The 56,268-nt window shown below is 68.7% G+C and carries 52 protein-coding genes and 3 pseudogenes (1 of these 55 only partly in view); 23 read left to right on the top strand and 32 right to left on the bottom strand.

Annotation, left to right across the window (positions count from 1 at the left end):
- From ACWD68_RS12810 to bldG, 5 genes are all read right to left on the bottom strand, one after another.
- Window positions 1-1,117 carry the 5' portion of a DUF7059 domain-containing protein gene (locus tag ACWD68_RS12810; protein ID WP_451806441.1) on the bottom strand. It extends 413 nt beyond the left edge of the window, so 1,117 of the gene's 1,530 nt are visible here — the first part of the coding sequence; its start codon is at window positions 1,115-1,117; its stop codon lies beyond the left edge, outside the window.
- A gap of 239 nt (window positions 1,118-1,356) precedes the next feature.
- Entirely contained in the window at window positions 1,357-1,953 is a 597-nt protein-coding gene (locus ACWD68_RS12805; protein ID WP_451806440.1) for a small secreted protein, read from the bottom strand.
- A 231-nt stretch (window positions 1,954-2,184) separates the two neighbouring features.
- Window positions 2,185-4,593, bottom strand: a complete 2,409-nt coding sequence (locus ACWD68_RS12800) for a sodium-translocating pyrophosphatase (protein ID WP_451806439.1) — start codon at window positions 4,591-4,593, stop codon at window positions 2,185-2,187.
- 326 nt (window positions 4,594-4,919) lie between these two features.
- A complete protein-coding gene (locus ACWD68_RS12795; RefSeq protein WP_451806438.1) occupies window positions 4,920-5,357 on the bottom strand; it encodes an ATP-binding protein in 438 nt (145 codons plus the stop codon).
- A gap of 101 nt (window positions 5,358-5,458) precedes the next feature.
- On the bottom strand, window positions 5,459-5,812 hold the full coding sequence (gene bldG, locus ACWD68_RS12790) for an anti-sigma factor antagonist BldG (protein WP_028799135.1): 354 nt from the start codon (window positions 5,810-5,812) through the stop codon (window positions 5,459-5,461).
- 80 nt (window positions 5,813-5,892) lie between these two features.
- Between bldG and ACWD68_RS12785 the strand changes: the two genes are divergently transcribed.
- The gene (locus tag ACWD68_RS12785; protein ID WP_451806437.1) at window positions 5,893-8,466 is read left to right on the top strand and encodes a DEAD/DEAH box helicase; all 2,574 of its coding nucleotides are present in this window, start codon (window positions 5,893-5,895) and stop codon (window positions 8,464-8,466) included.
- 178 nt (window positions 8,467-8,644) lie between these two features.
- Here the strand turns inward: ACWD68_RS12785 and ACWD68_RS12780 are convergent.
- From ACWD68_RS12780 to ssd, 8 genes and pseudogenes are all read right to left on the bottom strand, one after another.
- Window positions 8,645-9,064, bottom strand: a pseudogene (locus ACWD68_RS12780) (Rv3654c family TadE-like protein); the annotation flags it as partial.
- Entirely contained in the window at window positions 9,061-9,468 is a 408-nt protein-coding gene (locus ACWD68_RS12775; RefSeq protein WP_451806436.1) for a TadE family type IV pilus minor pilin, read from the bottom strand. The gene ACWD68_RS12775 and the pseudogene ACWD68_RS12780, both read right to left, overlap by 4 nt.
- Window positions 9,455-9,625 (bottom strand): DUF4244 domain-containing protein, encoded by a 171-nt coding sequence (locus ACWD68_RS12770; protein WP_451806435.1) that lies wholly within the window; start codon window positions 9,623-9,625, stop codon window positions 9,455-9,457. The genes ACWD68_RS12775 and ACWD68_RS12770 overlap by 14 nt, the downstream gene beginning before the upstream one ends.
- Before the next feature lie 184 nt (window positions 9,626-9,809).
- Window positions 9,810-10,595, bottom strand: coding sequence for a type II secretion system F family protein (locus tag ACWD68_RS12765; RefSeq protein WP_451806434.1), 786 nt, complete (start codon window positions 10,593-10,595; stop codon window positions 9,810-9,812).
- A complete protein-coding gene (locus ACWD68_RS12760; RefSeq protein WP_451806433.1) occupies window positions 10,592-11,464 on the bottom strand; it encodes a type II secretion system F family protein in 873 nt (290 codons plus the stop codon). The genes ACWD68_RS12765 and ACWD68_RS12760 overlap by 4 nt, the downstream gene beginning before the upstream one ends.
- The gene (locus ACWD68_RS12755; RefSeq protein ID WP_451806452.1) at window positions 11,451-12,794 is read right to left on the bottom strand and encodes a TadA family conjugal transfer-associated ATPase; all 1,344 of its coding nucleotides are present in this window, start codon (window positions 12,792-12,794) and stop codon (window positions 11,451-11,453) included. The genes ACWD68_RS12760 and ACWD68_RS12755 overlap by 14 nt, the downstream gene beginning before the upstream one ends.
- Before the next feature lie 175 nt (window positions 12,795-12,969).
- A pseudogene (locus ACWD68_RS12750) lies at window positions 12,970-13,194 on the bottom strand (hypothetical protein); the annotation flags it as partial.
- Window positions 13,097-14,233, bottom strand: a pseudogene (gene ssd / locus ACWD68_RS12745) (septum site-determining protein Ssd); the annotation flags it as partial. The pseudogenes ACWD68_RS12750 and ssd, both read right to left, overlap by 98 nt.
- Window positions 14,234-14,714: 481 nt before the next feature.
- Between ssd and ACWD68_RS12740 the strand changes: the two are divergent.
- Window positions 14,715-15,548 (top strand): HAD family hydrolase, encoded by an 834-nt coding sequence (locus ACWD68_RS12740; RefSeq protein WP_451806432.1) that lies wholly within the window; start codon window positions 14,715-14,717, stop codon window positions 15,546-15,548.
- Between the two features lie 366 nt (window positions 15,549-15,914).
- On the opposite strand, the gene ACWD68_RS12735 is transcribed toward ACWD68_RS12740, so the two are convergent.
- The gene (locus tag ACWD68_RS12735; protein WP_451806431.1) at window positions 15,915-16,739 is read right to left on the bottom strand and encodes an oxidoreductase; all 825 of its coding nucleotides are present in this window, start codon (window positions 16,737-16,739) and stop codon (window positions 15,915-15,917) included.
- A 101-nt stretch (window positions 16,740-16,840) separates the two neighbouring features.
- On the opposite strand from ACWD68_RS12735, the gene ACWD68_RS12730 reads away from it, so the two are divergent.
- Window positions 16,841-17,821, top strand: a complete 981-nt coding sequence (locus tag ACWD68_RS12730) for an ATP-binding protein (RefSeq protein ID WP_451806430.1) — start codon at window positions 16,841-16,843, stop codon at window positions 17,819-17,821.
- 59 nt (window positions 17,822-17,880) lie between these two features.
- Here the strand turns inward: ACWD68_RS12730 and ACWD68_RS12725 are convergent, their stop codons facing one another.
- Complete coding sequence (locus tag ACWD68_RS12725; protein WP_451806429.1) at window positions 17,881-19,155, bottom strand: hypothetical protein; 1,275 nt, start codon at window positions 19,153-19,155, stop codon at window positions 17,881-17,883.
- 338 nt (window positions 19,156-19,493) lie between these two features.
- Between ACWD68_RS12725 and ACWD68_RS12720 the strand changes: the two genes are divergently transcribed.
- The 6 genes from ACWD68_RS12720 (at window position 19,494) to ACWD68_RS12695 (ending at window position 27,909) form a co-directional block, all read left to right on the top strand.
- Window positions 19,494-21,863: a SulP family inorganic anion transporter gene (locus tag ACWD68_RS12720; protein WP_451806428.1), complete on the top strand. Its 2,370-nt coding sequence runs from the start codon at window positions 19,494-19,496 to the stop codon at window positions 21,861-21,863.
- A gap of 556 nt (window positions 21,864-22,419) precedes the next feature.
- Window positions 22,420-24,420, top strand: a complete 2,001-nt coding sequence (gene acs, locus ACWD68_RS12715; protein WP_451806427.1) for an acetate--CoA ligase — start codon at window positions 22,420-22,422, stop codon at window positions 24,418-24,420.
- Between the two features lie 286 nt (window positions 24,421-24,706).
- Complete coding sequence (gene nhaA / locus ACWD68_RS12710; RefSeq protein WP_451806426.1) at window positions 24,707-26,101, top strand: Na+/H+ antiporter NhaA; 1,395 nt, start codon at window positions 24,707-24,709, stop codon at window positions 26,099-26,101.
- Window positions 26,102-26,144: 43 nt separating this feature from the next.
- A complete protein-coding gene (locus ACWD68_RS12705) occupies window positions 26,145-26,621 on the top strand; it encodes a phage holin family protein (RefSeq protein WP_451806425.1) in 477 nt (158 codons plus the stop codon).
- Window positions 26,618-27,568: an alpha/beta fold hydrolase gene (locus tag ACWD68_RS12700; protein WP_451806424.1), complete on the top strand. Its 951-nt coding sequence runs from the start codon at window positions 26,618-26,620 to the stop codon at window positions 27,566-27,568. Before ACWD68_RS12705 ends, ACWD68_RS12700 begins: the two co-directional genes overlap by 4 nt.
- Window positions 27,569-27,729: 161 nt before the next feature.
- The gene (locus ACWD68_RS12695; protein WP_451806423.1) at window positions 27,730-27,909 is read left to right on the top strand and encodes a hypothetical protein; all 180 of its coding nucleotides are present in this window, start codon (window positions 27,730-27,732) and stop codon (window positions 27,907-27,909) included.
- Window positions 27,910-27,924: 15 nt separating this feature from the next.
- Here ACWD68_RS12695 and ACWD68_RS12690 read toward each other — a convergent pair whose 3' ends face one another.
- From ACWD68_RS12690 to nth, 3 genes are read right to left on the bottom strand one after another with little or no spacing between them, the layout of a single operon-like run.
- Window positions 27,925-29,124, bottom strand: coding sequence for a MarP family serine protease (locus ACWD68_RS12690; protein ID WP_451806422.1), 1,200 nt, complete (start codon window positions 29,122-29,124; stop codon window positions 27,925-27,927).
- A 13-nt stretch (window positions 29,125-29,137) separates the two neighbouring features.
- Entirely contained in the window at window positions 29,138-29,851 is a 714-nt protein-coding gene (locus ACWD68_RS12685; protein WP_406373585.1) for an NUDIX hydrolase, read from the bottom strand.
- A gap of 52 nt (window positions 29,852-29,903) precedes the next feature.
- Complete coding sequence (gene nth, locus ACWD68_RS12680; protein ID WP_451806451.1) at window positions 29,904-30,902, bottom strand: endonuclease III; 999 nt, start codon at window positions 30,900-30,902, stop codon at window positions 29,904-29,906.
- 366 nt (window positions 30,903-31,268) lie between these two features.
- On the opposite strand from nth, the gene ACWD68_RS12675 reads away from it, so the two are divergent.
- Both ACWD68_RS12675 and ACWD68_RS12670 read left to right on the top strand, forming a co-directional pair.
- Window positions 31,269-31,943, top strand: a complete 675-nt coding sequence (locus ACWD68_RS12675; RefSeq protein ID WP_006382668.1) for a Crp/Fnr family transcriptional regulator — start codon at window positions 31,269-31,271, stop codon at window positions 31,941-31,943.
- A 186-nt stretch (window positions 31,944-32,129) separates the two neighbouring features.
- Window positions 32,130-32,948, top strand: a complete 819-nt coding sequence (locus tag ACWD68_RS12670) for a nucleotidyltransferase (RefSeq protein WP_451806421.1) — start codon at window positions 32,130-32,132, stop codon at window positions 32,946-32,948.
- 58 nt (window positions 32,949-33,006) lie between these two features.
- Here the strand turns inward: ACWD68_RS12670 and ACWD68_RS12665 are convergent, their stop codons facing one another.
- From ACWD68_RS12665 to ACWD68_RS12650, 4 genes are all read right to left on the bottom strand, one after another.
- Window positions 33,007-33,837: an MBL fold metallo-hydrolase gene (locus ACWD68_RS12665; protein ID WP_451806420.1), complete on the bottom strand. Its 831-nt coding sequence runs from the start codon at window positions 33,835-33,837 to the stop codon at window positions 33,007-33,009.
- Window positions 33,834-34,703: an NUDIX hydrolase gene (locus ACWD68_RS12660; RefSeq protein ID WP_451806419.1), complete on the bottom strand. Its 870-nt coding sequence runs from the start codon at window positions 34,701-34,703 to the stop codon at window positions 33,834-33,836. Before ACWD68_RS12660 ends, ACWD68_RS12665 begins: the two co-directional genes overlap by 4 nt.
- A 338-nt stretch (window positions 34,704-35,041) precedes the next feature.
- Entirely contained in the window at window positions 35,042-35,512 is a 471-nt protein-coding gene (locus ACWD68_RS12655) for a RidA family protein (protein WP_451806418.1), read from the bottom strand.
- Window positions 35,509-35,670 carry a DUF4177 domain-containing protein gene (locus ACWD68_RS12650; RefSeq protein WP_143608830.1) on the bottom strand — a complete coding sequence of 54 codons (162 nt, stop codon included), beginning with the start codon at window positions 35,668-35,670 and terminating at the stop codon, window positions 35,509-35,511. The genes ACWD68_RS12655 and ACWD68_RS12650 overlap by 4 nt, the downstream gene beginning before the upstream one ends.
- Before the next feature lie 173 nt (window positions 35,671-35,843).
- Between ACWD68_RS12650 and ACWD68_RS12645 the strand changes: the two genes are divergently transcribed.
- Window positions 35,844-36,821 (top strand): ArsA family ATPase, encoded by a 978-nt coding sequence (locus ACWD68_RS12645; RefSeq protein WP_451806417.1) that lies wholly within the window; start codon window positions 35,844-35,846, stop codon window positions 36,819-36,821.
- Window positions 36,818-38,206, top strand: coding sequence for an ArsA family ATPase (locus ACWD68_RS12640; protein WP_451806416.1), 1,389 nt, complete (start codon window positions 36,818-36,820; stop codon window positions 38,204-38,206). Before ACWD68_RS12645 ends, ACWD68_RS12640 begins: the two co-directional genes overlap by 4 nt.
- A 130-nt stretch (window positions 38,207-38,336) precedes the next feature.
- On the opposite strand, the gene wblA is transcribed toward ACWD68_RS12640, so the two are convergent.
- Complete coding sequence (gene wblA / locus ACWD68_RS12635; protein ID WP_028799159.1) at window positions 38,337-38,675, bottom strand: transcriptional regulator WblA; 339 nt, start codon at window positions 38,673-38,675, stop codon at window positions 38,337-38,339.
- Between the two features lie 405 nt (window positions 38,676-39,080).
- On the opposite strand from wblA, the gene ACWD68_RS12630 reads away from it, so the two are divergent.
- Window positions 39,081-41,381: a transglycosylase domain-containing protein gene (locus ACWD68_RS12630; protein ID WP_451806415.1), complete on the top strand. Its 2,301-nt coding sequence runs from the start codon at window positions 39,081-39,083 to the stop codon at window positions 41,379-41,381.
- A 113-nt stretch (window positions 41,382-41,494) separates the two neighbouring features.
- Here the strand turns inward: ACWD68_RS12630 and ACWD68_RS12625 are convergent, their stop codons facing one another.
- On the bottom strand, window positions 41,495-41,959 hold the full coding sequence (locus tag ACWD68_RS12625; protein WP_451806414.1) for a GatB/YqeY domain-containing protein: 465 nt from the start codon (window positions 41,957-41,959) through the stop codon (window positions 41,495-41,497).
- 88 nt (window positions 41,960-42,047) lie between these two features.
- Here ACWD68_RS12625 and ACWD68_RS12620 point away from each other — a divergent pair, with 88 nt between their 5' ends.
- Complete coding sequence (locus tag ACWD68_RS12620; RefSeq protein WP_451806413.1) at window positions 42,048-43,496, top strand: recombinase family protein; 1,449 nt, start codon at window positions 42,048-42,050, stop codon at window positions 43,494-43,496.
- A 200-nt stretch (window positions 43,497-43,696) separates the two neighbouring features.
- Window positions 43,697-44,281: a hypothetical protein gene (locus tag ACWD68_RS12615; protein ID WP_451806412.1), complete on the top strand. Its 585-nt coding sequence runs from the start codon at window positions 43,697-43,699 to the stop codon at window positions 44,279-44,281.
- A 944-nt stretch (window positions 44,282-45,225) separates the two neighbouring features.
- Here the strand turns inward: ACWD68_RS12615 and ACWD68_RS12610 are convergent.
- Window positions 45,226-46,506, bottom strand: a complete 1,281-nt coding sequence (locus tag ACWD68_RS12610; RefSeq protein WP_451806450.1) for a replication initiator — start codon at window positions 46,504-46,506, stop codon at window positions 45,226-45,228.
- On the opposite strand from ACWD68_RS12610, the gene ACWD68_RS12605 reads away from it, so the two are divergent.
- Window positions 46,495-46,704, top strand: a complete 210-nt coding sequence (locus ACWD68_RS12605) for a hypothetical protein (RefSeq protein WP_451806454.1) — start codon at window positions 46,495-46,497, stop codon at window positions 46,702-46,704. The two genes, ACWD68_RS12610 and ACWD68_RS12605, sit on opposite strands and share 12 nt — an antisense overlap.
- Window positions 46,705-47,036: 332 nt before the next feature.
- On the opposite strand, the gene ACWD68_RS12600 is transcribed toward ACWD68_RS12605, so the two are convergent.
- From ACWD68_RS12600 to ACWD68_RS12580, 5 genes are read right to left on the bottom strand one after another with little or no spacing between them, the layout of a single operon-like run.
- The gene (locus ACWD68_RS12600; RefSeq protein ID WP_451806411.1) at window positions 47,037-47,228 is read right to left on the bottom strand and encodes a hypothetical protein; all 192 of its coding nucleotides are present in this window, start codon (window positions 47,226-47,228) and stop codon (window positions 47,037-47,039) included.
- Complete coding sequence (locus ACWD68_RS12595) at window positions 47,221-48,555, bottom strand: FtsK/SpoIIIE domain-containing protein (RefSeq protein ID WP_451806410.1); 1,335 nt, start codon at window positions 48,553-48,555, stop codon at window positions 47,221-47,223. Before ACWD68_RS12595 ends, ACWD68_RS12600 begins: the two co-directional genes overlap by 8 nt.
- Entirely contained in the window at window positions 48,555-48,737 is a 183-nt protein-coding gene (locus ACWD68_RS12590) for a hypothetical protein (protein WP_451806409.1), read from the bottom strand. Before ACWD68_RS12590 ends, ACWD68_RS12595 begins: the two co-directional genes overlap by 1 nt.
- A gap of 8 nt (window positions 48,738-48,745) precedes the next feature.
- Window positions 48,746-48,925, bottom strand: a complete 180-nt coding sequence (locus tag ACWD68_RS12585) for a hypothetical protein (protein WP_451806408.1) — start codon at window positions 48,923-48,925, stop codon at window positions 48,746-48,748.
- 47 nt (window positions 48,926-48,972) lie between these two features.
- On the bottom strand, window positions 48,973-49,344 hold the full coding sequence (locus ACWD68_RS12580; protein ID WP_451806407.1) for an SCO3933 family regulatory protein: 372 nt from the start codon (window positions 49,342-49,344) through the stop codon (window positions 48,973-48,975).
- Between the two features lie 191 nt (window positions 49,345-49,535).
- Here ACWD68_RS12580 and ACWD68_RS12575 point away from each other — a divergent pair, with 191 nt between their 5' ends.
- Window positions 49,536-50,279: a GntR family transcriptional regulator gene (locus ACWD68_RS12575; RefSeq protein WP_451806406.1), complete on the top strand. Its 744-nt coding sequence runs from the start codon at window positions 49,536-49,538 to the stop codon at window positions 50,277-50,279.
- Window positions 50,280-50,655: 376 nt separating this feature from the next.
- Complete coding sequence (locus ACWD68_RS12570) at window positions 50,656-51,231, top strand: hypothetical protein (RefSeq protein ID WP_451806405.1); 576 nt, start codon at window positions 50,656-50,658, stop codon at window positions 51,229-51,231.
- A 495-nt stretch (window positions 51,232-51,726) separates the two neighbouring features.
- On the opposite strand, the gene ACWD68_RS12565 is transcribed toward ACWD68_RS12570, so the two are convergent.
- A complete protein-coding gene (locus ACWD68_RS12565) occupies window positions 51,727-51,990 on the bottom strand; it encodes a hypothetical protein (RefSeq protein ID WP_451806404.1) in 264 nt (87 codons plus the stop codon).
- Between the two features lie 278 nt (window positions 51,991-52,268).
- The gene (locus tag ACWD68_RS12560; protein ID WP_451806403.1) at window positions 52,269-52,598 is read right to left on the bottom strand and encodes a hypothetical protein; all 330 of its coding nucleotides are present in this window, start codon (window positions 52,596-52,598) and stop codon (window positions 52,269-52,271) included.
- A 405-nt stretch (window positions 52,599-53,003) separates the two neighbouring features.
- Between ACWD68_RS12560 and ACWD68_RS12555 the strand changes: the two genes are divergently transcribed.
- The 4 genes from ACWD68_RS12555 to ACWD68_RS12540 all read left to right on the top strand — a co-directional run bounded on the left by ACWD68_RS12555 (window position 53,004) and on the right by ACWD68_RS12540 (window position 56,249).
- The gene (locus ACWD68_RS12555) at window positions 53,004-54,257 is read left to right on the top strand and encodes a helix-turn-helix domain-containing protein (RefSeq protein WP_451806402.1); all 1,254 of its coding nucleotides are present in this window, start codon (window positions 53,004-53,006) and stop codon (window positions 54,255-54,257) included.
- A 125-nt stretch (window positions 54,258-54,382) separates the two neighbouring features.
- Entirely contained in the window at window positions 54,383-54,763 is a 381-nt protein-coding gene (locus ACWD68_RS12550; protein WP_451806401.1) for a DUF6415 family natural product biosynthesis protein, read from the top strand.
- On the top strand, window positions 54,760-54,972 hold the full coding sequence (locus ACWD68_RS12545; protein WP_451806400.1) for a hypothetical protein: 213 nt from the start codon (window positions 54,760-54,762) through the stop codon (window positions 54,970-54,972). Before ACWD68_RS12550 ends, ACWD68_RS12545 begins: the two co-directional genes overlap by 4 nt.
- Window positions 54,973-55,322: 350 nt before the next feature.
- Window positions 55,323-56,249: a metallophosphoesterase gene (locus ACWD68_RS12540; RefSeq protein ID WP_451806399.1), complete on the top strand. Its 927-nt coding sequence runs from the start codon at window positions 55,323-55,325 to the stop codon at window positions 56,247-56,249.
- The last annotated feature ends 19 nt before the right edge of the window (window positions 56,250-56,268 follow it).

Genomic DNA, 56,268 nt, shown 5'->3' with positions numbered 1-56,268 from the left:
CGGCCGCTGTCCTGCGCAGCGTGATCCATCCGAAGCCGACGGCCTTCACCTTGCGCGCCTCGAACTCGTCGAGCCATGCGTCGTAACGCGCCTGGTATTCGGCCGGGTCGGCACGGTGGTCACCCGCGTCGCGCAGCCACAACTCCGCGTACTGCGTGACGTCCTGCACCTCGCGCTGCACGATCCAGGCGTCGCAGCCGCGCGGCACCCAGGAGCGCAGCCGGTCCTGCCAGTCCTCGCCCTCCACGTGCTGCCAGTTGGCCAGGAACTGGGCGTACCCCCCTTCGCTCAGCCGGTCCCCCGACTGCTGAACGAGCGTGCGGCACAGATCGTCCCCGCCCATTCCACCGTCGCGGTACGTCAGCCGGGCGCCCGGCGAGATCACGAAGGGCGGGTTCGAGACGATCAGGTCGAACGTCTCGTCGGCGTGAACGGGCTCGAAGAGGGAGCCCTCGCGCAGGTCGGCGGCCGGAGCGCCGGAGAGTGCCAGGGTGAGCGCCGTGATGTGCAGCGCGCGGGGGTTCAGGTCGGTCGCGGTCACGCGCGTGGCGTGCTGCGCGACGTGCAGGGCCTGGATTCCGGAGCCGGTGCCGAGGTCGAGCGCGGAGTCGACGGGCGTGCGCACGGTGATGCCGGCGAGGGTCGTGGAGGCGCCTCCCACGCCCAGGACGACACCTTCCTCCCGGCTGCCGATGCCGCCGGCGCCGCCGACGGCACATCCGAGGTCGGACACGATGAACCAGTCCTCGCCGCCGGGCCCGCCGTAGGGCCGGATGTCGACGGTCGCCGCGACCTCGCCCCCGCCCGTCCGGGTCAGCCAGCCGCTCTCCAGGGCGTCCTCGACGGGCAGCACGTCCACCACACGCGCGTGCGGCACGGGCTGCTGCAGCAGGAACAGCCGTACGAGCGTCTCCAGCGGTGTGTCCCCACGGGTCGCCCGGAGGGCGGGCACGGTCTCACTGCGCGCCAGCGCCGTGTAGGCGGGGGCGCCGAGCAGATCGAGGAGTCCGTCGGCGGTGAAGGAGCCGCCGAGCAGGGCGCTCCGCAGCCGAGCGGCGACATCGGCGCGATCGGACGAGGGCAACGGTGACAGGCTGGTGTGACTCACGCCTCCCATTGTGTCCGCTATCGCCCACCGGCACCCACACCTGTGGACAGAGAGCATCACCTGTGGCCTTCGTCCTGTGGACAGAGAGCATCACCTGTGGACAGCGCGCGTCGAGAGCCCGGCACGCGGGCGCGCCGGGCTCTCATTCGGTCGAACGGACGATCGCCGCCCAAGGGACTTCTCCTCAGGGCTCCCCTTCGGCAGCCGGAGACTCCCCCTCGGTCACCGTCGCGGGCCCCTCCGGAGACTCAGCCGTTGGTGGCCGCCGGGGACCCGGAAGCCGACTTGCAGCTCGCCTGCTGGGCCATCGCCTTGCCCACGTCGCCCTCCTCCAGCTTCTTCAGGGCGTCGTTCCCGCTCTGGCTCAGCTTGTCGAGCTGGGTCGCGATGTCCTTGAGGCCGTCGGCGAACTTGGCCTGGTCCTTGGTGTCGAGCTTGTCGACCTGCGCCTTCAGGGCGGCGTACGACGAGGAGATGTCGTTGAGTTCCTTGACCGCGTTGGTCTGCTTCGCCTTCCCGCCGTCGACGTCCGGCGCTCCCGCGTTGTCGACGGCGCTGCCGATCGCCTTGTAGGCGTCGGACATGTCCTGGAAGGCCTGTGCGTCTGTGTCCTGAACGGCTCCCGGCGTGCTGTTGTCCGAGGTCTGCTTCTGGATCGCGGCGTTCGCGGCCTCGATCTTCTGCGCCTGCGGCTTCACCGCGTCACAGACTTGCTTGGCCCAGGAGTCCAGCTTGTCGTTGCCGTTGTCGTCGCTGCTGCTGCATCCCGACAGCGCGAGTACCAGTACCGCACCGCCGGACAGTGCGGCCGCGAGCTTCTTGTTCACCGGTTTGGTCCCTTCCATGGCTCTCGGCCCCGGAACATACACGCCATGTGGGCGACATCCATATGTCGAATGTCCGCTAAGACACCTATTAAAGCCATTTGCACCAAGCGAGAGAAGGCTCACGACGAGGGTGTGAACACACACAGGGCGGGCGCACAGCGCGTCAACACGCGCCGTCCACCCGCCCGTTGGCCCCTTCGCTGACCAGGCACGGAAAGTCCGTACCGCATCAGGCGCAGAACCTGTGAGCTAGGAAACCACCGCCGGATCGGCCGACTTGGCGACCCCTTCGTCGTTGCCTTCCTCATCTCCCATGACGATCCCGCGCCGCTTGGAGATGTACACGGCACCCACGATCACGAGGATCGCGAAAACGGCGATGAACACCCGTACACCGACACTCTTGTCGTCGCCGTACGAGAACTTGACGATCGCCGGAGCGATCAGGAGCGACACCAGGTTCATGACCTTCAGCAGCGGGTTGATCGCGGGGCCCGCCGTGTCCTTGAAGGGGTCACCGACCGTGTCACCGATCACCGTCGCGGCGTGGGCCTCGCTGCCCTTGCCGCCATGATGGCCGTCCTCGACGAGTTTCTTGGCGTTGTCCCACGCGCCACCGGAGTTGGCGAGGAAGACGGCCATCAGCGTGCCGGTGCCGATGGCGCCCGCGAGGAACGAGCCGAGCGCGCCGACACCGAGCGTGAACCCGATCGCGATCGGCGTGAGCACCGCGAGCAGGCCTGGTGTGGCCAGTTCGCGAAGCGCGTCCTTGGTGCAGATGTCGACGACGCGCCCGTACTCGGGCTTCTCGGAGTAATCCATGATCCCGGGATGCTCGCGGAACTGCCGCCGCACCTCGTAGACCACCGCTCCGGCGGACCGCGACACCGCGTTGATCGCCAGCCCCGAGAAGAGGAAGACGACCGCGGCGCCCGCGATGAGACCCACCAGGTTGTTGGGTTGCGAGATGTCCATCATCAGGTTCATCGGCGCGCCGGGGCCGGAGACCTTCTCACCCACGTCGCTCGCCGCCGTGGTGATCGCGTCACGGTACGAGCCGAAGAGAGCCGAGGCCGCGAGGACGGCGGTGGCGATGGCGATGCCCTTGGTGATGGCCTTGGTGGTGTTGCCGACGGCGTCCAGGTCGGTGAGCACCTGTGCGCCCGCGCCCTCGACATCGCCGGACATCTCGGCGATGCCCTGCGCGTTGTCGGAGACGGGACCGAAGGTGTCCATCGCGACGATGACACCGACCGTGGTGAGCAGGCCGGTTCCGGCGAGCGCCACCGCGAACAGCGCCAGCATGATCGACGTACCACCCAGCAGGAACGCCCCGTACACGCCGAGGCCGATCAACAGGGCGGTGTAGACGGCCGATTCGAGACCGATGGAGATGCCGGCGAGGACGACGGTGGCCGCGCCGGTCAGCGAACTCTTGCCGATGTCCCGCACGGGACGGCGGGTTGTCTCGGTGAAGTAGCCGGTCAACTGCTGGATCAGAGCGGCCAGCAGGATGCCGATCGCGACGGCGACGACCGCGAGGATCCGCGGATCGCCGTCCTTGGCCTTGATCGCCGCGTCCGTGACACCTTCCAGTTCGGCGTAGGTCCCCGGGAGGTAGATGTAGACGGCCAGGGCGACCAGCACGAGCGAGATCGCCGCGGAGATGAAGAAACCACGGTTGATCGCGGACATGCCGCTGCGGTCGGAGCGCCGGGGCGCCACCGCGAAGATGCCGATCATCGCGGTGAGTACGCCGATCGCGGGCACGATCAGCGGGAACGCGAGCCCGGAGTCGCCGAACGCCACCTTGCCGAGGATCAGCGCGGCGACGAGCGTGACGGCGTACGACTCGAAGAGGTCCGCGGCCATACCGGCGCAGTCGCCGACGTTGTCGCCGACGTTGTCGGCGATGGTCGCGGCATTGCGCGGGTCGTCCTCCGGAATGCCCTGCTCGACCTTGCCGACCAGGTCGGCGCCGACGTCGGCGGCCTTGGTGAAGATGCCGCCGCCGACACGCATGAACATGGCGATCAGTGCCGCGCCGAGACCGAAGCCCTCCAGGACCTTCGGCGCGTCGGCCGCGTACACGAGCACCACACAGGAGGCGCCCAGCAGACCGAGCCCCACCGTGAACATGCCGACGACGCCGCCGGTGCGGAAAGCGATCTTCATGGCTTTGTGCGAGACAGCGGTGAGATCCCTTTCGGGCTCACCCTCCGCCGGAGTCGCTTCCCGTGCCGCGGCGGCCACGCGGACATTGCTCCGTACGGCGAGCCACATACCGATATAACCGGTGGTCGCCGAGAACACCGCGCCGATCAAGAAGAAGATCGACCGTCCGGCGCGCTGATTCCAGTCGTCCGCGGGCAGCAGCATGAGCAGGAAGAACACCACGGCGGCGAATACGCCGAGCGTGCGCATCTGACGTCCCAGGTAGGCATTCGCGCCCTCCTGGATCGCCGTCGCGATCTCCTTCATGCTGTCGGTGCCCTCGCCCGCTGCGAGCACCTGGCGGACCAGGATCCCGGCGACCACGAGCGCCGCCACGGCGACGACCGCGATGACCATGACGATGAGACGGTTGTCGTCCGTCAGAACCGCGGCCGCGAGGGTTGTGGGGTGGTCAAACTGATGAGGGGTAGAAAGCCCCGCCATTCGTCCTCCTTGACGCTTGGGCTGAGCTCAAGATGTGGACGGATTGTAGGTACCGGAACCTGATCAAAACAGTGTGCGTAAGCGGAATTAGTCTTCCCGTGCACTTCGGCAAATGATCGACAGGCGTCCACGGAGCCCAAATGCAGTAATGCCCCAGAAGCATGGAGGCTTGATCCAATAGTCTCGCGACTGATCGTGAATGAATTCACGAAACGCCGTGCACGATCAACTCAGGAACGCGCGAGAGAGCCGGGGCATGGGAGCCCGGACATGCCGAAGGGCCCCACCGAGTAGGGCCCTTCGGGGCAAAAAAACAGGGGCGGTTGTCAGGAAAGAGCCACGGCCGGCGGCGTAGTGGGCCAGCTCATCCTGATCAGTCCGCCGTGTTCTCCAGAGGTGACTTCCACATCGTCGACGAGGCCACTGATGACCGCGAGGCCCATCTCGTCCTCCTCGGTTTCCGCGTCCGAGCCACCGGAAGCGGCGCCGGGCGCCGCCCCTCCGGGCACCGAACCCGGCACCTCGTCACCGACCTCGATGGAGAACTGCTTCTCCTCCTCGATCAGCGTCACCTGCACCGGCGCCGAGATGCCGTTGCTCTGGTGCAGTCCGACGGCACGAGTACAGGCCTCGCCGACGGCGAGCCTGACCTCGTCGAGTACGGCCTCGTCCACTCCGGCCCTGCGCGCCACCGCTGCCGCCACCAGTCGGGCGGTCCTGACGTGCTCGGGCAGCGCGCTGAAGCGGAGTTCAACGGTGGCCATGCATCCCCCTCTGAACTACGGGCGTGCTGTCAGGGGGCCGGGCCGTGGGCCCGGTCCCCCCACTTCTGCGAAGCCGGGCCCACGACCCGGGAGACCGGTGGTCAGTCGGTCGCGTTGACCGCCTCCTCCACCGAGGTGTGAATCGGGAACACCTTGGTGAGACCAGTAATACGGAAGATCTTCAGAATGCGCTCCTGGTTGCAGACCAGACGCAGCGAGCCCTCATGGGCCCGTACGCGCTTCAGGCCGCCCACCAGCACGCCGAGACCGGTGGAGTCGAGGAAGTCCACGCCCTCCATGTCGACGACGAGGTGGAAACTGCCGTCGTTCACCAGCTCGACCAGCTGCTCTCGCAGCTTGGGCGCGGTATATACATCGATTTCGCCGCCGACCTCGACGACCGTACGGTCGCCATTAGGGCCGGACACATTGCGAGTCGACAGGGACAGGTCCACGGATCCTCCAGCACCTTGCTATCGAGCGGTCGCCCCATGGGACACCTCGGCAGAGCCCCCGGGACGGTTCGCCAGCCGCGATGGCATTCAATCACTTACCGGCAGGCGTGCACGACGCCTTGGGCCCATTGTCCGTCACGCCAGTGACACACTCGATGCCGATGGCCAAGAATCACCGATCCGATCGATCCTCGACGGACACAGTTTCCCGCCCCTCGCCGAGCACCGTCCTGGACCGGCTCGCCTCGGGGCCGAGCCGGGCTTCGCGCATCACTCATACGGAGCACTTGCCCCCGCGAGCGGGTCGCCATGCCGTCTGGCCCGACCGGATCCGTTCGGAGGTCATCGCCGCGGTGCAGGCCGCGGGCATCGAACACCCCTGGGCCCACCAGGCACAGGCCGCCGAGCACGCCCTGGACGGCGAGTCGGTGGTCGTCGCCACCGGCACCGCCTCCGGCAAGTCCCTGGCCTACCTCGCCCCGGTCCTGACGGCCCTCCTGGACGGCTCCGAGGCCCCGAACGGCCGGGGTGCCACCGCCCTCTACCTGGCCCCCACCAAGGCCCTGGCGGCCGACCAACGCCGTTCCGTGAAGGAACTTTCACAACCTCTGGGCAATGCCGTACGCCCAGCCGTGTACGACGGCGACACACCCTTCGAGGAACGCGAATGGGTACGCCAGTACGCCAACTACGTCCTGACCAACCCCGACATGCTGCACCGCGGGATATTGCCCTCCCACCCCCGCTGGGCCTCCTTCCTGCGCGCCCTGCGCTACGTCGTCATCGACGAATGCCACACCTACCGCGGCGTCTTCGGCTCCCACGTCGCCCAGGTGCTGCGCCGCCTGCGCCGCCTGTGCGCCCGCTACGGCGCCTCTCCCGTCTTCCTGCTGGCCTCCGCGACCGCCGCCGAGCCCTCGGTCGCCGCGCGCCGCCTGACCGGTCTCCCGGTGGTCGAGGTCTCCGACGACGCCTCCCCCCGGGGGGAACTGGTGTTCGCCCTCTGGGAGCCCCCGCTCACCGAACTGCACGGTGAGAAAGGTGCACCCGTCCGGCGTACCGCAACCGCCGAAACGGCCGATCTGCTGACCGACCTCACCGTCCAGGGCATGCGCTCGATCGCCTTCGTACGGTCCCGGCGTGGCGCCGAGCTGATCTCGGTGATCGCCCAGGAACGCCTGGCCGAGATCGACCGCTCACTCGTCCGGCGCGTCGCCGCCTACCGCGGCGGCTACCTCCCCGAGGAACGCCGCGCCCTGGAACGCGCGCTGCATTCCGGCGAACTCCTCGGCCTCGCCGCCACCACAGCCCTCGAACTCGGCGTCGACGTCTCCGGCCTCGACGCCGTCGTCATCGCCGGCTATCCGGGCACCCGCGCCTCCCTCTGGCAGCAGGCGGGCCGCGCGGGCCGCTCCGGGCAGGGCGCGCTGGCGATCCTGGTCGCCCGCGACGACCCGCTGGACACCTTCCTCGTCCACCACCCCGAGGCCCTGTTCGACCAACCGGTGGAATCCACGGTGCTCGACCCCGACAACCCGTACGTCCTGGCCCCGCACCTGTGCGCCGCCGCCTCCGAGATCCCGCTCACGGAAGACGACCTGGAGCTGTTCGGCCCCGCCACCGCCGATCTGCTGCCGCAGCTGGAGGCGGCGAAGCTGCTGCGTCGCCGGGCGACGGCCTGGCACTGGACGCGCCGGGAGCGGGCCGCCGACCTGACCGACATCCGCGGGGGCGGCGGCAGCCCGGTGCAGGTCGTCGAGTCCGGAACCGGGCGCCTGCTCGGCACGGTCGACGCGGGCGCCGCGCACACGGCGGTCCACGAGGGCGCGGTCCATCTCCACCAGGGCCGTACGTACCTGGTGCGCAAGCTGGACCTGGAGGACTCCGTCGCACTGGTCGAGGAGGCCAGCCCGCCCTATTCGACGGTCGCCCGCGACACCACCTCCATCGCCGTCCTCGAGACCGACGTCGAAGTCCCCTGGGGCGAGGGGCGGTTGTGCTACGGATCCGTGGAGGTCACCAACCAAGTCGTCTCCTTCCTGCGTAGGCGTGTCATCACCGGTGAGGTCCTCGGCGAGACGAAACTCGACCTCCCCCCTCGTAGCCTCCGCACTCGTGCCGTCTGGTGGACGGTCACCGAGGACCAACTGGACGCGGCCCGGATCAACCCGGAGATCCTCGGCGGCGCCCTGCACGCCGCCGAGCACGCCTCGATCGGCATGCTGCCCCTCTTCGCCACCTGCGACCGCTGGGACATCGGCGGCGTCTCCGTCCCCCTCCACCCGGACACACTCCTGCCCACCGTCTTCGTGTACGACGGCCACCCGGGCGGCGCCGGATTCGCCGAGCGCGCCTTCCACACGGCCCGCTCCTGGCTCACGGCCACCCGCCAGGCCATCGCCTCCTGCGAGTGCGACGCCGGCTGCCCCTCCTGCATCCAGTCCCCCAAGTGCGGCAACGGGAACGACCCCCTGCACAAACGAGGTGCCGTACGCCTGCTCACAGAACTGCTGCGAACGGCGCCGGAGGAGTCAGCGTCGGAGGAGGGCCGAAGGAGTGAGAGCCGGGATGGTGAGGGCCCGGAGTCGGGGCTGGGTGCACCAGGACCGAGAGCTCAGGACCGGAAGGCCGAGAGCTCAGGGCCGGAAGAGTGAAAGCCGGGTGAGGTGAGTGGCGGCGGAGAACCGAGGAAGCGAGGGCCGCGGGAGCTCTGACCTCCGGGCTCCGGCCACGCAGATCTCGCAGGCCACAGGCGCCTGAAGATCCCGCAGGCCTCACGGATCCTGAAGATCCCGCAGGCCCTGAGGACTCCGCAGATCCTGTAGATCCCCCAGGCCCGGCAGGTCCGCCCGCGGGGCCCGCCCTCGATCTGACCTCCGCCGTGAACGGCCCCTTTCCGGATGCCGCCGTCACGTCCGAGACCTCGCCCTCGACCGCGCACCGGACGAGCCGTGCGCTCTGCGCCCGGGCCACGCGGTCGGCCCGGGCGCAGGCCACCGCACCGCCGTCGCTCCAGTGGTCCGCCGCGGCGAGGGCCGCCAAGTCCGCCGCCCCCGCCGCCCGGTGCCGCACCACGACGGCCTGCCCCATCGCCAGCACCGCTCCGAAGACGGCGCACAGCACAGCGATCGCACCCACCGTCCAGACGGTCGCCGATCCCCTGTCCGAGGCCGCACGCCACCGCGCCCACCAGCGCCTCACAACGGATGACCACACCCATCGCCCGCTCCGCCGGCGACTCCAGCTCCTCATCTCCCGACCACCCCCACCGTCTCCTCCGCCAGCGCCACCGCCTCGTCGCTCAGCTCCAGGGACAGCGCGGCGGGCCCCGGCGTCCTCGCACCGACCCTCACCCGGACCAGGTCCGCCTCCCGGCTCACCGTGACCTTCGCGCCGGGCGGGGCGGCCCGGCGGGTCGTCGCCAGGACCGCTTCCGGTGAGTCCTGGCGCGCCGCCGCCCGAGCGCCCGCCCTCGCCGCGTCCACGCACTGGATCTGCGCGGACGCGGCGAGCAGAGCCCAGACCAGCGCCATGCCGACGAGCACCAGCGAGGGCAGCACCACAGCGGCTTCAGCGGTTACGAATCCGGCGTCGCGACACCGGACCGGACCGGTCCTCAACGGAGCTTCCCTCGGGCCCCGTTCACATCTGGACATTGAGCGCCCGCCCCACGATGCCCTGCAGTTCCTCACCGACCTGCCCGCTCGTCACCACCTTGTAGAGCGCGGCCGCGAAGGCCACCGCCGCGATGACACCCACCGCGTACTCGGAAGTGACCATTCCCGTGTCCCTCCGCACTGCCGACGCGAGCATCCGGACCCGAGTCCGTACACCCCGTCGCCCTTCCTCTCGCCCTCGTCCCTGCGCTCGTCCTTGTCCCCACGCTCGTCCTTGTCCGAGAACTCGTACCGTCGTGCGCATTTCAACCCCCGTAAGGTCCAGCCCTGTCGGTCATTTCGTCCACTTGCCATTCACCACTCGCCGCGCCTGTCGCTCGTCACCCACCACCCCCTCGCAGCAACCCGCCGGCCAGCCCGATCACCACGGGCAGCACGCCGATCGCGAGGAAGGCGGGCAGAAAGCACAACCCCACGGGCGCGGTGACCATGACGGCCGCCCGACGTGCCCGCGCCGTCGCGGTGCGTCCCCACTCGGCTCGGGCCTCCGCCGCGAGCCGGCCGACCGGCACAGCCGCCGGTACGCCCGACTCGCCCGCCCGCTCCAGCAGTCGCGCCAGCCCGCGGGCACCCGGTATCGCCGCCAACCTCCGCCACGCATCGACCGGTTCACCCCCGAGCCGCACCTCCGCCGCACCCCGCGCCAGCCGCTCACCCACCGGTCCGCCCAGGGCCTCGCCGACGGCCTGGGCCGCCGACACCGGACTCGCCCCTGCCGCGATGCAGGCGGCCACCAAGTCTGCGGCGAGCGGTAGTTGGCGAGTTGCCCGCGTCCTGTCGTACTCCTCAAGCGGCGTCGGATTCCGCCGCCGGCGCCACCGCCGGACCCCGAATCCGGCCGCCAGCCCCACCAGAACCCCGGGGGCACCTCCGATCAGGACCCAGCCTGCGCACGCCACGCCCAGCACGGGCAGCCACCGTCGGGCGTAGCCCCGTAGGTCGTGGCGCCTCGGCGACGGCGCCGTCGTCAGGAGCAGCAACTCCGCGACTCGCCTGCGCGTTCTCCTCTCGCGCCGCACCGCCCCGAGCCAGCGGGCCGACGAGCCGCCGACCAGGAGCGCACCGCACACAACTACCCCCAGCCTGTGGACAACTTCCGCGCTCATGCCGCCTCCGCCCCTCGCACGATCCTCAGCGCCCACCAAAGCCCCACGCCTTCCAGCACCCCGCCGACCAGCAGACAGCCCAGCCCGGGGCCGGTGTGCAACAGCACGTGCAGTGGGTCCGCGCCGAGCGCGGTGCCGAGCAGGAGACCGAGGACCGGCAGGCCCGCGAGCATCGAGGCTGTCGAGCGCGACCCGGCCAACTGGGCGCGCATATCCGCTCTTTGATCGCGCTCGGCACGCAGCGCGCCTTCGAGCCGGTCCAGACCCGCCGCGAGTCCCGCACCCCGGTCCACGGCCACGCGCCAGCACGCGGCGAGCCCCACCAGACCGTCGGCGCCGGGTTGCCGTGCCGCCTCTGTGAGCGCACCCGGCACATCCCCGCCGAACCGCGCCGCGGCCAGCACCACCGGCTGCGCGTCACCGAGTCCGTCCACATCACGCGCGGCTCCGAGCAGCGCCTCGCCGGGCTGGCGTCCGGCCCGTACCTCGCCTGCGATGGCACCGCAGAGGGCGATCACCGTGTCGCCGCGGCGCTCCCGCTCGCGCCGGGCCTCTCCCGCCCGCCGTACCCGTCCCAGCAGCGGCATTCCGGCGGCCCCGAGGAGAAGCGGCAGTACCGAGGCGCCCAGCACCGCAATCACCGATCCCGCCACCAGCGACCAGACTTCGGGCCGCATCCGCCCGCGCAATCGCCGCCAGTCGGCATGGACCCGTTCCCACCGGGGCGGCCCCGTCGCCACCCCGCCACCCGCGAGCAGCAATCTCGCTCTGCGTGCCCCCGAGTCGCGCCCGCCGATCAGCCAGGCCGCGATCCCGGCACACGCCACGGCCGCCCCCGCGGGCGCGTCCGCCATCTCACCGATCCCCATCCCGCTCCCCGTTCGTATTCCGCCGTCCGAACCCCGTCACGTCCCCGGCGTCTCCTCCGTCCGAGGGACTCGTCGCACTCCACCTGTCCCGAGCAACTACCTCCGTCCCGGACCGAATCGACCCGCGGCCTCCCTCACTCCCGTTCCGAAGCAGCCCCCGCAGCCGCTCCCACCCCCGCTCGTACGCGAAGGCGTCCTCACCCCACCGCAGCGCCGGCACCGTCACCACCAGCCCCGACGGATCGCGTTCCAGCACGTGCACCTCGGCGATCCGGCGTCGTCCGGCCCGGTCCCGCACGAGATGCAGGACCACGGACAGTGCCGCCGCCAACTGGCTGTGCAACGCCGCCCGGTCGAGCCCGGCCGCGGTGCCCAGTGCCTCCAGCCGGGCCGGGACCTGTGCCGCCGCGTTCGCATGGACCGTGCCCGAGCCGCCCTCATGGCCTGTGTTCAGAGCGGCCAGCAACGAGACGACCTCCGGACCGCGCACCTCGCCGACCACCAGCCGGTCCGGTCTCATCCGCAGGGCCTGCCGGACGAGATCCTGGAGCGCGACAAGGCCGACGCCCTCCTGGTTGGCCGGCCGCCCCTCCAGACGCACCACATGCGGATGGTCGGGCCGCAGCTCCGCCGAGTCCTCGGCGAGCACGATCCGCTCCCCTGGACCCACCAGCCCCAGCAACGCGCTCAGCAGGGTCGTCTTCCCGGAGCCCGTGCCTCCGCTGATGAGGAAGGACAGCCGGGCGTCCAGCAGCGCTCTGAGCACCCGGTCCCCGCCGGGCGGCACCGTGCCTGCCGCCACCAGTTCGTCGAGGGTGAACGCGCGCGGCCGTACGACACGCAGAGAGAGACAGGTTGAGCCGACGGCGACCGGTGGCAGCACCGCGTGCAGACGTGTCCCGTCCGGCAGCCGGGCGTCCACCCAGGGCCGGGCATCGTCGAGCCTTCTGCCGGCCACGGCCGCGAGGCGTTGCGCGAGACGTCGAACGGCTGCCGCGTCCGGAAAGGTCACGGCGGTCAGCTCCAGGCCACCGCCCCGGTCGACCCACACCCGGTCGGGCGCCGACACCAGCACATCGGTCACCGACGAGTCGGCGAGCAGCGGTTCCAGGGGGCCGCTGCCGACCAACTCGGAGCGCAGCCGCTCGGCCGCGCCGAGGACTTCGGCGTCCCCGAGGACCCGCCCCTGCTCGCGCAGCGCCTGCGCCACGCGTGCGGGGGTCGGCTCGGAACCGCTCTCCGCCAGCCATTGCCGCACGCCGTCCAGCAGCCCCGCACGTCCGTCCGCCCCGCCGTCGGGCCCGTCCCACGCCTCCGTACCTCCGGGCAGTAAGCCTCCGGAGCCGCCCCGTGCGCCCGTCCGGCCCGAGAGGTACTGCCTGGGCCCGTCCCTCGCCTCCGCACGTCCGGTCCGGACCAGCCCGGTTCCGCCCCGCGCGTCCGTCCGTTCGGACAGGGGGCGCCCGGGTCCGTCCTGCGCGTCCGTCCACCCGTACGAGGAGCCCTCATGTGTGAGCTGAGGCCCCTGCCCCGGTCGCCTGCCGAGCCCCCCGGCACGATCTGTGCCTGTCGTTGCGTCCCTGTTCATACGCCCCCTCCTTCAACCGGAACCCGCTGCCAGAAGGCCGCGCAGAACCGGGCCAGAGGCCCCCTCGGGATGCTCCCCGGAGGTGGCCCGCCGTCCAACGGGAAGGGCTCGGCGGGCACTTCGCCCACCAAGGGCAAGTCGAGCAGGCGGGCGACCTCGCGGTCGTCGAGGCCCGGCGCGTAAGGGCCCCGCACCACGACCCGAAGATCGCGCAGGACCATGCCGACCGCGGACGCCACCCGCCCGGCCGCCGCGATGGAGCGCAGGTCGGCCGGAACCACCAGCAACCCCATATCGAGCTGAGCGAGGATCTCGGCGACCCCCTCGTCGATGCGGCGGGGCAGGTCGACGATCACCGCGCCTCCGCGCCGTCTGGCGGCGGCCAGCACCGCACGTACCGCCTGCGGGGGAACGGTGACCGCGTCGCTCCGGTCCCAGCTCAGGACCCGCAGCGCGTGCAGTTCGGGCAGGGACTCCTCCAGGGCGCCGCCGCCGACCCTGCCGCGGGACGCGGCGAACGCCGGCCAGCGCAGGCCCTCGGAAGCCTCTCCACCCAGGAGTACGTCGAGTCCGCCACCGAGGGGGTCCGCGTCCACGAGCAGGGTGCGCTTCCCCTCACGCGCCGAGGTGAGGGCGAGCGCGCAGGCCAGCGTGGAGGCACCGGCCCCGCCACGGCCGCCGAGCACGCCGACGGTGAGGGCGGGGCGGCCGACTCCTTCGGCCACGTCGGCGATGCGGTCGACGAGCCATTGCTCACCGTCCGGCAGCACAAGGACGTGGTCCGCGCCGATCTCGACGGCCCGCCGCCAGACTCCGGAATCGTCCTGATCCCGGCCGACCAGCACCACTCCCCTTCTCCGCGCGGCCCCACGCACACGCGGTGCGGCGTCGTCTCCGACGAGGACAAGGGGTGCCGCCTCCCAGCTGCCCCTGCGTTCCGGAATCCCGTGGTGGACCTCGGGTCGCGCTCCCGCCGCCGCGCACAGGCGCAGCAGGTCGTCGAGGAGCTCGACGTCCTCGGTGACGATCAATGGTCCGCCCTGCCGCCCCTCGGCGGTGGGCGGCCGGTCATGGGTGATGGCTCCCGCCACGATCTCCAGCCCCCTTCGCTGCTTCTTGCGCGGGGCCCTCCAGGACCCCGCGATTCCCGCTCGTGTGAAGAACCGGCAAGCGGCCTCCATATGAGCGGCCGATACGAACCGGCCAAACACGTCCGACAAACGGAACCGGCCATGAACTGGCCGCCGACGGAGCGCGTGGGAATCACGGTGCAGCGATCCCGGAAATCGTGTGGATCTTGGTCGAAAACTGTGGACAACTCAGCGGCTGTGAATATCGCCTTCACTCCAACCGGTGAGCGCTCAACGACTTCCGCAGAGCATCCCAACGACTACACAAAGTGACGGATCATGGGCACGCGAAGGGCGCGGAATCAACGGTGTTGAGAAGGCTCCGGGGTCGCGCAGAAGCGGAGAAAACCCATCCGGACATGCGACGACCCCCGCCGGGGGGGAGAGCGGGGGTCGTCCCCACGGCCGACTCGGGGGGGGAGGAGTCGGACCGGGTTAGCACGGTCGCGAACGATCCGTGACTTCCATGGTGTACCCGAGAGCCCTCTCAGGCAAACCCACGCGCCTCACCTTACGCCGAATGGTGGGCCCTATGCTCAACCTCGTGGAAAACCACTCCTTGCCTCGTACAGCAGCCTTCTTTGACCTGGACAAGACGGTCATTGCGAAGTCGAGCACGCTCACCTTCAGCAAGTCGTTCTACCAAGGCGGACTGATCAACCGCAGGGCGGCCTTGCGCACCGCATACATCCAGTTCGTGTTCCTGGCGGGCGGCGCCGACCACGACCAGATGGAGCGGATGCGCAAGTACCTGTCGGCGATGTGCCGCGGCTGGAACGTCCAGCAGGTCAAGGAGATCGTCGCCGAGACACTGCACGACCTCATCGACCCGATCATCTACGACGAGGCCGCGTCGCTCATCGAGCAGCACCACAAGGCCGGCCGCGACGTCGTGATCGTGTCCACGTCGGGTGCCGAGGTGGTCGAGCCGATCGGCGAACTGCTCGGCGCGGACCGCGTGGTGGCGACCCGCCTGGTCGTCGGCGAGGACGGCTGCTTCACCGGCGAGGTGGAGTACTACGCCTACGGGCCGACGAAAGCCCAGGCGATCAAGGAGCTGGCCGCGTCCGAGGGCTACGACCTCCCGCGCTGCTACGCCTACAGCGACTCGGCGACCGATCTGCCGATGCTGGAGTCCGTCGGGCATCCGCACGCGGTGAATCCGGACCGCACGCTGCGCCGCGAGGCGGTCGCCCGCGCGTGGCCCATTCTGGACTTCCACCGTCCGGTCCGGCTGAAGCAGCGGCTGCCCGCCCTGTCCGTGCCTCCCCGGCCGGCGCTGGTCGCGGCGGCCGCAATAGGAGCGGCGGCGGCCACGGCCGGGCTCGTCTGGTACGCCAGCCGGCGCCGCGCGTCGGTGGCGTGAGCCGTCACGCGTGTGCGTGCGGCATATTAATGTCCATTCCTCACCCTTTTGAACCTAAAAGTAAAGAAGTGCGGTCAGGGGTTCCGCTTCCTCCGAACCTGGAGTACAAAGGGTTTAACGGCCCGCGAGACCAAGGACATCCGAGAGGATCACCTTCAAACGCAACCAGGCCCCACGGACCGAGCATGAACATCGAGCACCCACGCGACGTCGACCCGTCGATTACGGGCCAGCCGCACCAGGTGACGGGCAGAAGTTCCCGACCTGATGGGCATATTTCGAGGACGCTTGGTAACCCGGTGAACGTGCCAGCGGCGGTACGAGAACTCGTACCGCCGCAACCCTGTTCGGGGAGTCGGACGCCCGCTACGCGGCGCCGCGCTGAAGCGCCTCGCAGACCGCAGCGGATTCCCTGACGCCCAGCTCGACAGCCCTGCCGCAGTGGGCGATCCAGGCGGCCATGCCGTCCGGGGTTCCGGAGACGTAGCCGTCCAGAGCCGCGAGATAGGCCGCTCGGCCGAGTTCCGCGTGACCGACCTCCGCCGGACAGATGGACTTCGGGTCCAGGCCGCTGCCGACCAGGACGATGCGTTCTGCCGCGCGCGCCACCAGGCCGTTGTGGGAGGTGAAGGGTCTCAGGGCGATCAGTTCACCGTGGACGACGGCGGCGGTGACCAGTGCGGGGGCCGAGCCACCCGCGATGATGAGCTGCGAAAGGCCCTCGAGACGACCGGCGACCTCGTTCGCGTCGGGCAGCGGCAGCTCCACCAGGGGCTCGTCCACCTGCTCCCCGCCCTGCCGCGGCCGGCCGACCTCGTCACTCCGATCGGCCGCCGCCACCAGGTGCAACCGGGCCAGCACGCGGAGGGGCGACTGCCGCCAGATGGACAGAAGTTGGCCCGCCTCGGCGGTCAGCCGCAGGGCGGCTCCGACCGTGCGGCCCTCGTCGTCCGCGCTGAAGTCGGTGCGCCGGCGCACCTCTTCAAGGGCCCAGTCGGCACCGGACAGCGCCGCGGAACCGCGGGCCCCGCGCAGCGCCGCCTCGGACGTGATCTCGTTGCCGCGACGCCGCATGATCCGGTGCCCGTAGACCCGGTCCACGGCCTTGCGGACGGATTCCACGGATTCGGCCACCCCGGGAAGCGAACCCAGGGCCGCGAGCGGATCGGCGGTCGCACCTGTCGTACTCATGAGTACGACATTACGCACCCAGAGACCGCGCCCCCCGAAGGAGTGGTCTTCTTCACGCGCCGCGAGCACCCAGAGCTACAGTCGCACTACCCTTGGTGAACATGAAAATTGCTTTCGTTGGGAAGGGCGGCAGTGGCAAGACCACTCTGTCGTCACTCTTCATCCGCCACCTCGCCGCCTCGGGGGCGCCGGTCGTCGCCGTGGACGCCGACATCAACCAGCACCTGGGGGCCGCGCTCGGGCTCGAAGAGACGGAAGCCGCCGCACTGCCCGCCATGGGCGAGCGGCTGCCGCTCATCAAGGACTACCTCCGCGGCTCCAATCCACGCATCACGTCCGCCGAGACGATGATCAAGACGACCCCGCCCGGTGAGGGCTCACGACTGCTGCGCGTCGATGAGGCCAACCCTGTGTACGACGCCTGCGCCCGGCCGGTGGAACTGGACGGCGGCGCCGTCCGTTTGATGGTCACCGGCCCGTTCACCGAGGCCGATTTGGGAGTGGCTTGCTACCACTCCAAGACCGGTGCAGTGGAGCTCTGCCTGAACCATCTCGTCGACGGCCGGAGCGAGTACGTCGTCGTCGACATGACGGCGGGCTCCGATTCCTTCGCGTCCGGCTTGTTCACCCGCTTCGACATCACGTTCCTCGTCGCCGAGCCGACCCGGAAGGGAGTCTCCGTCTATCGCCAGTACAAGGAGTACGCCCGCGACTTCGGCGTCGCCCTGAAGGTCGTCGGCAACAAGGTGCAGGGCCAGGACGACATCGACTTCCTGCGGGCGGAAGTCGGCGACGACCTCCTGCTCACCGTCGGGCACTCGGACTGGGTGCGCGCCATGGAGAAGGGCCGCCCTCCCCGGTTCGAGCTCCTGGAGGAGGCGAACCGGCGCTCTCTGCACGCCTTGCGGACCGCCGCCGACGCCACGTACGAACTGCGCGACTGGGAGCGGTACACGAGCCAGATGGTGCAGTTCCATCTGAAGAACGCCACCAGTTGGGGCAACACCAAGACCGGGGCGGACCTCGCGGAACAGGTCGACCCCGGTTTCGTACTCGGCGAGAGTCCGATGGCAACGGCGTGAGCGGTCGCCCGGCCCGAAGCACCACTACCGCATGAGCGACACGCCGGCCCGGGGCACCGCTACGGCTTGGCCGCCGGCGCCCCGGGGACGCCCTTCGGGGCCGGGGCCGGACGGCCCGAGAGGAAGGACGCCCATCCCTGCTTCGGCGCCTCGCCGACCTCGAGGCCGCGAAGCCTGTCGAGGGTGGCCGGGTCCTGGGCGTCGAGCCAGTCGGCGAGCTGCCTGAAGGAGACACAGCGCACGTCGGCCTTGGTGCAGACGCGTTCGACGACCTCGTCGACGGCACGCATGTAGTTGCCGCCGTTCCAGGACTCGAAGTGGTTGCCGATGATCAGCGGAGCGCGGTTGCCGTTGTAGGCGCGGTCGAAGCCCTGGAGCAGGCCGTCACGCATCTGATCGCCCCAGAACCGCTGCTTGCCGGGGTCGCCCTGGGTCCGGGTGCCCGACTGGTTGATCATGAAGTTGTAGTCCATGGTGAGCTGCTCATAGGAGTGTCCGGGGAAGGGCACGAGCTGCATCGACAGGTCCCACAGGCCCTTCTCCTTCTTCGGCCAGAGCTGGTTGCCGACGCCGCTGGTGTCGTAGCGGAAGCCCAGCTGGTGGGCCGCCTTCATGAAGTTCTGCCGGCCCTCCAGACAGGGGGTGCGGGCTCCGATGAGTTCCTTGTCGTAGTCGAAGGGCAGCGATGCCGCCTTCGTCAGGCCCGCGTTGGTCTTCCAGGACTTCACGAACCACTTCGCCTGGGCGATCTCGCTCTTCCAGTCCGCGACCGACCACTGGCCGACCCCGCCCTCCGTACCGCAGAAGTGGCCGTTGAAGTGCGTGCCGATCTCGTTGCCCTCCAGCCACGCGCCACGCAGCTGCTTCACGGTGTCCCTGATGCCCTGATCGTCATTGAAGCCGATCTCCGAGCTGCCGGGCGAGTGCTGCGGCGGCCGGTACAGGTCGCGCTTGTCCTCCGGCAGCATGTACACGCCGCTCAGGAAGTACGTCATCGTCGCCTTGTTGGCCTTGGAGAGCTTCCGGAAGTGGGAGAAGAGCTTCTGGCTGTCCTCGCCGGCACCGTCCCAGGAGAAGACCACGAACTGCGGGGGCTTCTGACCAGGCTTCAGCTGTTCGGGCCGGGGCAGATGCGGCTGCGCCCCGGTGTACGAGGTGGAACCGTCACCGATCAGGCGGACCGCGGCCTTGGGCACCACAGGGGCCCCCGCCGCCTTCCTCGCACCGTGCGCGCCTTCCCGGGAAGTGGTGGTACCGCCCGCGCAACCGGCGAGCGCCGTGGCGCAGGCCGCGGCGAGTGCTACACCCGCGGCGATCCTCTGAGTGGCGGCCATCTTCCGCCCTCCTCTTTCTCGGTCGGGTCAACGCCGATTAGGGCGCTATCGCGGTTTTGTACAGCTATGCACCGACAGCGCCGTCAAGGTTTCACGGGACCGAGAAGTAATAAATACGACAAGCCGATCAAAAGCCCACGTCACCCTGAAGAGTGATTCAATGCCCCATTTGCTCCTATATTCGACATGAACCCTTTACCCTGCATTACGATCCGTTTACCGAGCGTTGAAAATCCCGCCACTGCACGCCGTGACCCACGGCCGCGACCCGCCCCCCGCCGATTCGGACGGGGGACCACCTGTTCCGCGACCGCGCTGCCCCGGAGGAGACGGGAACCATGTCTGCCTGCGTCCCCACCCGCGCCGCCGACTCGACTCGGCCCGCGCACGTCCACCCACCCCACAGCCCCCCGCCGATCCCGCCCCGCCGCTTCCGTATCGCCGGCGCGGATCTGTCGGCCTCGATCGCCGTCTTCCTGATCGCCCTCCCGCTGTCCCTCGGCATCGCCCTCGCCACCGGCGCGCCGCTCCAGGCCGGCCTCGTCGCCGCGGCCGTCGGCGGACTCGTCGTCGGACGCCTCGGCGGCTCGCCGCTCCAGGTGAGCGGACCCGCCGCCGGGCTCACGGTCGTCACGGCCGAGCTCATCCATCACTACGGCTGGCGCGCGACCTGTGCCATCACCGTGCTCGCCGGAATCACCCAAATCGGCCTCGGCTGCCTGCGCGTGGCCCGTACGGCCCTGGCCGTCAGCCCCGCGATCGTGCACGGCATGCTCGCCGGAATCGGCGTGACCATCGCCGTCGCCCAGCTGCACATCGTGCTGGGAGGCATCCCTCAGAGCTCCGTTCCGGACAACCTCGTCGCCCTGCCGGACCAGGTGGCGCGCATGCACCCCGCGGCGGTGTCGATGAGCGCGCTGACACTGGTGCTGCTCTTCGCCTGGCCGCGCATCCCCGGGCGCGCCGGGCGGATGTTGCGCAAGGTCCCCGCCGCGCTGGTCGCCGTCGCCGGAGCCACCACGACCGCCTCCCTCGCCGGACTGACGCTGCCCAGAGTCGACCTGCCGTCCTGGAGCAGCCACGCGCTGGCCGGACTGCCCGAGGGCCCGGTGCTCGGCGTCGCCGCCGCCGTCCTCACCGTGACGCTGGTGTGCAGCGTGCAGTCACTGCTCGGCGCCGTCGCGGTGGACAAGCTGGTGAGCGGCCGCCCGGAACTCCAAGCACACGTGGGCCGTTCCGGACTCGACCGGGAACTGCTCGGGCAGGGCGCCGCCAATATCGTGTCCGGCGCGCTTGGCGGACTGCCGGTCGCCGGCGTCGCCGTACGCAGTTCCGCAAATGTGCAAGCAGGTGCCATCAGCCGGAACTCCACGATGCTGCATGGCGTTTTCGTAGTAGTTGCCGCGCTGCTGATGGTCCCGATCCTCGAGCTGATCCCCCTCGCATCGCTCGCCGCCCTGGTGATGGCCGTCGGCATCCAGATGGTGTCCCTGCACCACATCCGCACGGTCACCCGCCACCGCGAAGTGCTGGTGTACGCCGTCACCACGCTCGGCGTCGTGTTCCTCGGAGTTCTCGAGGGCGTGGCGCTGGGGGTCTCCGTGGCCGTCGGTGTCGCCCTGCACCGACTCGGACGCACCCGCATCACCCACGACGAGAAGGAAGGAGTCCATCACGTACACGTACGAGGGCAGTTGACATTTCTCGCGGTGCCTCGACTCAGCCGCGCCCTGCATCTCGTGCCCCGAGGTGCGGACACCGTCGTGGAGTTGGACGGCTCGTTCATGGACCACGCGGCGTACGAGTCACTGCATGACTGGCAGAGCACGCACACCGCCCAGGGCGGCACGGTCGAGCTGACCGGCCGGACCGGAACGCGGATCGCCGAGCCCGCGAATTCCACGCACTGCCGCTGCCGGCCCTGGACGCCCTGGCGGAACCACCAGTGCGAGGCCTCCGGCATCGCGGGGTCCGCTTCCTCGGACGTCCCTTCGGCCGGGCAGGACGCGGGGACCGGCGAGGCCAGACCGAGCGGACACCAACTGGCACGCGGCATCAGCGCGTTCCAGCGCAACACCGCACCCCTGGTGCGCGATGAGCTGGCCCGGCTCGCACGGGAGGGGCAACGGCCGTCCCAGCTGTTCCTGACCTGTGCCGACTCCCGGCTCGTCACCTCGATGATCACCTCCAGTGGTCCGGGAGACCTCTTCGTCGTACGGAATGTGGGCAACCTCGTGCCGTTGCCCGGAAGGGAGAGCGGGGACGACTCGGTGGCCGCGGCCATCGAGTACGCGGTGGACGTGCTGAAGGTGCGGTCCATCACGGTGTGCGGGCACTCCGGGTGCGGAGCCATGCAGGCCCTGCTGGCCTCGGAGCCCGGAGGGGCGCTCACGCCGCTCAAGCGGTGGCTGCGGCACGGCCAGCCGAGCCTCGACCGGATGGCGGCCAAGGACAGGCCGTGGGCGCGGCTCGCCGGACGGGCACCCGCCGACTCGGTGGAGCAGCTCTGTCTGACCAATGTGGTGCAGCAGTTGGAGCACCTGCGGGCGCACGAGTCCGTGGCGCGGGCCCTGCGGGAGGGCGTGCTCGAGCTGCACGGAATGTACTTCCACGTGGGTGAGGCCCAGGCGTATCTGCTGGCCGACGCCGACGGGGCCGAGCTGTTCGATCATGTGGGCGCGGCGGAGGATCTGCGGCATCCTGCGTGATCGGACGGTGGTGCGCGGCCCCGGTCGGCAGGGCCGCGCACCACGTACAACCCGCGCTCTCGTCGCTCCGGCCCCCGCCGGCTACGGCGGCTACGGCGGCTACGGCGGCTACGGCGGCTACGGCGGCTACGGCGGCTACGGCGAGGGAATCGTCGACCCGCCCGGCCGCGAAACGGGTGCGGGAGGGGCGGCGGGGCGGGGGTGGGGAGGGGGGAGAAGTCCTCGGCCAGCAAGGGAAGACATATCCGGCGTGCAGCAGGGCGAAGTGCTCGGCGTGTGGCGGGTTTCGCCTGCGCGGTGGGAGGAGCGACCCCTCTCCGTTCCTCGGGGCAGTCGGCCCAGCGGACACGGTCGATGTGCGTGGTCGAAGTGAACCCGGTGGCCGGAACGTACGTGCCTCAGAGTGCGGACTTCGCGTGTTCTCGTGAGCGGCGAGGGGCCGTGTCGCGGGGCTAGGACGTGCCGCGCGGACCGAAGGCCACGGCCGACGACCCAGGATAGGTCTAAACCAATTTCGGATCGGGCCTTGTCACCGAGCCCCCCGGTCTGATGAGCTGTGGCCTGGGACACAACGGACACCCTGGGAAAGGGAGATGTCGTGAGCAACGAAAGCCTGGCCAACCTGCTGAAGGAAGAGCGCAGGTTCGCGCCGCCCGCCGACCTGGCGGCGAACGCCAATGTCACCGCGGAGGCGTATGAGCAGGCCAAGGCTGACAGGCTCGGCTTCTGGGCCGAGCAGGCCCGCCGCCTGACCTGGGCCACCGAACCGACCGAGACGCTGGACTGGTCGAACCCTCCGTTCGCGAAGTGGTTCGCCGACGGAAAGCTGAACGTCGCGTACAACTGCGTGGACCGGCATGTCGAGGCCGGGAACGGCGACCGCGTCGCCATCCACTTCGAGGGTGAGCCGGGCGACAGCCGGACCATCACCTACGCCGAGCTCAAGGACGAGGTGTCGAAGGCCGCGAACGCCCTCACCGAGCTGGGCGTGGGCAAGGGCGATCGGGTGGCCGTCTATCTGCCCATGATTCCCGAGGCCGTCGTCGCGATGCTGGCATGCGCCCGTATCGGCGCCGCGCACTCGGTGGTCTTCGGCGGGTTCTCCGCGGACGCGATCGCCACCCGTATCCAGGATGCGGACGCCAAGCTGGTCATCACCTCCGACGGCGGCTACCGGCGCGGCAAGCCGTCCGCGCTGAAGCCGGCCGTCGACGACGCGGTGAGCCGGGTCGACGGGGTCGACAAGGTGCTGGTCGTGCGTCGTACCGGCGAGGACGTCGCCTGGACCGAGGGCCGCGACGTGTGGTGGCACGACATCGTCGGACGGCAGTCGGCCGAGCACACGCCGGAGGCGTTCGACGCCGAGCACCCGCTGTTCATCCTCTACACCTCCGGGACCACCGGGAAGCCGAAGGGCATCCTGCACACCTCGGGCGGCTACCTCACACAGGCCTCGTACACCCACCACGCCGTCTTCGACCTCAAGCCGGAGACCGACGTGTACTGGTGCACGGCCGACATCGGCTGGGTCACCGGGCACTCGTACATCACGTACGGACCGCTCTCGAACGGCGCGACACAGGTGATGTACGAGGGGACGCCGGACACGCCGCACCAGGGCCGGTTCTGGGAGATCATCCAGAAGTACGGGGTGACGATCCTCTACACGGCGCCCACGGCCATCCGTACGTTCATGAAGTGGGGCGACGACATCCCCGCGAAGTTCGATCTGTCGTCGCTGCGGGTGCTCGGGTCGGTCGGCGAGCCGATCAACCCCGAGGCGTGGATCTGGTACCGCAAGCACATCGGCGGGGACCGTACGCCGATCGTCGACACCTGGTGGCAGACCGAGACCGGCGCGATGATGATCTCGCCGCTGCCCGGAGTCACCGAGACGAAGCCGGGGTCGGCACAGCGGGCCCTGCCCGGCATCGCGGCGACGGTGATCGACGACGAGGCGAACGAGGTGCCCGACGGCGGTGGCGGTTACCTCGTGCTGACCGAGCCGTGGCCGTCCATGCTGCGCACGATCTGGGGTGACGACCAGCGGTTCCTCGACACGTACTGGTCACGCTTCGAGGGGAAGTACTTCGCCGGGGACGGGGCCAAGAAGGACGACGACGGCGACATCTGGCTTCTCGGGCGCGTCGACGACGTGATGCTCGTGTCCGGGCACAACATCTCGACGACCGAGGTCGAGTCGGCCCTCGTCTCCCACCCGGCGGTCGCCGAGGCGGCGGTCGTGGGCGCGGCGGACGAGACGACCGGGCAGGCGATCGTGGCCTTCGTCATCCTGCGCGGCACGGCTTCCGCCGAGGACGCCGGACTGGTGGCGGACCTGCGCAACCACGTGGGCACCACGCTCGGTCCGATCGCCAAGCCGAAGCGGGTCCTGCCGGTGGCCGAGCTGCCGAAGACCCGGTCGGGGAAGATCATGCGCCGCCTGCTGCGCGACGTGGCGGAGAACCGCGAGCTCGGTGACGTCACGACGCTCACCGACTCGACGGTGATGGACCTGATCCAGGCGAAGCTGCCGGCCGCGCCCAGCGAGGACTGACGCGGGCTCACCCCCGCCCGGCCCTGAGGGGTGTGGGAGCACTGGGTGCTCCCACACCCCTCGCGCCGTTCCGGAAGGCCGCCGCCGTGCCGCCGGAGTGCCCCCTCAGCTCAACCGACAGCTCCCTGCGCCCGGTTTCGCCGTAATGTGAGGATCCCGCACCGACCCGGCCGCATCTTAGGTAAAGTAAGCAAAGCGTCAGAGATGCAACAAGATCGTTCATGGTGTGCCGGGAAGTCTGGTCGGCGAGTGCTTCGTCCTGCCTGCTCGACCGGAGGTCCTCCCCGTGGCCGCGCCCCCTTCCACCACCCGTAAGTTCTTCGGCCGGATGTCCCTGCCCGAGCGGAACTTCGTGGCGGACGCGCTGCGCGCCGAGACCGTGGGCGGGGTGCTGCTGCTGCTCGCGGCGATCGCGGCGCTGATCTGGGCGAACACCCTGCCGGACAGCTACGAGACCGTCTCGCACTACCACTTCGGGCCGGCCGCGCTCGGGCTCGATCTCTCCGTGGAGCACTGGGCGGCCGACGGACTGCTCGCCGTGTTCTTCTTCGTCGCCGGGATCGAACTCAAGCGCGAGCTGGTGGCCGGGGATCTGCGGGACCCGAAGGCCGCGGTGCTGCCCGTGGTCGCCGCGGTCTGCGGCATGGCCGTTCCCGCGATCGTCTACGTCCTGACCAACGTGTTCGGCAACGGCTCGCTCGAAGGGTGGGCCGTCCCCACCGCCACCGACATCGCCTTCGCGCTCGCCGTGCTGGCCGTCATCGGGACGTCGTTGCCGTCCGCCCTGCGCGCCTTCCTGCTCACCCTCGCGGTCGTCGACGACCTGTTCGCGATCCTGATCATCGCGGTCTTCTTCACCGACTCCATCGACTTCGCCGCGCTCGGCGGGGCGGTCGTGGGCCTCGGCGTCTTCTGGCTGCTGCTCCGCAAGGGCGTACGCGGCTGGTACGTGTACGTCCCGCTCGCGCTGGTCATCTGGGGCCTGATGTACAACAGCGGCATCCACGCCACCATCGCCGGTGTCGCGATGGGCCTGATGCTCCGCTGCCACCCGCACGAAGGCGAGGAGCACTCCCCCGGCGAGCACATCGAACATCTGGTGCGCCCGGTGTCCGCGGGACTCGCCGTGCCGCTGTTCGCCCTGTTCAGTGCGGGCGTCTCGATCTCCGGCGGAGCGGTCGGCGATGTGTTCACCCGGCCCGAGACACTCGGCGTGGTGCTCGGACTCGTCATCGGCAAGGCGGTCGGCATCTTCGGCGGTACGTGGCTGACGGCCCGGTTCACCCGGGCCTCGCTCAGCGACGACCTGGAATGGGCGGACGTCGCCGCCGTCGCCACCCTCGCCGGAATCGGCTTCACCGTCTCCCTGCTCATCGGCGAACTCGCCTTCGAAGGCGATACGAGCCTCACCGACGAGACCAAGGCCGCCGTCCTGATCGGCTCGTTCATCGCGGCCGTGCTCGCCACGGCGCTGCTGAAGATACGCAACGCCAAGTACCGCGCGATGTGCGAGGACGAGGAGCGCGACGAGGACCTCGACGGCATCCCGGACATCTACGAGCAGGACAACCCGGCGTACCACCTGCGCATGGCCGCCATCTACGAACGGAAGGCCGCGGAGCACCGCAGGCTTGCCGAAGTGGCGGGTGGGGCAAGCGAGGGGAACGACGGTCCGGCATGATCTGACAGGACCGTACAAACACATGCAGAAGAGGGAGATCGCGATGAGCGCACCCGACGGCAGCCCGGTCGGCGCCGAACGCAGCATCGGCCAACTGGTCGCCTCGGCGACGACCGAGATGTCCGCACTGGTGCACGACGAAATCGCCCTGGCGAAGGCGCAGCTCAAGCAGGACGTCAAGCGCGGCGCGGTCAGTGGCGGCGCGTTCTCGGCGGCCATCGGCGTGCTGATCTTCTCCCTGCCGATGCTCAGCTTCGCCCTCGCCTACGGCATCCGGACCTGGAGCGACTGGAATCTCGCGATCTGCTTCCTGCTGTCGTTCGCGGCGAACGTGCTGGTCGCGGTCGTACTCGCGCTGATCGGCCTGATCTTCGCGAAGAAGGTCAAGAAGAGCCAGGGCCCGCAGAAGGTGGCCGCTTCCATGAAGGAGACGGCGGCTGTTCTGCCGAACGCCAAGCCGCACCCCCGGCCCGAACCGGTCGAGGACGTCGTCAAGGCTGTGGCACGCTCATCCTCATGACGGACCCCGCCACACCTTCGGCGCAACCCATCTCGGCCGTACGGATCGACCTTCCCGGCGGACGCAAAGTGATCCACCGGGACGTGGCCGCCAACGGCGCGCGCTTCCACATCGCCGAACTCGGCGATGGGCCGCTCGTCCTGCTGCTGCACGGCTTCCCGCAGTTCTGGTGGACCTGGCGGCACCAGCTCGTCGCGCTCGCCGACGCCGGGTTCCGGGCCGTGGCCATGGACCTGCGGGGCGTCGGCGGCAGCGACCGCACTCCGCGCGGTTACGACCCCGCGAACCTCGCGCTCGACATCACCGGGGTCGTACGGTCCCTCGGCGAGCCCGACGCCGCGCTGGTCGGTCACGATCTCGGCGGCTATCTGGCCTGGACGGCGGCCGTCATGCGGCCCAAGCTCGTCCGCCGGCTCGCGGTGTCGTCCATGCCGCATCCGCGGCGCTGGCGTTCCGCCATGCTCTCCGACGTCAAGCAGACCGCGGCAGGCTCGTACATCTGGGGATTCCAGCGCCCCTGGATCCCGGAGCGCCAACTCGTCGCGGACGAAGGCGCTCTGGTGGGCCGTCTGGTACGGGGCTGGTCGGGGCCGCTGCAGCCGGACAACGACACCGTGGAGACGTACCGCCGCGCCATGTGCATCCCCTCGACCGCGCACTGCGCCATCGAGCCGTACCGGTGGATGGTGCGGTCCATGGCGCGCCCGGACGGCATCCAGTTCAACCGGCGCATGAAGCGGCCGGTGCGGGTGCCGACGCTGCATCTGCACGGCTCGCTCGATCCCGTGATGCGGACGCGGAGCGCGGCGGGCTCCGGGGAGTACGTCGAAGCGCCGTACCGCTGGCGGCTGTTCGACGGGCTGGGGCACTTCCCCCACGAGGAGGATCCGGTCGCCTTCTCCACCGAACTGGTCAACTGGCTGAAGGATCCGGAACCCGACCGGTGACACCCGGCCAGCCTTGCGTGACCGCCCGAACGCGCCCGGTGTACCGCACGGAATGCGGACGGTGAACGCCTGTTCTTCGAACGGCCACTTGCCTCGCGCATAGGCCAATTGAGGGGCCGGGGCGAGGTTATCGACCTTGGGGCGGGGGCAGACGTCGGGGTATGGGCTGGACGCACGACTACAGTGACGCAGGACGCAATCGCCGCTCGGCCACGGGTCTGAGCTCCCATCAGAGGGGCACCCCGCAGCTGACGGGCACGGATCCCCGCGTGGGGATTCCGCACATTCTGCGCCGCAGGGCCCGCTGGGTCTCGATGCGGCTGCGCCATCCACGCGGCTGAGGCCCTGCCCGCCGGTCAGAGCGCGCAGCTGTCGCTGTCCACCTGCTGGTTGGCCGTGCGCCCCTTGACGATGTCCTCCTGGATCTCGTCCGCGGTGAGCGCGTAGCCGGTGTCGGCGTCGTCGAGCGACTTCGCGAAGACCACGCCGTAGACCTTGCCGTCTGGTGTCAGCAGCGGTCCGCCGGAGTTGCCCTGACGGACCGTCGCGTACAGCGAGTAGACATCGCGGCGCACCGTCTTGCGGTGGTAGATGTCCGGACCGTTCGCCGTGATGCGGCCGCGCACGCGTGCGGGCTGGACGTTGTACGAGCCGTTCTGCGGGAAGCCCGCGACGATCGCGCTGTCGCCGCTGCTCGCGTCCTTCGTGCTGAACCGCAGCGCGGGCGCCTTCAGGTCCGGTACGTCGAGTACGGCGATGTCGCGCTCCCAGTCGTACAGGACGACCGTGGCGTCGTACTTCTTGCCCTCGCCGCCTATCTGGACGGTGGGCTCGTCGACCCCGCCGACCACGTGCGCGTTGGTCATCACCCGGCGGTCGCCGAAGACGAAGCCGGTGCCTTCGAGGACCTTGCCGCAGCTCTGGGCGGTGCCCATGACCTTGACGATGGAATTCTGCGAGCGGGTGGCTACGGGACTGCCGGCGAGCGCCGGGTCGGGCGGCTTGACCTCGGTGATGGGCTCGTTGGCGAACGGGCTGAAGACCTGCGGGAAGCCGTTCTGGGCGAGGACCGAGGAGAAGTCGGCGAACCAGGTGTTGGCCTGGGAGGGCAGCGCGCGGGACACGCCGAGCAGCACCTTGGAGCTGCGGACCTCTTTGCCGAGCGTCGGCAGCGTCGTGCCGGCGAGGGCCGAGCCGATCAGCCAGGCGACGAGCAGCATCGCCACGACGTTCACCAGGGCGCCGCCGGTCGCGTCCAGGGCTCTGGCGGGGGACCAGGTGATGTACCGGCGCAGCTTGTTGCCGAGGTGGGTGGTGAGGGCCTGGCCGACGGAGGCGCAGACGATCACGACGACCACCGCGACGACGGCCGCGGTCGTGCTCACCTCGCTGTCCTCGGTCGCCCAGCCCCAGATGACCGGGAGCAGGTAGACGGCGACGAGACCACCGCCCAGGAAGCCGATCACCGACAGGATGCCGACGACGAAGCCCTGGCGATAGCCCACGATCGCGAACCACACAGCGGCGACCAGCAACAGGATGTCCAGCACATTCACGGAGGTCACCTTGTCATGCGCGCCAGTCGAGCGGGACCTGCTTATCGCGGTCCCACGGGCGCTCCCAGCCCGCGAAGTGCAGGATCTTGTCGATCACCCCGGCGGTAAAACCCCAGACCAGGGCCGATTCGACCAGAAATGCCGGACCCCGGTGACCGCTGGGATGCACGGTGGTCGCGCGGTTCGCCGGGTCCGTGAGATCCGCCACGGGGACGGTGAAGACGCGGGCCGTCTCGCCCGGGTCGACGACGCCGACCGGCGTCGGGCGGCGCCACCATCCAAGGACCGGGGTGACCACGAAGCCGCTGACCGGGATGTACAGCTTGGGCAGCACGCCGAAGAGCTGGACGCCGCTCGGGTCGAGACCGGTCTCTTCCTCGGCCTCGCGCAGGGCGGCCCGCAGCGGTCCGTCGGCCTTGGGGTCGCCGTCCTCGGGGTCGAGCGCGCCTCCGGGGAAGGACGGCTGCCCGGCGTGCGATCTGAGGGTGCCGGCGCGCTCCATGAGCAGCAGCTCGGGGCCGCGGCCGCCCTCTCCGAAGAGGATGAGCACCGCGGACTGACGGCCCGTGCCGTTCGCCGGCGGCAGGAAGCGGCTCAGTTGGAGCGGCTCCACCGTCTCCGCGGCGTGCGCGACCGGGCCCAGCCAGTCGGGCAGACCGTCCTTGCTGAGGACCACCGGCCCACCCTGCGTGTTGCTTGCGTCCTGTGTGTTGCCTGCGCGCTTCATCGCCACCCCCGTTCTGCTCTTCCCAACGCCCGCCGGGGCCGTGTTCGTTCCGTCATCCGGCGCCCAGTGGGGGTGCGGGGATGCCGCCCGCGTCCAGATAGGACTGCGGAGGGTTGAGCCGCTGGCCGGGGAAGCCGCCCTTCTCGTACTTCAGGAGCTTCTTCGCCTTCTCGGGGTCGGTCTCGCCCTCCCCGTACGCCGGGCAGAGCGGGGCGATGGGACAGGCGCCGCAGGCGGGCTTGCGGGCGTGGCAGATCCGGCGGCCGTGGAAGATCACGTGGTGCGACAGCATGGTCCACTCGCTCTTGGGGAAGAGCCCGCCGACGGCCGCCTCGATCTTGTCCGGGTCGGTCTCGGCCGTCCACTGCCAGCGTCGCACGAGCCGCTGGAAGTGGGTGTCCACGGTGATCCCGGGCCGCCCGAAGGCGTTGCCGAGCACGACGAAGGCGGTCTTGCGGCCCACTCCGGGCAGCTTGACGAGGTCTTCGAGGCGGCCGGGCACCTCGCCGCCGAAGTCGTCCCGCAGGGCCCTGGAGAGCCCTATGACCGACTTGGTCTTGGCCCGGAAGAACCCGGTCGGGCGCAGGATCTCCTCGACCTCCTCCGGGTTGGCCTCGGCGAGGTCCTCGGGGGTGGGGTACTTGGAGAAGAGCGCCGGCGTCGTCTGGTTCACCCGCAGGTCGGTGGTCTGGGCGGACAGGACCGTGGCGACGAGCAGCTGGAAGGGGTTCTGGAAGTCCAGCTCCGGGTGGGCGTACGGGTACACCTCGGCGAGCTCACGGTTGATGCGGCGGGCCCGGCGGACGAGAGCCGTGTGCGACTCGTTCCGCGGCGGCTCGGGGGCGGCGTGCGGCACGGGCGCCGCCTTCTTGGCGGCGGCTCCGGCGGGCACGGCCTTCGCGGAGGCCGCCTTCGCCGACACGGCCTTCTTGGCGACCGCCTTCTTGGCGACCGCCTTCGTCGGCGTCACCTTCTTGGCGGCCGTTTTCGCGGGTGCCGCCTTTTTGGCGGTCTGACGGGCGGTGTTCTTCTCGCTCTCCCCCGCGGCCACCTTCGATGCCGCCCTCCGTGGCGTCTTCACCGGCGTCGCCCCTGTCGCTTTTGTCGTTTCTTTGGTTCCGTCGGGGGCCTGTTCGCCCACAGCGGAATCGCGACGTACAGCCACCCGCCCAGCCCCCTTGGCCTGTGCTCTCACCGGCGATTTGGACACCCGGCCAGCCTAGAGCCCGGCACCGACATCCGCCCCGGACCCTGAAGATCGGCCCCCAATTGGCCCCCTGCCGCACTCGTTGGGACGCCAGTGCGGCAGACTTGTGACTGATCACACTGTTTGGACCGTCCGGCAAGATGGGGAACACGGTCCCCTGGTACCAAGGGGGAGCAAGATCCCCTGAGCAGGTCGACAAGGAGAGAACTCGTGGACGACGTTCTGCGGCGCGCCCCGCTCTTCGCGGCGCTCGATGACGAGCAGGCCGCGGAGCTCCGCGCCTCCATGAGTGAGGTGACCCTCGCGCGAGGCGATGCTCTCTTCCATGAGGGCGACCCCGGCGACCGCCTCTATGTGGTCACCGAGGGCAAGGTGAAGCTCCACCGCACCTCCCCCGACGGGCGCGAGAACATGCTGGCCGTCCTCGGCCCCGGTGAGCTGATCGGCGAGCTGTCGCTGTTCGACCCGGGCCCGCGCACGGCGACCGCCACCGCGCTCACCGAGGTCAAGCTGCTCGGCCTCGGCCACGGCGACCTCCAGCCGTGGCTGAACGCGCGGCCCGAGGTGGCCGCCGCACTGCTGCGCGCCGTCGCACGGCGCCTGCGCAAGACCAACGACCAGATGTCCGACCTGGTCTTCTCCGACGTGCCCGGCCGTGTCGCTCGCGCCCTGCTCGACCTGTCGCGCCGCTTCGGCGTGCAGTCCGAAGAGGGCATCCACGTCGTGCACGACCTGACACAGGAGGAGTTGGCCCAGCTGGTCGGCGCCTCCCGCGAGACCGTCAACAAGGCGCTCGCCGACTTCGCGGGCCGCGGCTGGCTCCGCCTGGAGGCTCGCGCGGTGATCCTCCTGGACGTGGAGCGGCTCGCCAAGCGCTCGCGCTGACACCTTCGGCCGTACGTCGACGGGGTCCCGCCTTCTACCGAGGCGGGACCCCGTCGTCGTCGCCCGTGCTCCTCCGCGGCGGAACCCCGCCGACCCCGCCGCAGTCACCCACGCCCTCCGGGTCCCCCGGCCCGAGCAGGCGTAAATGACCTGCTCCAGGACGGCCCGCCCGGGCACAGTGGGCGCATGGCCGCTCAGGGGAACCGCAGAGGACTCGACACGCAGGGGTACATCCGGCGCGAGGGATCGCTCGCGCGTGTCCCGTCCGCCTTCGCGCCGGTCGTCGCGGCGGCCCGCGACCGCCTCCCGGACGTCTTCGGGGCCCGGCTGGACGGCGCGTACCTCTACGGCTCGATCCCGCGCGGCACCGCGCGCGTGGGGCGCTCCGACCTCGACCTGCTGCTCTCCCTGCGCGACGAGCCGACGGACGCGGACCGTGCCGACGCCCGCGCGCTCGAGGCGGCGCTCGACGAGGAGTTCACCGGGATCGACGGCGTGGGAACGCTCCTGTTCAGCCGTACGCGGCTGCTGAGCGACCTGGAGAGGTACGACCTCGGCTGGTTCGTCGACTGCCTCTGTACACCCCTCCTGGGCGCGGATCTGGCCGAATACCTGCCCCCCTACCGCCCCGACGCGCTGCTCGCCCGTGAGACGAACGGCGACCTCGCCCTGCTGCTGCCGCGCTGGCGCGAGCGGATCGACGGCGCGGCGGACACCGACGAGGCCCGGCGCCCGCTGGTCCGCTCCATGTCCCGGCACCTCGTGCGCACCGGTTTCACACTCGTCATGCCGCGCTGGAACGGCTGGACCAGCGACCTCGGGGAGATGGCCGAGGCGTTCGGCGCGTACTACCCGGAGCGGGCCGCCGGCATGCGCGAGGCAGCTGTCCGCGGATACGAGCCGACCGGCGAACCGGCCGTGCTCCGCTCGTACGCGGACGACCTCGGGCCATGGCTCGCCGGGGAGTACGCGCGCGTGCACGGCATCAAGGCGTCCCGCCCCTGAAGGCCTTCTCCGGGAGGCCGGAAAACGCCGCCCCGGCCCGCCGGCCCCAGGACCCGTCCTAGATGAGCCCGTGCTCCCGCAGATAGTCCATCTGCGCCCGTACCGACAACTCGGCCGCGGGCCACAGCGACCGGTCCACGTCCGCGTAGACGCGGGCGACGACCTGGTCCGGCGACCGGTAGCCGTTCTCGACGGCGGTCTCCACCTGGGCGAGCCGGTGGGCGCGATGGGCGAGGTAGAACTCGACCGCGCCCTGGGCGTCCTCGAGGACGGGGCCGTGGCCGGGCAGCACGGTGTGGACGCCGTCGTCGACCGTCAGGGAGCGGAGCCGGCGCAGGGAGTCGAGATAGTCGCCCAGACGGCCGTCGGGATGGGCCACCACGGTCGTTCCGCGCCCCAGGATGGTGTCCCCGGTCAGCACGGCCCGATCGGCCGGGAGATGGAAGCACAACGAGTCGGCGGTGTGCCCCGGGGTCGGCACGACGCGCAGTTCGAGCCCGCCGAGGCTGATCACGTCTCCCGCGGCCAGCCCCTCGTCCCCCAGCCGCAGCGCCGGATCCAGGGCCCGCACCTTTGTCCCCGTCAGCTCGGCGAACCGCGCCGCGCCCTCCGCGTGATCGGGATGCCCGTGCGTCAGCAGGGTCAGCGCGACACGCTTCCCGGCCTTCTCGGCCGTATCCAGCACACTCCGCAGATGTACGTCGTCCAGGGGCCCCGGGTCGATGACGACCGCGAGCTCGGAGTCCGGCTCGGCCACGATCCACGTGTTCGTGCCGTCCAGGGTCATCGCGGAGGCGTTGGGGGCGAGGACGTTCACCGCGCGCGCGGTGGCGGGGCCGGAGAGGACCGCGCCTCGCGGCTGGCCGGGGAGGGCTGCTGCGTCGGTCATGCGGAGGCTCCACCGGTCGGGATGTGCTTGGTGAACTCGTCGTGTCCGGGCCAGGCGAGGACGACCTCCCCGTCCTCCAGGCTGGCCTTGGCCAGGACGGGGGTGAGATCACGCCCCGGCGCGGCGGCGAGGGCGTCGGCGGCGGTCTCGTACGCCACGATCCCGCGCAGGGTCGCGATGGTGGGCGGCATCATCAGCAGCTCGCCCTTGTCGTACCCGGCCGCCGCGTCGGCCGGACGGATCCAGACCGTGCGGTCGGCCTCCGTGGAGGCGTTCCGCGTGCGCTGGCCCTCGGGCAGGACGGCCACGAAGAACCAGGTGTCGTAGCGGCGGGACTCGAACTCCGGGGTGATCCAGCGGGCCCAGGCCCCGAGCAGGTCCGAGCGGAGCACGAGTCCCCTGCGGTCGAGGAACTCCGCGAAGGACAGGTCCCTGGAGACCAGGGCCGCCCGGTCCGCCTCCCAGTCCTCCCCGGTCGTGTCACCGACCACGGTGTCCGGGCCGGGCCCGGCGAGCAGGACGCCCGCCTCCTCGTACGTCTCCCGTACGGCCGCGCAGACGATGGCCTGGGCGGAGGTCTCGTCCACGCCGAGCCTCTCCGCCCACCACGCGCGCGTGGGCCCCGCCCAGCGGATCTGCTGCTCGTCGTCACGCGGGTCCACGCCGCCGCCCGGATACGCGTACGCGCCTCCGGCGAAGGCCATGGAGGTCCGTCTGCGCAGCATGTGGACCACGGGGCCGGCCTGGGTGTCCTTGACCAGCATCACGGTGGCCGCGCGCCGGGGCGTGACCGGCGTCAGCGTGCCCTCGGCAAGCGCCCGAATCCGCTCCGGCCACTCCGCCGGAAACCATTGCCCATTCCCCATGGCCGGAGGCTATCCCGAGCCGGGCGGATGTTCGAGGCCCCACCGGCCCCGCAGGCGTCTCCCGCTTCCGCCACCCCTGCCCGTCCCACCCTGGCGCTCCGCCCCGGACCCCGCTCCTGAGACGCCTGAGGGGCTGAGATCTTCGGCCCCCGAAGGCTGGCATCCTGCACCATGCAATGCAAGGGACCGTGCCGGTACATCCCGACTGTCCGTCGCTCACGTTCGGATCGAGCAGCGGCTCCCCTGGGAACTCACGTCTGATCCAGCGGCGACGGACTGAGATGTACCGGCACGGCCCCGACCCACAACGAAACCGAACCCGGAACACGCCCGGAGGGCTACGCGTGGGTGAGTTCCACCTGGATCTCGACCTCGACCGGCGCGTCCAGCGGCAGCACGGCCACACCGACCGCGCTCCGGGCGTGCACGCCCTTGTCGCCCAGCACCGCACCCAGCAGCTCACTCGCGCCGTTCAGCACACCGGGCTGCCCGGTGAAGTCCGACGCCGAGGCCACGAAGCCCACGACCTTGACGACACGCGCGATGCGATCGAGGTCGCCCACGACCGACTTCACGGCCGCCAGCGCGTTCAGCGCGCAGGTACGGGCCAGCTCCTTGGCCTCCTCGGCCGTGACCTCCGCCCCCACCTTCCCGGTGACCGGAAGCTTTCCGTCCACCATCGGAAGCTGCCCGGCGGTGTACACGTACACGCCCGACTGCACGGCGGGCTGGTACGCGGCGAGCGGCGGAACCACACCCGGAAGGTTCAGGCCGAGCTCGGCGAGCTTCGCCTCGACCGCCCCGCTCATGCGGACCTCTCGCGCTTCAGGTAGGCCACCAGCTGCTCGGGGTTGTTCGGCCCGGGCACGACCTGGACGAGCTCCCAGCCGTCCTCGCCCCAGGTGTCCAGAATCTGCTTCGTGGCATGGACGAGCAGCGGCACGGTTGCGTATTCCCACTTGGTCATGTGGCCGACTGTAGCCGCTGCCGACCACCGCCTCCCGCCCGAGCCACCCCCTCCCTCCCGCCTCACCGCCACCCGCGCCCACCGACCACATCCGGCCACATCGCCCCGCCCCGAGCCCACCTTGTCCACAGCCTCCTGCTTAGTCCGGCGGCGGACTGGTTAGGCTCGAATACGTGAGCAGGCTCCAGGTCGTCAGCGGCAAGGGCGGTACCGGCAAGACCACGGTGGCCGCCGCCCTCGCGCTCGCCCTCGCGACCGAGGGCAAGCGTGCCCTCCTCGTCGAGGTCGAGGGCAGACAGGGCATCGCGCAGCTCTTCGAGACAGAAGCGCTGCCCTACGAGGAGCGGAAGATCGCCGTCGCTCCAGGTGGCGGGGAGGTGTTCGCCCTCGCCATCGACCCCGAACTGGCGCTGCTGGACTACCTCCAGATGTTCTACAAACTGGGCGGTGCCGGCCGCGCCCTCAAAAAGCTCGGCGCGATCGACTTCGCGACCACCATCGCGCCCGGACTGCGGGACGTCCTGCTGACCGGCAAGGCGTGCGAGGCGGTGCGGCGCAAGGAGAAGAGCGGGCGCTTCACGTACGACTACGTGGTGATGGACGCGCCCCCGACGGGCCGGATCACCCGCTTCCTGAACGTCAACGACGAGGTCGCCGGCCTCGCGAAGATCGGCCCGATACACAATCAGGCCCAGGCCGTCATGCGCGTCCTCAAGTCCCCGGAGACGGCGGTCCACTTGGTGACGCTGCTGGAGGAGATGCCCGTACAGGAGACCGCGGACGGGATCGCCGAGCTGCGCGCGGCGAAGCTTCCCGTGGGCCGGATCATCGTGAACATGGTCCGCCCGGCACTCCTCGACGGCACCGACCTGGCACTCGCGGAGGCCGCTCCCCGTACGGCGATCGCCAAGTCGCTCTCGGCGGCCGGCCTCGGCGGCGCGCGGCGCGGCGGACTCGCCGAACGGCTGGTGGAGCCACTCCTCCAGCAGGCCGAGGAGTACGCCGAGCGGTACACCCTGGAGACCGAGCAGCGGAGCGTCCTGGCCGAGCTGGGCCTGCCGCTGCACGAACTCCCGTTGCTCGCCGAGGGCATGGATCTGGCGGGCCTCTACCAACTGGCCGCACAGCTGCGTAAGCAAGGGATGTCATGAGTCTGGACCCCGCCCGCGTCCTCGACCTCGACCCGCTGCTCGACGACCCGAAGACCCGCATCGTGGTGTGCTGCGGCTCGGGCGGCGTCGGCAAGACGACCACGGCCGCGGCCCTCGGGCTGCGCGCCGCGGAGCGCGGCCGCAAGGTGGTCGTGCTCACCATCGACCCCGCGCGCAGACTGGCGCAGTCCATGGGCATCGACTCCCTCGACAACACCCCGCGCCGGGTGAAGGGCGTCGAGGGGAGCGGTGAGCTGCACGCCATGATGCTCGACATGAAGCGCACGTTCGACGAGATCGTCGAGGCGCACGCGGACGGCGAGCGAGCCGCCGTCATCCTCAACAACCCCTTCTACCAGTCGCTTTCGGCGGGCTTCGCGGGCACGCAGGAGTACATGGCGATGGAGAAGCTTGGCCAGTTGCGGGCGCGCGACGAGTGGGACCTGATCGTGGTCGACACTCCGCCGTCCCGCTCGGCACTGGACTTCCTGGACGCCCCGAAGCGGCTCGGGTCCTTCCTCGACGGGCGGCTGATCCGGCTGCTGACGGCTCCGGCGAAGCTGGGCGGCCGGGCGGGCATGAAGTTCCTGAACGTCGGGATGTCGATGATGACCGGCACCCTGGGCAAGCTGCTCGGGGGCCAACTCCTCAAGGACGTGCAGACGTTCGTCGCGGCCATGGACACGACCTTCGGCGGTTTCCGCACACGGGCCGACGCCACGTACAAGCTGCTCCAGGCGCCCGGCACGGCGTTCCTCGTGGTGGCCGCACCGGAGCGGGACGCGCTGCGCGAGGCCGCGTACTTCGTGGAGCGGCTGGCCGCGGAGAACATGCCGTTCGCCGGGCTGGTGCTCAACCGGGTGCACGGCAGCGGGGCCACCCAGCTGTCCGCCGAGCGGGCGCTCGCCGCGGCGGAAGACCTCGATTCCGCCGTCGCGGAAGATCTTGAATCCGGCGTCGCAGAAAATCTTGACGAGGCCCGCATTGTGGATCAGGGGGACGGGAAAGCTGGACTTCGTAACTCTCCCGACACGTACGGCAGTTCAGAATCTCCGGCTTCCGAGACATCAGCTCCTGACGAAGGCTCCCCCGCCGCCACGGACAGGACGGCCGCCCCGGACAGCACCACCGCCACGGACAGGACCGCCGCCACGGACCCCGAGCGATCCGTCGACCAGCTCACCGCAGGACTCTTGAGGCTCCACGCCGAGCGCATGCAACTGCTCTCCCGCGAGCAGCGCACGCGTGACCGCTTCGCCGCGCGCCACCCGGAGGTGCCGGTGGCCGAAGTGGCCGCGCTGCCCGGTGACGTTCACGATCTCGTGGGGCTGCGGGACATCGGGAACCGGCTCGCGGCCCATCGGCCTGAGCTGCCCGAAAGCTGAGCCTGCGAGAGAAGCCCGAGGGGACGCCTCAGCCCCTGCCGGCCCCCGCGACACCGGACGGGCCCTGGAAGGACCCGGACGGGCTTGAGGGGCCCGGGGATGGCGTCCTTGCCCCGAAGGGCAGACCCCCTCAGCCCACGGCCGCGTAGCGCTCGTACACCTCTTCCTCGTCGAGGGGCAGCAGGCCCGCGCCGCGCTCGTACTCCGTGCGCGCGGTCTCGAGCAGGCGTCGCCACGAGGTGACGGTCGGTCGCCGGCGCAGCAACGCACGGCGCTCGCGCTCGGTCATGCCACCCCACACGCCGAATTCGACGCGGTTGTCGAGCGCATCGGCGAGGCACTCCGTGCGAACCGGACATCCGGTGCACACTGCCTTGGCCCTGTTCTGCGCTGCTCCTTGAACGAACAGTTCATCCGGATCGGTAGTGCGGCAGGCCGCCTGCGCACTCCAGTCGGTTACCCAGCCCATACCGGCGCCGTCCTCTCCCGAATCGAGGCTCCCCCACGGCGGCAGCGGCATATTCACCGCCGCCAGTTGAGGACGTTACGGAAGGTGGGCACAGCGCAACACCCCCTTCGGGCCCAATCTTGAATGGCCCGAACGGACTATGCGTAAGCGGCAGATCACCCGGGGGAGTGAGCCGAGGACATGCGCGACTATCCCGGCATACCGGGACAGTTCAGTTGAGTCACAACGGACGCCGAGTGACACACAAGGCTGATTCGGACACACGCTCCACGAGAGCGCGGAACCTCCGGAACGATTCGGGGTCGCCGGACGTATTGATACGTGGCCGCACTGCTGTGACAGTTGAGAGCAGCTTAGGCCAAGGCATATACGCGTGTCCGGCGAATGAGAACGTAGGCTGCCCTCATGCCAAAGAAGCGCTCGGGTGGTGGTCTGTCCCCTACGCAGCAGGCCGCCAAGTTCCTCGGTGTCAGCGTGCTCGCGGGCGCCGTCATGGCCGGAATCGCGCTGCCCGCCGCGGGCGCGCTCGGTCTCGCGGCCAAGGGTTCGGTCCAGGGATTCGACGACATTCCGGACAATTTGAAGAGCCCGTCGCTGAGCCAGCGGACCACGATCCTGGACAGCAAGGGCGGCCAGATCGCCACGGTCTACTCGCGCGACCGCACGGTGGTCGACATCAAGGACATCTCGCCCTCCATGCAGAAGGCGATCGTCGCGATCGAGGACTCGCGCTTCTACGAGCACGGCGCGGTCGACCTGAAGGGCATCCTGCGCGCGGTCAACCAGAACGCGCAGAACGGCGGCGTGGCCCAGGGCGCCTCCACGCTGACCCAGCAGCTGGTGAAGAACTACTTCGTGGAAGAGGCCGGCGACGACCCGACGAAGGTCGCCCAGGCCACCCAGCAGACCATCGGCCGCAAGATCCGTGAGCTCAAGTACGCGATCCAGCTGGAAGAGAAGCTGGGCAAGAAGAAGATCCTCGAGAACTACCTGAACATCACGTTCTTCGGGGAGCAGGCCTACGGCGTCGAGGCCGCCGCCCAGCGCTACTTCTCCAAGCCCGCCAAAAACCTGAACCTCCAGGAGTCGGCGCTGCTCGCGGGCATCGTCCAGTCGCCGAGCCGGTACGACCCGGTCAACGACGAGGAAGAGGCCACCAAGCGCCGCAACACCGTCCTGCAGCGCATGGCCGAGGTGCACGACATCTCCCAGGAGCAGGCCGACACCGCCAAGGCGGCGAAGCTCGGACTGCACGTCAGCAAGCCGAAGAACGGCTGCATCACGGCGGTCAAGGGAGCCAGCTTCTTCTGCAAGTACGTGGAGAACGTCTTCCTGAGCGACCCGGTCTTCGGCAAGACCAAGGAAGCCCGGGCGAAGGTCTGGAACCGGGGCGGCCTGACGATCCGCACGACGCTCGAACCGCAGTCCCAGGCATCGATCCAGGCGTCGCTGAAGGATCACGTCAACAAGTCCGACAAGGTGGCCGCTGCGGCCACCCTGGTCGAGCCCGGCACCGGCAAGATCCTCGGCATGGGCCAGTCGAAGCCGTACGGCTACGGGAAGAACGAGACGGAGATCAACTACTCCGTCAACTACGGCATGGGCGGCTCGAACTACGGCTTCCCGACCGGTTCGACCTTCAAGCCGTTCGTGGCCGCGGCCGCGCTGGAGCAGGGCCGGCCGGCGACCCAGGAATACTCCTCGCCGAACAAGATGCCGTACCCCAGCCCCGTACAGACCTGCGGCAGCAAGGCGTGGACGAACCAGGCCAACGAGCAGGTCCCGAACGAGAGCGCGGACGAGAAGGGCCCGTACCAGCTGAAGGAGGCCATGGCCAAGTCGGTCAACACCTACTTCGTGCAGATGATCTCCGACATCGGCCTCTGCCCGGTGATGGACCAGATCGGCAAGCTCGGCGTGGTCCAGGGCAACGGCGACAAGCTCCCCCAGGTGCCCTCCATCGCTCTGGGCGCCAAGGGCATCTCTCCGCTCACCATGGCCACGGCCTACGCCGCCTTCGCCTCCCGCGGCATGTACTGCACCCCGGTCGCCATCGAGTCGATCAGCCAGCAGATCGGTGAACGCGAGAAGTCCCTGGACGTGCCCAAGTCGACGTGCTCGCGGGCCATGTCCGAGAAGACCGCGGACACCGTCAACAGCCTGCTGAGCGGCGTGATCGACTCCGGTACGGGCCAGCAGGCCGGTCTCACCGACCGCGCCAACGCCGGTAAGACGGGTACCACCGACGAGCGCAAGAACGCCTGGTTCGTCGGCTACACGCCGAACATGTCCGGTGCGGTCTGGGTCGGCAGCGCCTCCCAGCGGGTCCACATGGTGGGCATCCAGATCGGCGGCGTCTACCACGACAAGGTGTACGGCGGTCAGGTCCCCGGCCCGATCTGGCGGGACCTGATGACGGGCGCCCTCGTGGGCAAGGACTCCCCGTCCTTCAACCTGGTCAACATTCCCGACCCGCGGAAGGACAAGGACAAGGACGAGGACCGGGGCCGCGACGACGGGAACAACGGCCGTCACGGCGGCAACGGGAACGGCGGCACCACCAACGGGAACACCATCAGCGGCCTGACCGACGGCGGTCTCACCGACGGCGGAGTGGTGATCCCGACGCCTTCCTTCTCCATCCCCGAGGGATGGATCCAGGGGAACGACAACGGCGGCAACGACAACGGCGGTCAGCGCAACTGACCCGCACGCCGGAAACGGGCGCCTGAACGCCTGAACGCCCCGTGGACCAGGATCGACTCCTGGTCCACGGGGCGTTCAGTGTGAAGGCACACGGGGGGGTTCAGTGTGAGGCGTCAGCCCGCGAGCAGCTGCTTCACGACGGCGGCGACGCGGCCGCCCTCGGCCTGGCCGGCCACCTTCGGGTTCACGATCTTCATGACCTGGCCCATGGCACGTGGTCCCTCGGCGCCCGCCGCCTTCGCCTCCTCGACGGCCTGGGCGACGATCAGCTGAAGCTCCTCGTCGGACAGCTGCTTGGGCAGGTACGCGGCGAGCAGCTCGCCCTCCGCCCGCTCCCGCTCGGCCGACTCGGCGCGCCCGCCCTGTTCGAAGGCTTCGGCAGCCTCACGACGCTTCTTCGCCTCGCGGGCGATCACCTTCTGCACTTCGTCGTCGGAGAGTTCGCGCTTGGTGGTACCCGCGACCTCTTCCTTGGTGATCGCGGTGAGGGTCAGCCGGAGCGTCGAGGAGCGGAGCTCGTCGCGCCCCTTGATCGCGGCGTTGAGGTCTTCCTGCAACTTCGACTTGAGCGTGGTCATGGTTTATTCATAGCCTTTTGTCATGGACCCGGTCAACGAGATATCGCAGGTCACAAGCGACTCGGCACGCCTCCGCAAGTTGGCCCGGATGACCGAAACTCAAAAGGCCCGACGACGCGGACGTACCGACTGGACGGGAGAACCGGCGGCGATCTACTGCCGGATCTCCCACGTGAACGATGACGACCAAACGGGCGTCGACCGACAAGAGCGTATCTGCCGTGACATCGCGGAGCGGCTTGGTGTCACCGTCACCCACGACATGATCTACGTGGACAACAACCGATCGGCGTGGCAGCGGAACCGAAAGCGCGGGGGTTGGGACGAGCTGCTGGAGGCCGCACGGTCCGGCCACGTCCGCCACATCCTGACGTATCACCCCGACCGTCTGATGCGTCAGCCCCGCGACCTTGAAGAGCTGCTACAGATCGCGGACGACCACAACATCACGCTTCACGGCGAGGCGAACCAGCGCGATCTAGCTGACCCCGATGACCGATTCTTTCTCCGCATCGAGGTAGCGCACGCCTGTCGTTCCAGCGATGACACCTCCCGACGGCTCAAGGACGCGTTGATCGAGCGCGCCCAGGACGGCAAGCCGCACACCGGAAAACGCCGGTACGGATACGACAAGAGCGGCACAGCCATCATCGAGGCCGAGGCCAAGATCGTGCGCGCGATTTTCGTCCGCTACCTCAACGGCGACTCGACCACGGCACTCGCTGTCGATCTCAACCGCAGGCAGGAGCGGACAGCCCTCGGCCTGGAGTGGAACACGTACAACGTAGAGGCGATCCTCCGCAGCCGGCACGTCGCGGGCATCCGCGTCTTCCGCGGCGAGGAGATCGGCCAGGGCGACTGGCCCGCGATCATCGAGCGTGGCATGTGGGACGAGGCCCAGGAACGTATGAGCTACCGCGCCGCCGCCAGCCGGGGAAGGTTCGTCCCGAAGCACCCGTACATCCTTCGGGGACTCGTGATCTGCAAGGGCTGCGGGAATCGCATGGGCGGCAGCGGGGGCAAGTACATGTGCAACCGCCAGCGACGGAACGACTCCCAGCGCTGTTACCGCACGGCGAGCGGCGCGCCCCTCGAAGGGTTCGTCACCGACGCCGCGATCAAGCTCCTCGAAGAGCTGGACGTATCGAGCGACGGGAACGCGTCTGTCCTCTCCGCAGAGGATCAGGCTTCCATCGAGGCCGACCGCGAAGAGCTCTCCGAGTTGCGCGACATGTGGAACAAGCGGGAGCTGAAGACCAGCGAGTACAGGGCGATGAAGAAGACGGTCGAGGCCAGGATCTCCAAGGTCGAAAAGAAGCTGGTCGTACGGCCAGCCGCGGAAGTCCTACACGGCCTGATCGGGCCCGACGCGCGGAAGAGCTGGGACCTCTTGGAGGAGGCCGAGGACTACGCACGCATGAACGCGGTTCTGCGCTTCCTCTTCGCCGCCGTGATCATCGAGGCGGGGTCGACCAAGGGCAGGTACTTCGACTTCGGGCGGGTGGAGATCGAGCCGAACCCTTTGGCGGCGACATAAGCCCGTTTCGAGCCTCCCTGGCCGAACTAACTATGGAAAAGCGGATGAGCTCTCATGCAACCGTGAAATGGCAACTATTGCCGGAATCAATCAGTCCACTCTCAAAACTCCCTCAATTCCATTGAGCGATGCACCGTGTAGCCACTAGGTTCTTACTCGTTCGCCAGAACGAGAACGCAGACCGAGACCTAGGGGGAACCATGAATCGCACAGCGGGGATTGGCACGCTCATCGGTGCAGTAGCCGTGAGTATGGGCTTAGCGGTTACTCCGGCCGCAGCCCAGGATGAAACAAAGACTCCCAATGCAAGTCCCGTCACTCAATTCTTTGATCCTGGAGCCGAGATACCCGACAACCTCTCCAAGCCTGGGGCCAGGTTGATCATCAAGCACAATGCCGATTATGCGCGGTCGCTCTCAACCGTTTCACCTCGGTCGGTATCAAATCTCGGCGAGTCGTGCAGCACACAAGTAATTTCGAAGACTTCCGGAAGCGGTAAGACCACCCTGGTGCTGTCCGTCAGCAAGGAGCGGTCGGTCCAGCTCAGCGGGAGCGCTGGAGTCGCTAAAGGTCTAATCTCTGCCAATGTAGGCTTTGATGTGACAAACAGCTATAAAGTTACGGATGAAACTCGCTACGAGGTGCCCAGAGGCAAGCACGGGAACATCGAAGCGTACACTCTCTTCCAGCACTACTTTGTCAAGTTCAGGGACATGCACAGCATCCCCCGCGAAGTCGATGTATATAAGCCTATTGGCGTATGCTTCAATCAGTGGCTAGACTAGTCAGTCTAAATTTTCAGTGTGAAAGGGTGGCCCTATGGCGCAGGTTTTTCGAAGGCTAGCCTTAGGGGCCACCCTTCCGCTCTTGTGTGTCGCATGCACTTCAGGAAGCGGAGATGGGGCTACGCACGAACCATCGGCTGCCCAATTCACACATCTAAGTCGACTTGATTCGATCGATGAGACTGAAGAAAAGATCATCGCGGCGGGTGAGTTCCCTTCAAATTCCCACACCCCCAAGGTGATAGGTGAGGTCCGAAAGGATTCTTTCCGCCTGATCGCGTATATCCAGGGAGACTCCTGTGGCCTTCGGGTGACCGACGCGATGAACCCAAAGCGATCGTTTCTTCACATTACTTCAGCATGGCCTGAGAATGATTCAAGCGGGAGCGCAAAATACCCCGCCGGCCCATACCATTTCGCTTCGGCACAAGGTGCAAGTGGATCTGCGATGTGGGCTTCGCTTGGCTGCAGCAAGTCGGCGATGGTGATCGATTACTCGTCTCGGGCTCGCGGATCTGCATCTGATCAGCGTGGTAACGTTTCCGTCAAAGAGCACTCCAAGAATCCGGAGGCTCTCACTGTGGTAATCGGTCCGCGAGAAGTTCGCGAAGAAATCCTGCCACAGGCCTAACAACGACTATCGGCAGCTGCTGCAAGCGGGCTGTGGGATGGCCTTGAGTTCGAGCACGCGTGATCATGGCCCCGTGAAGGCCTTCAGCCAAGAGCTCGGCTTCTTCGCTAACAGCACCAGTGACCAGGGCATCGGCGACCCGGTATTCCACGCTTGTCTTCCATGCCCGACACGCAAAAGTTGCATGCGTCACATTACGGACGACGGGTCTCGCGTCGGAGCGAGTAGAGCCGCCAGACGCCGCGCCTTCTCCGGAGCAATCTTCCTCGGAAAGCGTGAGCAGACCCTCTCCAGGTGAAACGCTCGCTCAGCGTCAAGGTCGCGTCTGTGTGGCACGGGCCCTCCCCCACGACCCGATCTCTTCGCGGGCAATGACCCTCAACCGGGCAAGATCTTCTGCAATCCCCGCCGCGATTTCCGCCTCTCCCGGTGTGTAGCCAGAGCCGACGTAGCGCCAAGCAACCTCGCTCACACCAGGCTCAGGAAGCCGCTCACCACCCCTCTGGTGATCAGCTCGCTCGGTCCGCAGAACGGCATACGTGGTCGAGTAGCGGCGGGACTTCGTGAGGACGTGTCCCCGATAGCCCAACGTGTGGGCCCAGGCCCGTAGCGAGAGCCGATCGAGTTCGGCGAGCCGTCCGAGGCGCCAGCACGTACCCATGAGGGCCCGTGTGTGCGCCGAGACGCGGAGAAGGTTCAGTTCCTCGTACGAGGTGATCGGGCGGTCCGCTCCGCCCACGTCGCCGACGCTCTTGGACACGTACTTCGCCACGTACGCGGCTACGGCCTGATCAGTGACGGGCCCGTCGTCCAGCGCCCGGCGTATCGGATGCACGTCGAGTTGAGCACCCCACTGAAAGACCCGCTCCCCAAGCGCAGCCGCGTACGGCATAGAGACCTCAACTGCCAGCACAGCGGCCTGCACAGCGCCTTCAAGGACGTCCGCCGTCGCCCAGTCGGGTGGAGCCGTCTCAGGCCCGTCAGGTCCATCGACGCGAACGACCGCGTGGAAGTGGACGGCTCCCCTGCGTTGGTACTCAGCGACCTTGGCGAAACTCAGTCTCAGGTGTTCGCCGATCCGGGATTGCGTGATGCCAGCCGTTGTGGCGAGGTGGCGGCGAATTGCCCGCGTGGTCCGATTCCAGAGTTCGCCCGCGTGCGCGTGCCAGAGCACATGCCCTGTGTAGTCGTAGCACTCCGGGCAGAGCGGCTGGCCGACCGCGCTCTCGTCGGGAGCGTGGGCAGCGCCGCAGGAGAGTGGACGCCCGTGCTCGCACCGTGTGCCGACTGCGCGAGGACGGCAGGGCTCACTGCCGTCAGAAAACCGATGCACTGGCCCAAAGGACGGCGCCGTGAGAGTGACGAAGAGCCGCGGGTGGGCAGCAACGGCCGCGGGAACCCCCTTGCCGCCAACAAGGCCCGAGCGCACCAGGTGGAAGGTGTCGCCGGAGTGGAGACGGGAGCACGGCCCACAGCGGGTCTCACGCCGGTTGCGGCACCGCACCGGTAGGCGCCCGCCAGGTTCGTCGTCGGTGTCGTAGTGGCGCAGCACCTGCCCCGTGTCCGGATGGAACACGGTCGTATGGCCGGCCAGGTAGATCGGGTGGGCGCATCCTCCGGTGGCTTTGATCTGTTCGAGCCAGCGATGGAAACCGGGCTCGTTGGCGAGGCGTATCAGGTCTCGTTCTGTCTCGGAGAGTCTGCGCAGACGCTCCGCCCGGTGAAGGACGGAGCGCCGCGCGTCAGCGGTCGTGAGCAGCATGCAGGGGCGGTGACCTTTCTGTGCGGGTGATCGAACGCGCTACACGGGCGCGGCTGCGCGGGTGGCGTTGCACGGTGCTCCTCAAGAAGTCGGATCGGGGAGGGTCAGGCGTGCCCGGAGCACGTACCGACCAGAACGCCCAGGAGGGCGATGAGAACAAGGAAAGTCAGGAACCGGGGCACGTAGCGAGACCTCCCCTCAGGCCACGGCGTACGGGGCATTCAGTCCTTGCGCCGCCTGCGGTCGCGGCAGCATTGGCACCGCCGCAGATGTCCCCCGCGGGTACGCAGTCGGACACGGCGGCAGTACGGACAACGGATGTACCTGTGAGGCATCGGCACCACCTACCGGGACGAGGCCAGTCAGAGCGAGAACCGGGCGAACACCCAGGCCACGAACTCAGAAATCATGAAGTAGGCCGGGGTCTGGGCGAGGTAGAACCCGAAGAGGCCGATCAGTACGGCGACCCACCACGGCACTTCTCGTGACCGGACGAGCAGTACGGTGATCACGCCGAAGAAGGCGATGTAGGAGAACGCCTGACCATCAGTCATGAGGCCTCCACCCCGCTTTCACGGCTGAGGTCAGATCGGGAAGGTCCGGGCGCCGGTCGGCGTTGAGCGCGGCATAGTGACGCACTTCTTCGGGCGAGAGCAGGAGCGAGCGAGCCCGGACCCAGTGGCCGCCGATGGTCGTCACCGCCACGCCCTTCTCGTCCTCCGTGATCGCTTGGGCTACCGCGATCGCGTCCGGAGAGAGATCACCCAATGCCATCTCGGCCGAGGCCTCATCGTTGACCCGATGACAGATCCGACCGCCGAGCTGCGCTCGTAGCGCCGTGGCACCGGGGCCGAGTTCGGAGCCGAACCTCTGAGCCGCCACCACGAGGTGAAGCCCGAGAGCCGCGCCAAGTTGGGCCAGCCGCAGGAGCGCGGTCGAGCACTCCACGGCTTCCTTACGGCCCGCCAGCGTCGCGCCCGACAGGTACAGCTCCGCGATCTCGTCGACCAGGACGACGATGGGCACAGGGCGTTGATCGTCGGAGAGGTCCCAGATGGATCGAGCCCCAGCCGCGCGGCACATCGCCATGCGTGACTCGGCCTCCGCGATCAGGGCATTGAGCAGCCCGATGGCCTCACGCCGATCGGTCGCCAGGGCCGAGAGCCGCTTGGCGAACAGAGAGAACTCCATACCGCCCTTGCAGTCGATCCCCACGAGGGCGACCGGCTGTGCGCCCAGGTGCGTCACGAAGGCAGCGAGAAGCGTGGACTTCCCGGACTGCGTCGCGCCAACGACCAGCCAGTGAGGGACCTTGCGCAGATCGATGGTCCAAGCCGAGCTGTCACCGGTACGGCCGACGACCGCGGCCATGAATCGTGGCGCGGGATACAACCGCTTCACCGGATCTCCGGCAAGAGGATCACGTGCCGTCGCGACGATCAGGACCTCCCCGCGCTCCGGTGAGATCACCCGCACCGAGTGGACACGCCAGGCATGCACGATCGCTTCCGTTACGGCGATGAACTGCGCCGGAGTCTGACCGGGATGCAGCCGGACCCTCACCGACAGGCCAGCGCCAAGGCGGTTGATCTTCGGCAGTCCCAGACGCGGCGGCACCGGCCGCAGAGCCGTCCCTCTGACCATCGCATCTCGCCCGACCAGCGTGTAGCGAGGGCGCCGGACCACCGCAAGATCAGTGTTCTGACAGAGCCGCCGCCAGGTGAACCACATTCGGCATGCCGTGATCGGGAACCCGACGAAGTACCAGCCCCAGGGAACCCCTCCGATGCGCCGACGCACCCGCGGCTCCCAATACGGCTGCGTCAGAAGCCCCGCACAAAGCAAGGCTGTGACCGTCCAGACGACCAGCGTGGCCGACATCAGCGCTCACCGCCCTGGCTCTTCTGCCCCATACGGTCGAGCGCCTTGAGGACCTGACGGCCGTTGTCCGCCGCCGAATCCGCATGGGTGATCACCAGGGCGAGGACGTCCCTGACCATCTCTCTGCCGCGGAGCGCCGACAGCAGCGAGTCGCAGCCGGCCAGCACACGGAGATCTCGCATCAGCCCCCTCACCGCGTCGTCGTCTCGGAGCGCCACCAGTCCTCACCCCCTCGCTCACGGGCGAGAACGAAGCGCGCCATCTCGGAGGCTTCCGCCGTGTCCTTGGCGAGCCGTTCCAGCGAAATCAGCCGCGTACTGCCGCTGGGACGCATGGAGTCGATGAGGTGGGCGACTGTCGCCAGGCTCAACAAGCGGTCGTGCAACGCTTCCCAGTCCCAATCCGGGGATAAGGCCATCAGCCCTCACCCCCAGAGGACTTGCCTCGCGCTGAAGTCATCCCACCCGGGGCAGACACCCCGCTTGGCGTGACCGACGAAGCCCGGAACGAAGTCCCCTTGCGTCCCTCGATTTCCCAGGCAACCGCGACCAGGTCCGCCACATGGACGCGAGTCCCTTCCTCGATCCCCATCGGCTCGTTGGGCACGGCGACTTCGATCACGTCCGCACGCCGGTTGTCCCGCTGCCGGACCGATATCCCAACGACATAGATCGTGTTGCCGTCGCGATCCTTCCGGACCTCACCTGTCTCCTGATTGACTCTCGGTTCGGGCGGGACCACGCACATCAACGCGCCCAATCGCCCCACGTCAACCGGGATGTTCTGCATAGGCACTCACGCCTCTCAGCTTGATCCCACAAGTCCGCAATATTTGCAATCGCATACTCATTCTGATGAGTAGTGAGCATGACTCACGGTCGCCTCACTTGGCAAGCACTTAAGCTGACGAGTACGGGCCAGGGTGCCCTAAAGTGCAGCGCAGACCGCAGGCCGGCGGAACGCCGTAGGGAGAACAGAGCATGCCCGGGGACATCGTTCGACCGAGCGCCATGTACAAGCAGTTGGCTGATCGACTTGCTGAAGCAATCGCCGGGGGTGAATACCTGCCGGGCAGCATGCTCCCGAGCGAGACACAGCTCATGGAGCGCTACGGAGTTTCGCGACCCACGGTGCGCTCAGCCATCGCGGAACTTCGTTCCATGGGCTTGGTGGAGAGCCAGCACGGCAAGGGATCTTTTGTACGCACTCACGGGCTCCCCGCCGCCGTCATCGATCGGACGATCACGCGCAGCGGAAAGGCTTTCGCCCTCGGATGGCCGGCCGACGAGGCGGACCCACCCTCCGTCGCTCGCGGACAGGCAACCGGCGTCGCAGCCACGCTCTTGGGCCGCGAAGAAGAGGCCGTGTTCATCGCGGACCGCATCCTGTCCGATCCCGGAACGGGTGTCCGCGCGGCCCATCGCACGCTGATCCCCTTCGACGTGGCCGAGCAGGTACCCGAGTTGGCCAAGCACCCGGACGCCGAACCGAGCCACATCTACGCTGCGCTGACCTCCGCGGGACATGAACTCATCTGGACCGAGACCGTCACAGCTCGGAGCGCTCTCCCCGACGAGCGGGCCGACCTGCGCATGACCGACGGCGCGCCGATCCTGATCACCTATCGAGTCACCGCCACTGCGGACGCCCGCCCGCTGATCCTCGAAGAGCTACGCGTCAGCGCGGAGCGCGCACAACTCGCGTTCCGCCTCAGCACCAGGTGACCCGCACGGATCGGTCTAACGCGTCTCTACTTACTCAAGGGCGCGCCTGCGGCGCGCCGGGCAGCCCGGCCGCCTCGGCCGGGCATGCGGCGTGGCCGCCGATCCCGCCCGGTCGCCCGACTGCCCGCACCACGGCACACCCGAGAGGACAAGGCGCCGACCGCTCGCGTCGCTGATTGCTGTACGCGTCAGCTCTCGACCTGCGCGGCAGCGTCGATCTCGGCGATCAGGGCCTGGATGCGGACCTTGATCCCGAGAGCAGACGGCCAAGACCGCGACCAGATCGGGGGCCCGATCGCGGCCCCGCCAGCTCTACCTCTTCAACAATTTGCGCGATCAGCACATTTGACCATCGCGCAAGATCGATGATGGTCAGGTGTTCAAAACTGCGCTAACGCTGGTCAGCATCGCGGTACAAGTTGGTGGTTTGGCTACGGCGGCTGTTGGCCTGTCGCACACGTTCAAGGACATCGCAGCTCCGGGCGAACGCTTCTTCGCCACTGTTCTGGCGACCCTGCTTGGGGTAGTCCGACGACTTTGGGCCGACCTCAAAAGCCTTTGCCGTCGCCTTCTTGGACGCCCGCGACCGACAGTGGTTTATGGTCTCGGCGCGGCCATGGAGGGTGGCCTTGTGGGAAGCGCTCGGGGCATCGTCCAGTTCGGTCCCTTGCCTGACCCTGCACAGAACGCCGACGCCTTCAAGGCTGCGGTAGAGGAACGCCTGAACCGTGTCTTCAAACTGGCCCAGGACGTGCAGTACGGCCTCGGGCAAGAGACGAAAGCGCGAGAGAAGGAAGACCAGAAGATCGGCAGTGACCTCCAGGCTCGCATCACCGCTCGCGATGAGGAGTCGAAGCGGGCGACGATTCGTGGTTTGCGGGAACAGACGCTCGGCTTCTTCTTCGTTGCCTTCGGGCTTGTAGCGCAGAGCTACCTTGATCTGGCCTATTGACCTCTGGCCAAAGGCGCTACCTCACCCAGATCGCAGGCACTCAGCGCACGCAGACGTCAGCGTGCTGACGAGCCGCGAACTTGGCGGGCGACAGCCCCGGTGTGTACTCGTCCAAGCGGCAGCCCGAACACGTCACCCACTGACGACCGTTCGCGTCTTCCTCCACACGCACGACACCACGCCCGCGGGTGCGCAACGGCCGTCCGATCGCTTTCCGCGCCATTGGGACGCTCCTCTGTGTCTGCAAGCCGTGCAGGACAAAAGCGTACGGTTCAAGACTCGTCGGCCGGGGGCGGCCAGCAAAAGGGCTTTAGACAGCCACCATGGGGCGAGCCTCGAAGATCATGGCCCCACTTCGGGCTATTGCGGGCAGGCCGGGAGCCAGCCCGAATCGCGGCCAGCGTAAGGGGCCATGATCACTCGCCCCATGGCGGCTCCCGTCCAAAGCCCTTCCGCCACCCGCGTGCCCTGGTGCGGGAGCCATGTCACCCAGGTTCAAGCCACGTTGCGCTTCAGCACCTGCGCCGCAAGACGAATCCCCGCTGGCGTGCCCTTGAGGCGCACCAGGCCGCCCCCTCCCCCATCCGTGTGCGCTGTAGCCCACACGTCTTCCCTGGTGAGACCCAACTCCCGGAACGCCGAGTTCAACTCCTCGGCCGCATCGCGCGCTTCCGCCCAGCCCTGCACATAGTCCAGCCCCCGAACCCAAGTCGTCGTGTCGTCGTCGCGTAACTCGCCCGAAGAAGCCTCCGCGGCCATGGCGAACACCCCTCACCCATCAAGCACATTCGACCCACGAAGCTATTGCAGAAGCAAACTCTAGCGCGTTGGGATGCGACTGGGGAGGTTCCTGCTGAACCCGCGTTGAACCCTGACGACGGCATTTGCAGCGCTCCCCAAGGCGTACGGATGCTCTCGCCCCACGCTCCCCGCTGGGCGCCCACACAGGGCAGACGCGTCGCGTCCCTCTCCCCGACCGAGAAGAGGGACGCTGTACCGAAGTCACCATCGGGGGCGCCTCCCGAGGCTTTCAGGACCTACCGAAGGTAGGCCTTGTACACGTACCCGAACGTGAGCCGCGCGAGCCCGCCCCTGCTTCGCTGCTTCAGCACGACGCCGACCCAGTTCGGGTTGTAGGACGAGGCGAAGGTCTCTCGGACGAAGACCCGATCCCCTCGATAGAGCAGCCCCTTGACGTAGCCGTTATATCCGGGCTTGGAGCGCAGCCGAAGCCCGTTGACCCCGACGGTCTTGGTTGATCCAGCCGTGACGGACCGTCCGACAGACCCCGCGTCGGCAGGGGCGGCGGAAGCCAGTGATGCCCCCAGAGCTGCCAGACCAAGCACGGCGACAACCGCAGCCAGCATCAGACCCAGCCTCTTGCGAGATATCCCGATCCTTCTCATTCGTACCCTTCCTGTCGCCGGACGACGAGTGCCATTCACGCACTCGTCCTGATGAGTAATGAGCATCTATGTTTGCGATAGGAAACGTCAAGGGGTATGCGGGAAGGCCGCCGAACTGGCCGACCGCATCCAGAGAAGCGGAAAGTTCACAGGCGGGAACGTGCCATCGAGGGTGACCGTTCACCCGCTGCACCCGGGCCGATGACAGAGCAGGCGCCACAGGTCCAATTGATCGTGCCGACAGAAGCAGCAGCGTCTCCGAGACCCCACCAGTTCGCGCCGGATGATGAACGGCAGGAACCCCGCACAAGGGCACTCCCGCCCCATACCCTGACAATGTCGAGTCCGTCAGAGAGGGGCAAGGCCGTGCCGTCTGAAGATGCCAGCCCGAACCCGTACGCCGATTCGCTGGTGTTCGGCCAGCGCCTTCAAATCCTGCGCACGCGACGGGGTATGACCCGCGATCAACTCGGGGGTTTGGTCGGGAAGACTGCGTCATGGGTGAAGGGCATCGAGACGGGCCGCCTGAAGACGCCCAAGCTGGAGACGATCCTCCGCATCGCCGAACTCCTCCGCGTTCGTGACCTGTCGGAGTTGGTCGGCGATCAGTCCGGTCCCGTGGATCTGTTCGCCGGTCCGGGGCATCCCCGGCTCGCCGCGGTGAAGGCAGCGATTGACGTCTTTCCACTGACCACGCAGCGGGAGGCGCCGCCGGCCGCCCACCTCGAGGCGCGGCTTGCCAGAGCTTGGAGCGCCCGCCATTCCGCACCCAACCACCGCGAGGTGATCGGGGAGTTGCTGCCGGATCTGATCCGTGACGCTCAGCTCGCCGTACGGCAGGCCGAGACAGCCCCGAACCGCAGGGCAGCTCTGGCCGTGCTCTCCGAGGTCTACTCGCTGTGTCAGTTCTTCGTGGCGTACCAGCCTGACGCGGCGCTGCTGTGGCGCGTCTCGGAGCGAGGGCTCATCGCAGCCCAGGAATCGGAAGACGCCCACACCATCGGGGTAGCGGCTTGGCTGGCCGCTCAGGCGCATCGTGACGCGGGCATGGGTCACTTCGAGGCCGCCGACGCCGTGAACCTTGAGACGCTGGCCTATCTGGAGCCGTTGCTGCCGGATGCTTCCGACAATGTGCTCGCGATCGCGGGGGCGCTCACGTTCGAGGCTGGCTACACCGCGGCACGTAGAGCCGACACCGGCACGGCTTGGCGCTACTGGGACCAGGCCCGCATTTTGGCGCAGCGGCTTCCCCAGGACTACTACCACCCGGTCACGTCATTCTCACGCGCGATCATGGGCGCCCACGCGGTCACCGTCGCCGTGGAACTGCGCCAGGGTGGTGAGTCCGTACGGCAGGCCGCGCGCGCCGACGCCGTAACGATCCCGTCTAGGCCGCGCAGAGCCCGGCACCGCATCGAAGAAGCTCGCGGCTTCCACCTCGATGGGCAACCAGACGTAGCGCTCGCCATGTTGGAGAAGGCGCACGAGGCCGCCCCGGAGACGATCAAGTACAACGGCTACGCGAAGCGGATCGTCCTTGAGGAAGCCGATGCCAAGGCTCAGGCCCGCCGCCGCCGCGCTTCGGAACTCGCCGTGAAGATCGGCCTGTTGGCCGCATGACGTAGGGGCACATTTTGTGCCCCTGGTTCCCTCTGTCCGCTCCTACGGTCGTAGACCACGAAGACCCCGGCGACCGCTCGCGACGGCCCCGGGGCGTGGCCAACGCTGACAAGGAGCGCCGACCCATGCAAACTACAGCCCACCAGCCATCGACCGAAGAGGCCGGCGGATGCCTGCCCGACATCGCAACGATGCGTTCCAGCGTGCGACGCTTCCTCGCCGAGGATGCCCTCCCACCGAGCGCACACGAGCTGGAAACGCTCACGCTGCGGCTGAGGGGTCACATGCAGCTCCTCATTCCTGAGGTCGAGCAAGTCATCGCCAGCCTTCCGAAGGACGACGTACCGCGCTACTGCGCGCTTGCCTGCATCGGCGAGGCGCGGCGAAAGTTGGACATCACCCCGCAGCCCGGCGTCAGTTCCGGCGTCGGTCACGCCCGTCGCTTGGCACGCTCGCTGAACGCGTTATGCGACCACTACGAGAACTTCACCGGCGAGCGCTCGTGACGCTCGCGCTGCACGTCTGCCGCTACTGCGACAGGTTGATCACTGACCCCTATGACGCGGTCCCGGTGGGAATCGAGCTGGGCATATCAGGACCCGGCTGGACGGTATGGGCGCACCGCGAACATGCCGTGTTCGTCGAGCCAGACCCCACCCCCATGAACATCCTGTCCCGCATCCTGATCACGCGCGCCTTGCTGTCGGACGACTGATCCGAACACCCCGCCCCGGTGAGATGGGGCCCCACGGCAACCGCAGGGTCAGGGTTGCGACCGACACCCGCCCGCTCTCCCCTCATCCCCCGGGAGAGCGGGCGGGCCCTTGCGTGCTGTAAGTGCCAAGTTCGGCAGTCCCGCAGCCAATAGGTATCTCAAGAAGCCTTGACTGTGGTCATGCCGTCAAGTGTCGCAGGTGCGGTGATGCGGCCGCCTGTTGATTTCGCCGCGCGCCGGACGGACGGGCAGACACCGCCAGGGGTCGTTCGGCGGCTCTCGCGCGTTTCGTGCCGGGTTGTCCACAGGGGGGGGCACGCGGGCTCGTCGGGGTCTGACACGATGGACGTATGCGTGCGCGATACGGAGTACCCCTGGGAATCACGGCGGTGGGCGCCGCCGGTCTGCTGTACTCGGCGGGGTTCGAGGCCCGTTCCTTCCGCCTCAGGCGGGTGACGGTCCCCGTCCTGCCGCCCGGGATGCGACCGCTGCGCGTCCTGCAGGTCTCGGACATCCACATGGTGGGCGGCCAGCGCAAGAAGCAGCGCTGGCTGCGCTCCCTGGCCGGCCTGCGCCCCGACTTCGTGATCAACACCGGGGACAACCTGTCGGATCCGGCGGGCGTGCCCGAGGTGCTGGACGCGCTCGGCCCCCTGATGGAGCTCCCGGGCGCGTACGTCTTCGGCTCGAACGACTACTACGGCCCCACACTCCGCAACCCCGCCCGGTACTTGTTCGAGAAGACGCAGGGCCGTCATGGGCTGAACGGCAACAAGCCGGTCGTGGGCGCCGTCCACAACCCGTGGGAGGACCTGCGCGACGGCTTCGACACCGCGGGCTGGCTGAACCTGACGAACACCCGGGGGACGCTGAAGATCGAGGGCGCGGAGATAGAGCTGACCGGCCTCGACGACCCGCACATCAAGCGCGACCGCTACGCACGCGTGGCCGGCGGCCCGTCCGAGTCGGCCGACTTCTCGATGGGTGTGGTGCACGCGCCGTACCTGCGCAGCCTGGACGCGTTCACGGCCGACGGCTACCCCCTGATCCTGGCGGGCCACACGCACGGCGGCCAGATCTGCCTCCCCTTCTACGGCGCCTTCGTCACCAACTGCGACCTGGACACGGACCGCGTCAAGGGCCTCTCCACGCATACGGCGGAAGGCCGGACGTCATACATGCACGTCTCCGCCGGCTGCGGAACGAGCCGCTACACCCCGGTCCGGTTCGCCTGCCCGCCGGAGGCGTCACTGCTGACGCTGGTGGAACGGACGTAGCAAGTTAGCCCCTCCGGGC

The organism is Streptomyces sp. NPDC005141 (genome assembly GCF_053599975.1).
This window is presented reverse-complemented; position numbering and strand designations above follow the sequence as displayed.

What these genes read in the sequence shown, in the direction of transcription:
- wblA (WP_028799159.1), bottom strand. Translation starts at nt 38,675, where the DNA reads ATGGGCTGGGTAACCGACTGGAGTGCGCAGGCGGCCTGCCGCACTACC.
- ACWD68_RS12700 (WP_451806424.1), top strand. Translation starts at nt 26,618, where the DNA reads ATGACGGACCCCGCCACACCTTCGGCGCAACCCATCTCGGCCGTACGG.
- ACWD68_RS12620 (WP_451806413.1), top strand. Translation starts at nt 42,048, where the DNA reads ATGACCGAAACTCAAAAGGCCCGACGACGCGGACGTACCGACTGGACG.
- ACWD68_RS12630 (WP_451806415.1), top strand. Translation starts at nt 39,081, where the DNA reads ATGCCAAAGAAGCGCTCGGGTGGTGGTCTGTCCCCTACGCAGCAGGCC.
- ACWD68_RS12655 (WP_451806418.1), bottom strand. Translation starts at nt 35,512, where the DNA reads ATGAGCGGGGCGGTCGAGGCGAAGCTCGCCGAGCTCGGCCTGAACCTT.
- ACWD68_RS12565 (WP_451806404.1), bottom strand. Translation starts at nt 51,990, where the DNA reads ATGGCCGCGGAGGCTTCTTCGGGCGAGTTACGCGACGACGACACGACG.
- ACWD68_RS12600 (WP_451806411.1), bottom strand. Translation starts at nt 47,228, where the DNA reads ATGACTGATGGTCAGGCGTTCTCCTACATCGCCTTCTTCGGCGTGATC.
- ACWD68_RS12575 (WP_451806406.1), top strand. Translation starts at nt 49,536, where the DNA reads ATGCCCGGGGACATCGTTCGACCGAGCGCCATGTACAAGCAGTTGGCT.
- ACWD68_RS12695 (WP_451806423.1), top strand. Translation starts at nt 27,730, where the DNA reads ATGGGCTGGACGCACGACTACAGTGACGCAGGACGCAATCGCCGCTCG.
- ACWD68_RS12560 (WP_451806403.1), bottom strand. Translation starts at nt 52,598, where the DNA reads ATGCTGGCTGCGGTTGTCGCCGTGCTTGGTCTGGCAGCTCTGGGGGCA.
- ACWD68_RS12670 (WP_451806421.1), top strand. Translation starts at nt 32,130, where the DNA reads ATGGCCGCTCAGGGGAACCGCAGAGGACTCGACACGCAGGGGTACATC.
- ACWD68_RS12605 (WP_451806454.1), top strand. Translation starts at nt 46,495, where the DNA reads ATGGCCGGCCAGGTAGATCGGGTGGGCGCATCCTCCGGTGGCTTTGAT.
- ACWD68_RS12665 (WP_451806420.1), bottom strand. Translation starts at nt 33,837, where the DNA reads ATGACCGACGCAGCAGCCCTCCCCGGCCAGCCGCGAGGCGCGGTCCTC.
- ACWD68_RS12720 (WP_451806428.1), top strand. Translation starts at nt 19,494, where the DNA reads ATGTCTGCCTGCGTCCCCACCCGCGCCGCCGACTCGACTCGGCCCGCG.
- ACWD68_RS12730 (WP_451806430.1), top strand. Translation starts at nt 16,841, where the DNA reads ATGAAAATTGCTTTCGTTGGGAAGGGCGGCAGTGGCAAGACCACTCTG.
- ACWD68_RS12805 (WP_451806440.1), bottom strand. Translation starts at nt 1,953, where the DNA reads ATGGAAGGGACCAAACCGGTGAACAAGAAGCTCGCGGCCGCACTGTCC.
- ACWD68_RS12795 (WP_451806438.1), bottom strand. Translation starts at nt 5,357, where the DNA reads ATGGCCACCGTTGAACTCCGCTTCAGCGCGCTGCCCGAGCACGTCAGG.
- ACWD68_RS12770 (WP_451806435.1), bottom strand. Translation starts at nt 9,625, where the DNA reads ATGCTCGCGTCGGCAGTGCGGAGGGACACGGGAATGGTCACTTCCGAG.
- ACWD68_RS12705 (WP_451806425.1), top strand. Translation starts at nt 26,145, where the DNA reads ATGAGCGCACCCGACGGCAGCCCGGTCGGCGCCGAACGCAGCATCGGC.
- ACWD68_RS12625 (WP_451806414.1), bottom strand. Translation starts at nt 41,959, where the DNA reads ATGACCACGCTCAAGTCGAAGTTGCAGGAAGACCTCAACGCCGCGATC.
- ACWD68_RS12550 (WP_451806401.1), top strand. Translation starts at nt 54,383, where the DNA reads ATGCAAACTACAGCCCACCAGCCATCGACCGAAGAGGCCGGCGGATGC.
- ACWD68_RS12540 (WP_451806399.1), top strand. Translation starts at nt 55,323, where the DNA reads ATGCGTGCGCGATACGGAGTACCCCTGGGAATCACGGCGGTGGGCGCC.
- ACWD68_RS12580 (WP_451806407.1), bottom strand. Translation starts at nt 49,344, where the DNA reads ATGCAGAACATCCCGGTTGACGTGGGGCGATTGGGCGCGTTGATGTGC.
- ACWD68_RS12760 (WP_451806433.1), bottom strand. Translation starts at nt 11,464, where the DNA reads ATGGGGATCGGTGAGATGGCGGACGCGCCCGCGGGGGCGGCCGTGGCG.
- ACWD68_RS12735 (WP_451806431.1), bottom strand. Translation starts at nt 16,739, where the DNA reads ATGAGTACGACAGGTGCGACCGCCGATCCGCTCGCGGCCCTGGGTTCG.
- ACWD68_RS12785 (WP_451806437.1), top strand. Translation starts at nt 5,893, where the DNA reads ATGGCATTCAATCACTTACCGGCAGGCGTGCACGACGCCTTGGGCCCA.
- ACWD68_RS12650 (WP_143608830.1), bottom strand. Translation starts at nt 35,670, where the DNA reads ATGACCAAGTGGGAATACGCAACCGTGCCGCTGCTCGTCCATGCCACG.
- ACWD68_RS12765 (WP_451806434.1), bottom strand. Translation starts at nt 10,595, where the DNA reads ATGAGCGCGGAAGTTGTCCACAGGCTGGGGGTAGTTGTGTGCGGTGCG.
- ACWD68_RS12775 (WP_451806436.1), bottom strand. Translation starts at nt 9,468, where the DNA reads ATGTCCAGATGTGAACGGGGCCCGAGGGAAGCTCCGTTGAGGACCGGT.
- ACWD68_RS12615 (WP_451806412.1), top strand. Translation starts at nt 43,697, where the DNA reads ATGAATCGCACAGCGGGGATTGGCACGCTCATCGGTGCAGTAGCCGTG.
- ACWD68_RS12595 (WP_451806410.1), bottom strand. Translation starts at nt 48,555, where the DNA reads ATGTCGGCCACGCTGGTCGTCTGGACGGTCACAGCCTTGCTTTGTGCG.
- ACWD68_RS12640 (WP_451806416.1), top strand. Translation starts at nt 36,818, where the DNA reads ATGAGTCTGGACCCCGCCCGCGTCCTCGACCTCGACCCGCTGCTCGAC.
- ACWD68_RS12740 (WP_451806432.1), top strand. Translation starts at nt 14,715, where the DNA reads ATGCTCAACCTCGTGGAAAACCACTCCTTGCCTCGTACAGCAGCCTTC.
- ACWD68_RS12590 (WP_451806409.1), bottom strand. Translation starts at nt 48,737, where the DNA reads ATGCGAGATCTCCGTGTGCTGGCCGGCTGCGACTCGCTGCTGTCGGCG.
- ACWD68_RS12800 (WP_451806439.1), bottom strand. Translation starts at nt 4,593, where the DNA reads ATGGCGGGGCTTTCTACCCCTCATCAGTTTGACCACCCCACAACCCTC.
- ACWD68_RS12685 (WP_406373585.1), bottom strand. Translation starts at nt 29,851, where the DNA reads ATGAAGCGCGCAGGCAACACACAGGACGCAAGCAACACGCAGGGTGGG.
- ACWD68_RS12660 (WP_451806419.1), bottom strand. Translation starts at nt 34,703, where the DNA reads ATGGGGAATGGGCAATGGTTTCCGGCGGAGTGGCCGGAGCGGATTCGG.
- ACWD68_RS12725 (WP_451806429.1), bottom strand. Translation starts at nt 19,155, where the DNA reads ATGGCCGCCACTCAGAGGATCGCCGCGGGTGTAGCACTCGCCGCGGCC.